Origin of the sequence: Rhodococcus gannanensis, assembly GCF_042681175.1 — a bacterium.
Lineage (GTDB): Bacteria > Actinomycetota > Actinomycetes > Mycobacteriales > Mycobacteriaceae > Rhodococcus_G > Rhodococcus_G gannanensis.
Map to the genome: position 1 here is coordinate 111,466 of NZ_JBHUFB010000001.1, position 55,928 is coordinate 167,393.

At 69.7% G+C, this 55,928-nt stretch carries 56 protein-coding genes, 2 pseudogenes and 1 riboswitch (2 of these 59 only partly in view); of the genes and pseudogenes, 25 read left to right on the forward strand and 33 right to left on the reverse strand.

The genetic code is table 11. The features are described 5' to 3' along the window. The 4 genes from ACFSJG_RS00600 to ACFSJG_RS00615 form a co-directional block, all read right to left on the reverse strand. A protein-coding gene (locus tag ACFSJG_RS00600; protein WP_378483259.1) for a DUF3239 domain-containing protein crosses the window boundary here: on the reverse strand, window positions 1–224 show its 5' end (the start). 436 nt of this gene lie to the left of the window's left edge; 224 of the gene's 660 nt are visible here — the first part of the coding sequence; its start codon is at window positions 222–224; the stop codon falls past the left edge of the window. A 26-nt stretch (window positions 225–250) separates the two neighbouring features. After that, window positions 251–1,930: a DNA repair helicase XPB gene (locus ACFSJG_RS00605; RefSeq protein WP_378483260.1), complete on the reverse strand. Its 1,680-nt coding sequence runs from the start codon at window positions 1,928–1,930 to the stop codon at window positions 251–253. Window positions 1,931–2,145: 215 nt separating this feature from the next. After that, a complete protein-coding gene (locus tag ACFSJG_RS00610; protein ID WP_378483261.1) occupies window positions 2,146–2,490 on the reverse strand; it encodes a hypothetical protein in 345 nt (114 codons plus the stop codon). 310 nt (window positions 2,491–2,800) lie between these two features. Then, window positions 2,801–5,086 carry a helicase-associated domain-containing protein gene (locus tag ACFSJG_RS00615; protein WP_378483262.1) on the reverse strand — a complete coding sequence of 762 codons (2,286 nt, stop codon included), beginning with the start codon at window positions 5,084–5,086 and terminating at the stop codon, window positions 2,801–2,803. A gap of 60 nt (window positions 5,087–5,146) precedes the next feature. On the opposite strand from ACFSJG_RS00615, the gene ACFSJG_RS00620 reads away from it, so the two are divergent. Then, entirely contained in the window at window positions 5,147–5,338 is a 192-nt protein-coding gene (locus tag ACFSJG_RS00620; RefSeq protein WP_050066567.1) for a hypothetical protein, read from the forward strand. A gap of 104 nt (window positions 5,339–5,442) precedes the next feature. Here ACFSJG_RS00620 and ACFSJG_RS00625 read toward each other — a convergent pair whose 3' ends face one another. The 4 genes from ACFSJG_RS00625 to ACFSJG_RS00640 form a co-directional block, all read right to left on the reverse strand. After that, window positions 5,443–6,060: a transglycosylase family protein gene (locus ACFSJG_RS00625; protein ID WP_378483263.1), complete on the reverse strand. Its 618-nt coding sequence runs from the start codon at window positions 6,058–6,060 to the stop codon at window positions 5,443–5,445. A 4-nt stretch (window positions 6,061–6,064) separates the two neighbouring features. Continuing rightward, window positions 6,065–6,268: riboswitch (cyclic di-AMP (ydaO/yuaA leader) on the reverse strand. Window positions 6,269–6,399: 131 nt separating this feature from the next. Beyond that, on the reverse strand, window positions 6,400–7,722 hold the full coding sequence (locus ACFSJG_RS00630; protein ID WP_378483264.1) for a glycosyltransferase 87 family protein: 1,323 nt from the start codon (window positions 7,720–7,722) through the stop codon (window positions 6,400–6,402). Beyond that, complete coding sequence (locus ACFSJG_RS00635) at window positions 7,719–8,126, reverse strand: YccF domain-containing protein (protein WP_378483265.1); 408 nt, start codon at window positions 8,124–8,126, stop codon at window positions 7,719–7,721. The genes ACFSJG_RS00630 and ACFSJG_RS00635 overlap by 4 nt, the downstream gene beginning before the upstream one ends. Continuing rightward, a complete protein-coding gene (locus ACFSJG_RS00640; protein ID WP_378483266.1) occupies window positions 8,126–8,386 on the reverse strand; it encodes a hypothetical protein in 261 nt (86 codons plus the stop codon). Before ACFSJG_RS00640 ends, ACFSJG_RS00635 begins: the two co-directional genes overlap by 1 nt. A 132-nt stretch (window positions 8,387–8,518) precedes the next feature. On the opposite strand from ACFSJG_RS00640, the gene ACFSJG_RS00645 reads away from it, so the two are divergent. Beyond that, complete coding sequence (locus ACFSJG_RS00645; protein ID WP_378483267.1) at window positions 8,519–8,929, forward strand: cold-shock protein; 411 nt, start codon at window positions 8,519–8,521, stop codon at window positions 8,927–8,929. Between the two features lie 94 nt (window positions 8,930–9,023). On the opposite strand, the gene ACFSJG_RS00650 is transcribed toward ACFSJG_RS00645, so the two are convergent. From ACFSJG_RS00650 to ACFSJG_RS00660, 3 genes are all read right to left on the reverse strand, one after another. Continuing rightward, window positions 9,024–9,521, reverse strand: coding sequence for a DUF2771 family protein (locus tag ACFSJG_RS00650; RefSeq protein ID WP_378483268.1), 498 nt, complete (start codon window positions 9,519–9,521; stop codon window positions 9,024–9,026). A gap of 51 nt (window positions 9,522–9,572) precedes the next feature. Continuing rightward, window positions 9,573–11,315, reverse strand: coding sequence for an MFS transporter (locus tag ACFSJG_RS00655; protein WP_378483269.1), 1,743 nt, complete (start codon window positions 11,313–11,315; stop codon window positions 9,573–9,575). 91 nt (window positions 11,316–11,406) lie between these two features. Then, the gene (locus ACFSJG_RS00660) at window positions 11,407–12,240 is read right to left on the reverse strand and encodes a glutaminyl-peptide cyclotransferase (protein ID WP_378483270.1); all 834 of its coding nucleotides are present in this window, start codon (window positions 12,238–12,240) and stop codon (window positions 11,407–11,409) included. Window positions 12,241–12,281: 41 nt separating this feature from the next. Between ACFSJG_RS00660 and ACFSJG_RS00665 the strand changes: the two are divergent. The 4 genes and pseudogenes from ACFSJG_RS00665 to ACFSJG_RS00680 all read left to right on the forward strand — a co-directional run. Beyond that, window positions 12,282–13,091 (forward strand): annotated as a pseudogene (locus tag ACFSJG_RS00665) (DUF3027 domain-containing protein); the annotation flags it as partial. Between the two features lie 362 nt (window positions 13,092–13,453). Next, window positions 13,454–16,186, forward strand: a complete 2,733-nt coding sequence (locus ACFSJG_RS00670) for a sacsin N-terminal ATP-binding-like domain-containing protein (RefSeq protein ID WP_378483271.1) — start codon at window positions 13,454–13,456, stop codon at window positions 16,184–16,186. 28 nt (window positions 16,187–16,214) lie between these two features. Then, entirely contained in the window at window positions 16,215–16,751 is a 537-nt protein-coding gene (locus ACFSJG_RS00675) for a phosphatase PAP2 family protein (RefSeq protein WP_378483364.1), read from the forward strand. Between the two features lie 64 nt (window positions 16,752–16,815). Further along, window positions 16,816–18,708, forward strand: a complete 1,893-nt coding sequence (locus ACFSJG_RS00680) for a YhgE/Pip family protein (RefSeq protein ID WP_378483272.1) — start codon at window positions 16,816–16,818, stop codon at window positions 18,706–18,708. A 1-nt stretch (window position 18,709) separates the two neighbouring features. On the opposite strand, the gene ACFSJG_RS00685 is transcribed toward ACFSJG_RS00680, so the two are convergent. Beyond that, a complete protein-coding gene (locus tag ACFSJG_RS00685; protein WP_378483273.1) occupies window positions 18,710–18,964 on the reverse strand; it encodes a DUF2530 domain-containing protein in 255 nt (84 codons plus the stop codon). 92 nt (window positions 18,965–19,056) lie between these two features. Here ACFSJG_RS00685 and ACFSJG_RS00690 point away from each other — a divergent pair, with 92 nt between their 5' ends. Continuing rightward, on the forward strand, window positions 19,057–20,511 hold the full coding sequence (locus ACFSJG_RS00690) for an NCS2 family permease (RefSeq protein ID WP_378483274.1): 1,455 nt from the start codon (window positions 19,057–19,059) through the stop codon (window positions 20,509–20,511). A gap of 33 nt (window positions 20,512–20,544) precedes the next feature. Continuing rightward, window positions 20,545–20,976, forward strand: coding sequence for a MarR family winged helix-turn-helix transcriptional regulator (locus ACFSJG_RS00695; RefSeq protein WP_378483275.1), 432 nt, complete (start codon window positions 20,545–20,547; stop codon window positions 20,974–20,976). A gap of 63 nt (window positions 20,977–21,039) precedes the next feature. On the opposite strand, the gene ACFSJG_RS00700 is transcribed toward ACFSJG_RS00695, so the two are convergent. Next, a complete protein-coding gene (locus ACFSJG_RS00700) occupies window positions 21,040–21,579 on the reverse strand; it encodes a hypothetical protein (protein WP_378483276.1) in 540 nt (179 codons plus the stop codon). 80 nt (window positions 21,580–21,659) lie between these two features. Here ACFSJG_RS00700 and ACFSJG_RS00705 point away from each other — a divergent pair, with 80 nt between their 5' ends. Genes ACFSJG_RS00705 through ACFSJG_RS00715 form a run of 3 tightly spaced genes read left to right on the forward strand, consistent with a single transcriptional unit; the run spans window position 21,660 to window position 23,345 of the window. Further along, window positions 21,660–22,265, forward strand: a complete 606-nt coding sequence (locus ACFSJG_RS00705) for a TetR/AcrR family transcriptional regulator (protein WP_378483277.1) — start codon at window positions 21,660–21,662, stop codon at window positions 22,263–22,265. 31 nt (window positions 22,266–22,296) lie between these two features. Further along, window positions 22,297–23,100 (forward strand): TrmH family RNA methyltransferase, encoded by an 804-nt coding sequence (locus ACFSJG_RS00710; protein ID WP_378483278.1) that lies wholly within the window; start codon window positions 22,297–22,299, stop codon window positions 23,098–23,100. After that, window positions 23,097–23,345: a DUF2537 domain-containing protein gene (locus ACFSJG_RS00715; RefSeq protein WP_378483279.1), complete on the forward strand. Its 249-nt coding sequence runs from the start codon at window positions 23,097–23,099 to the stop codon at window positions 23,343–23,345. Before ACFSJG_RS00710 ends, ACFSJG_RS00715 begins: the two co-directional genes overlap by 4 nt. Before the next feature lie 21 nt (window positions 23,346–23,366). Here the strand turns inward: ACFSJG_RS00715 and ACFSJG_RS00720 are convergent, their stop codons facing one another. The 3 genes from ACFSJG_RS00720 to sepH form a co-directional block, all read right to left on the reverse strand. Continuing rightward, the gene (locus tag ACFSJG_RS00720; RefSeq protein ID WP_378483280.1) at window positions 23,367–24,068 is read right to left on the reverse strand and encodes a DUF6928 family protein; all 702 of its coding nucleotides are present in this window, start codon (window positions 24,066–24,068) and stop codon (window positions 23,367–23,369) included. 28 nt (window positions 24,069–24,096) lie between these two features. Beyond that, entirely contained in the window at window positions 24,097–25,248 is a 1,152-nt protein-coding gene (locus ACFSJG_RS00725) for an alpha/beta fold hydrolase (protein ID WP_378483281.1), read from the reverse strand. 73 nt (window positions 25,249–25,321) lie between these two features. Then, entirely contained in the window at window positions 25,322–26,218 is an 897-nt protein-coding gene (gene sepH / locus ACFSJG_RS00730) for a septation protein SepH (protein WP_378483282.1), read from the reverse strand. Window positions 26,219–26,471: 253 nt separating this feature from the next. Between sepH and ACFSJG_RS00735 the strand changes: the two genes are divergently transcribed. Together ACFSJG_RS00735 and ACFSJG_RS00740 are read left to right on the forward strand one after the other, a co-directional pair. Then, window positions 26,472–27,344, forward strand: coding sequence for a hypothetical protein (locus ACFSJG_RS00735; RefSeq protein ID WP_378483283.1), 873 nt, complete (start codon window positions 26,472–26,474; stop codon window positions 27,342–27,344). Continuing rightward, entirely contained in the window at window positions 27,341–27,832 is a 492-nt protein-coding gene (locus ACFSJG_RS00740; protein WP_378483284.1) for a nucleoside deaminase, read from the forward strand. Before ACFSJG_RS00735 ends, ACFSJG_RS00740 begins: the two co-directional genes overlap by 4 nt. A gap of 81 nt (window positions 27,833–27,913) precedes the next feature. On the opposite strand, the gene ACFSJG_RS00745 is transcribed toward ACFSJG_RS00740, so the two are convergent. From ACFSJG_RS00745 to ACFSJG_RS00760, 4 genes are all read right to left on the reverse strand, one after another. Next, entirely contained in the window at window positions 27,914–28,996 is a 1,083-nt protein-coding gene (locus ACFSJG_RS00745; RefSeq protein WP_378483285.1) for a zinc-binding dehydrogenase, read from the reverse strand. Further along, on the reverse strand, window positions 28,996–29,556 hold the full coding sequence (locus tag ACFSJG_RS00750) for a 2,4'-dihydroxyacetophenone dioxygenase family protein (RefSeq protein WP_378483286.1): 561 nt from the start codon (window positions 29,554–29,556) through the stop codon (window positions 28,996–28,998). Before ACFSJG_RS00750 ends, ACFSJG_RS00745 begins: the two co-directional genes overlap by 1 nt. Before the next feature lie 263 nt (window positions 29,557–29,819). After that, a complete protein-coding gene (locus tag ACFSJG_RS00755) occupies window positions 29,820–31,079 on the reverse strand; it encodes a DUF1254 domain-containing protein (RefSeq protein WP_378483287.1) in 1,260 nt (419 codons plus the stop codon). Window positions 31,080–31,278: 199 nt separating this feature from the next. Then, complete coding sequence (locus ACFSJG_RS00760) at window positions 31,279–32,316, reverse strand: AraC family transcriptional regulator (protein WP_378483288.1); 1,038 nt, start codon at window positions 32,314–32,316, stop codon at window positions 31,279–31,281. A gap of 104 nt (window positions 32,317–32,420) precedes the next feature. Between ACFSJG_RS00760 and ACFSJG_RS00765 the strand changes: the two genes are divergently transcribed. Further along, on the forward strand, window positions 32,421–33,440 hold the full coding sequence (locus ACFSJG_RS00765; RefSeq protein WP_378483289.1) for an NAD-dependent epimerase/dehydratase family protein: 1,020 nt from the start codon (window positions 32,421–32,423) through the stop codon (window positions 33,438–33,440). 97 nt (window positions 33,441–33,537) lie between these two features. On the opposite strand, the gene ACFSJG_RS00770 is transcribed toward ACFSJG_RS00765, so the two are convergent. From ACFSJG_RS00770 to ACFSJG_RS00780, 3 genes are all read right to left on the reverse strand, one after another. Beyond that, window positions 33,538–34,992 carry a flavin-containing monooxygenase gene (locus ACFSJG_RS00770; protein ID WP_378483290.1) on the reverse strand — a complete coding sequence of 485 codons (1,455 nt, stop codon included), beginning with the start codon at window positions 34,990–34,992 and terminating at the stop codon, window positions 33,538–33,540. A 121-nt stretch (window positions 34,993–35,113) separates the two neighbouring features. Continuing rightward, a complete protein-coding gene (gene serC / locus ACFSJG_RS00775) occupies window positions 35,114–36,229 on the reverse strand; it encodes a phosphoserine transaminase (RefSeq protein WP_378483291.1) in 1,116 nt (371 codons plus the stop codon). Window positions 36,230–36,272: 43 nt separating this feature from the next. Further along, the gene (locus ACFSJG_RS00780) at window positions 36,273–37,397 is read right to left on the reverse strand and encodes a citrate synthase 2 (RefSeq protein ID WP_007529632.1); all 1,125 of its coding nucleotides are present in this window, start codon (window positions 37,395–37,397) and stop codon (window positions 36,273–36,275) included. A 165-nt stretch (window positions 37,398–37,562) separates the two neighbouring features. On the opposite strand from ACFSJG_RS00780, the gene pdxH reads away from it, so the two are divergent. The 6 genes and pseudogenes from pdxH (at window position 37,563) to ACFSJG_RS00810 (ending at window position 42,770) form a co-directional block, all read left to right on the forward strand. After that, complete coding sequence (gene pdxH / locus ACFSJG_RS00785; protein WP_378483292.1) at window positions 37,563–38,276, forward strand: pyridoxamine 5'-phosphate oxidase; 714 nt, start codon at window positions 37,563–37,565, stop codon at window positions 38,274–38,276. A gap of 55 nt (window positions 38,277–38,331) precedes the next feature. Then, window positions 38,332–39,603, forward strand: coding sequence for an MFS transporter (locus tag ACFSJG_RS00790; RefSeq protein WP_378483293.1), 1,272 nt, complete (start codon window positions 38,332–38,334; stop codon window positions 39,601–39,603). Window positions 39,604–39,664: 61 nt separating this feature from the next. Then, on the forward strand, window positions 39,665–40,588 hold the full coding sequence (locus ACFSJG_RS00795; protein ID WP_378483294.1) for an aldose 1-epimerase family protein: 924 nt from the start codon (window positions 39,665–39,667) through the stop codon (window positions 40,586–40,588). A 155-nt stretch (window positions 40,589–40,743) separates the two neighbouring features. After that, window positions 40,744–42,042 (forward strand): citrate synthase, encoded by a 1,299-nt coding sequence (locus ACFSJG_RS00800; RefSeq protein WP_378483295.1) that lies wholly within the window; start codon window positions 40,744–40,746, stop codon window positions 42,040–42,042. 2 nt (window positions 42,043–42,044) lie between these two features. Further along, window positions 42,045–42,401, forward strand: a pseudogene (locus ACFSJG_RS00805) (FKBP-type peptidyl-prolyl cis-trans isomerase); the annotation flags it as partial. A 15-nt stretch (window positions 42,402–42,416) separates the two neighbouring features. Then, window positions 42,417–42,770, forward strand: coding sequence for an FKBP-type peptidyl-prolyl cis-trans isomerase (locus ACFSJG_RS00810; RefSeq protein WP_378483365.1), 354 nt, complete (start codon window positions 42,417–42,419; stop codon window positions 42,768–42,770). A 100-nt stretch (window positions 42,771–42,870) separates the two neighbouring features. Here ACFSJG_RS00810 and ACFSJG_RS00815 read toward each other — a convergent pair whose 3' ends face one another. The 3 genes from ACFSJG_RS00815 to ACFSJG_RS00825 all read right to left on the reverse strand — a co-directional run bounded on the left by ACFSJG_RS00815 (window position 42,871) and on the right by ACFSJG_RS00825 (window position 46,881). Then, window positions 42,871–44,154 carry a HAMP domain-containing sensor histidine kinase gene (locus tag ACFSJG_RS00815; protein WP_378483296.1) on the reverse strand — a complete coding sequence of 428 codons (1,284 nt, stop codon included), beginning with the start codon at window positions 44,152–44,154 and terminating at the stop codon, window positions 42,871–42,873. Between the two features lie 83 nt (window positions 44,155–44,237). Next, complete coding sequence (locus tag ACFSJG_RS00820) at window positions 44,238–44,948, reverse strand: response regulator transcription factor (RefSeq protein ID WP_378483297.1); 711 nt, start codon at window positions 44,946–44,948, stop codon at window positions 44,238–44,240. 22 nt (window positions 44,949–44,970) lie between these two features. Beyond that, complete coding sequence (locus tag ACFSJG_RS00825) at window positions 44,971–46,881, reverse strand: propionyl-CoA synthetase (RefSeq protein ID WP_378483298.1); 1,911 nt, start codon at window positions 46,879–46,881, stop codon at window positions 44,971–44,973. Between the two features lie 389 nt (window positions 46,882–47,270). On the opposite strand from ACFSJG_RS00825, the gene ACFSJG_RS00830 reads away from it, so the two are divergent. Further along, on the forward strand, window positions 47,271–47,945 hold the full coding sequence (locus ACFSJG_RS00830) for a GOLPH3/VPS74 family protein (protein WP_378483299.1): 675 nt from the start codon (window positions 47,271–47,273) through the stop codon (window positions 47,943–47,945). A 36-nt stretch (window positions 47,946–47,981) separates the two neighbouring features. Here ACFSJG_RS00830 and ACFSJG_RS00835 read toward each other — a convergent pair whose 3' ends face one another. Beyond that, window positions 47,982–48,344 (reverse strand): Rv2640c family ArsR-like transcriptional regulator, encoded by a 363-nt coding sequence (locus ACFSJG_RS00835; RefSeq protein ID WP_378483300.1) that lies wholly within the window; start codon window positions 48,342–48,344, stop codon window positions 47,982–47,984. A gap of 92 nt (window positions 48,345–48,436) precedes the next feature. Here ACFSJG_RS00835 and ACFSJG_RS00840 point away from each other — a divergent pair, with 92 nt between their 5' ends. Continuing rightward, window positions 48,437–48,910 (forward strand): ArsI/CadI family heavy metal resistance metalloenzyme, encoded by a 474-nt coding sequence (locus ACFSJG_RS00840; protein ID WP_378483301.1) that lies wholly within the window; start codon window positions 48,437–48,439, stop codon window positions 48,908–48,910. Here ACFSJG_RS00840 and ACFSJG_RS00845 read toward each other — a convergent pair. Genes ACFSJG_RS00845 through ACFSJG_RS00870 form a run of 6 tightly spaced genes read right to left on the reverse strand, consistent with a single transcriptional unit; the run spans window position 48,892 to window position 54,430 of the window. Beyond that, window positions 48,892–49,926 (reverse strand): hypothetical protein, encoded by a 1,035-nt coding sequence (locus ACFSJG_RS00845; protein WP_378483302.1) that lies wholly within the window; start codon window positions 49,924–49,926, stop codon window positions 48,892–48,894. The genes ACFSJG_RS00840 and ACFSJG_RS00845 overlap by 19 nt on opposite strands. After that, window positions 49,923–51,416, reverse strand: coding sequence for a carboxyl transferase domain-containing protein (locus ACFSJG_RS00850; RefSeq protein WP_378483303.1), 1,494 nt, complete (start codon window positions 51,414–51,416; stop codon window positions 49,923–49,925). Before ACFSJG_RS00850 ends, ACFSJG_RS00845 begins: the two co-directional genes overlap by 4 nt. Before the next feature lie 15 nt (window positions 51,417–51,431). Next, the gene (locus ACFSJG_RS00855) at window positions 51,432–52,667 is read right to left on the reverse strand and encodes an ABC transporter permease (RefSeq protein WP_378483304.1); all 1,236 of its coding nucleotides are present in this window, start codon (window positions 52,665–52,667) and stop codon (window positions 51,432–51,434) included. Then, on the reverse strand, window positions 52,664–53,563 hold the full coding sequence (locus ACFSJG_RS00860; RefSeq protein ID WP_378483305.1) for an ABC transporter ATP-binding protein: 900 nt from the start codon (window positions 53,561–53,563) through the stop codon (window positions 52,664–52,666). The genes ACFSJG_RS00855 and ACFSJG_RS00860 overlap by 4 nt, the downstream gene beginning before the upstream one ends. Beyond that, window positions 53,560–54,147, reverse strand: a complete 588-nt coding sequence (locus tag ACFSJG_RS00865; protein ID WP_378483306.1) for a hypothetical protein — start codon at window positions 54,145–54,147, stop codon at window positions 53,560–53,562. The genes ACFSJG_RS00860 and ACFSJG_RS00865 overlap by 4 nt, the downstream gene beginning before the upstream one ends. Beyond that, entirely contained in the window at window positions 54,140–54,430 is a 291-nt protein-coding gene (locus ACFSJG_RS00870) for a helix-turn-helix transcriptional regulator (protein WP_378483307.1), read from the reverse strand. Before ACFSJG_RS00870 ends, ACFSJG_RS00865 begins: the two co-directional genes overlap by 8 nt. Before the next feature lie 107 nt (window positions 54,431–54,537). Here ACFSJG_RS00870 and ACFSJG_RS00875 point away from each other — a divergent pair, with 107 nt between their 5' ends. The 3 genes from ACFSJG_RS00875 to ACFSJG_RS00885 form a co-directional block, all read left to right on the forward strand. Continuing rightward, window positions 54,538–55,071, forward strand: a complete 534-nt coding sequence (locus ACFSJG_RS00875; protein ID WP_378483308.1) for a hypothetical protein — start codon at window positions 54,538–54,540, stop codon at window positions 55,069–55,071. 84 nt (window positions 55,072–55,155) lie between these two features. Next, window positions 55,156–55,668 carry a copper chaperone PCu(A)C gene (locus ACFSJG_RS00880; protein ID WP_378483309.1) on the forward strand — a complete coding sequence of 171 codons (513 nt, stop codon included), beginning with the start codon at window positions 55,156–55,158 and terminating at the stop codon, window positions 55,666–55,668. Further along, window positions 55,661–55,928: the 5' end (the start) of a Dyp-type peroxidase gene (locus tag ACFSJG_RS00885; protein WP_378483310.1), read on the forward strand. The gene runs 914 nt beyond the window's last position; 268 of the gene's 1,182 nt are visible here — the first part of the coding sequence; it begins with the start codon at window positions 55,661–55,663; the stop codon falls past the right edge of the window. The genes ACFSJG_RS00880 and ACFSJG_RS00885 overlap by 8 nt, the downstream gene beginning before the upstream one ends.

Here is a 55,928-nt window from a genome sequence, read left to right on the forward strand (position 1 = left end):
CGGGGCGCCCAGAACGCCATCCACACCGACGTCACCGCGCCGACGATCGCGAGGGCGCCCACGATGTACGACCACGGATGGGCCAGCAGGATCAGCCACACCCCGATCGCCACGAACAGCAGCGCCGTGATCAGCGCCGCCCAGCGCAGACGGCGGACATCGCCGACCGTCTCGTTGGCCGACTTGGCATGGGCGGTGTCCACGGGGAATTCGAAGCGACGCACGGTCCTATTCCTACCCGATCCTCGTCCTAGCCGATCGCCGGGCCGAGGAGATCGTCCGCATCGGTGATCCGGTACGCGTAGCCCTGCTCGGCAAGGAAGCGCTGTCGATGCGCCGCGTACTCCGAGTCCAGGGTGTCGCGGGCGACGACCGAGTAGAAGTGCGCCTGCCCGCCGTCGTGCTTGGGGCGCAGCAGCCGGCCGAGGCGCTGCGCCTCCTCCTGCCGGGACCCGAACGTGCCCGACACCTGCACCGCGACCGACGCCTCCGGCAGGTCGATGGAGAAGTTGGCGACCTTGCTGACCACGAGGGTCTTGATCTCACCCGCGCGGAACGCGTCGAACAGCTGCTCGCGCTCCTTCGTCTTCGTCGACCCCTTGATGACCGGCGCGTCCAGCGCCTCACCGAGCTCGTCGAGCTGGTCGATGTAGGCGCCGATCACCAACGCCTGCGAGTCGTCGTGCTTGGCGAGGATCGACTTGACCACCGCGTTCTTCGTGCGGGCGGTCGAGCACAGCTTGTACCGCTCCTCCGGCTCCGCCGTCGCGTACGCCATCCGTTCCGCATCGGTGAGCGTCACCCGCACCTCGATGCACTCCGCGGGTGCGATCCAGCCCTGCGCCTCGATGTCCTTCCACGGCGCGTCGTACCGCTTCGGCCCGATCAGCGAGAACACGTCGCCCTCGCGGCCGTCCTCTCGGACCAGCGTTGCGGTGAGACCGAGTCGGCGGCGGGACTGCAGGTCCGCCGTCATCCGGAACACCGGCGCGGGCAGCAGGTGCACCTCGTCGTAGATCACCAGACCCCAGTCGCGGGAGTCGAACAGCTCCAGGTGCTTGTACTCGCCCTTCGTCTTGCGGGTGATCACCTGGTACGTCGCGATCGTGACGGGGCGGATCTCCTTCTTCTCGCCGGAGTACTCGCCGATCTCGTCCTCGGTCAGCGACGTCCGCGAGATCAGCTCCCGCTTCCACTGCCGTCCCGCGACGGTGTTCGTCACCAGGATGAGGGTGGTGGCCTTCGCCTTCGCCATCGCGGCCGCGCCGACCATCGTCTTGCCCGCGCCGCACGGCAGCACCACGACACCGGAGCCACCGGCCCAGAACGAGTCGGCCGCCATCTCCTGGTAGTCCCGCAGGTGCCAGCGACCGTCCGCCGACCCGGGGAACCGGCCCTCGTAGTCCAGTTCGATCGGGTGCGCCTCGCCGTCGACGTAGCCGGCGAGGTCCTCCGCCGGCCAGCCGATCTTGAGCAGCATCTGCTTGAGGTGGCCGCGCTCGGACGGATGCACGACGACGGTGTCCTCGTCGACCTGGGCGCCCAGCATCGGAGCGATCTTCTTGTGCCTGCGCACCTCGGTGAGCACCGCGCGGTCCAGGCTGACCAGTACCAGGCCGTGCGCGGGGTTCTTCACCAGCTGCAGGCGGCCGTAGCGCGCGATCGTGTCCACGATGTCCACGAGCAGCGGTTGCGGCACCGCGAACCGCGAGTAGTTGACCAGTGCGTCGACGACCTGCTCGGCGTCGTGCCCGGCGGCGCGCGCGTTCCACAGTGCGAGCGGCGTCACCCGGTATGTGTGCACGTGCTCGGGGGCCCGTTCGAGTTCGGCGAACGGCGCGATGGCCTGCCGCGCCTCGTTGGCGAGCGGGTGGTCGACCTCGAGCAGCAGAGTCTTGTCGGACTGGACGATGAGCGGTCCGTCGGTCACGTACGCCTCCCTAACGACGACAACCACTCCATTGTCCACGGATCTGCAAGGAACGGTTGTCACGCTGGTCGTCGGGAGGCGGCGTGACCGGACGCCGACGCGCCGGCGACTCTCGGGCGCGCCCGTCTTTGTCGGCTTCCAGCACGGAAATCCGAAACTGTGCGCGGCGGTGTTTCGGAATTTCCGATGATTCTGGAGTTTTCCGGATCGATAATTCAGCGGGTGGACGAGAAATCCTGGCGGATGTCCATCACCTGCACGATCGCCTCGGAAATTCCGGCCCGGTATCCGGCGTCGCGCTCGGTGCTTCCCGTGGTTGCATCGAGTTCGTTTTCCAACCTGTTCTGGATCCGGCCCAGTGCCAGGATTGTTCTCTTCACGGACGGGCCTTCGTTTCTGTTCGGTTCGGTACGGGGCGTGAGGATCGGGTCCTGCGCACTCTCGTCGAGGACGAAGATTCGCGCCGAGGTCAGTGCCGCGTTGCGCCCCTGGACTCGGGGGCCGGCAGGGCCGTCGTTACCGCTGCATCCGGTGAACCGTCGGTAGAGCGTGTCGAGCACGCGGGAGGTCGTCGGTGCGACTGTGTCGGACTGCACTGGTGCCTCGCCCGTCAGTGCCGCTTGCGTTTCCGGATGAACTCTCCGGCCTCAGTGGCTCGGTCACGTTTTTCCGCGCGCCTTTCCTTCAATGTCTGCGCGGGCTTTTTCGGGCTCTTGCGGGAATTTTTGTCTGCCATTGTCGCTCCTGAATTCGAAGAGGCAATCACTGGCCCAGACCATACGTCATTTCCTGGAAATAGCCAGTCCCGCAGGTCCCCGGTGTTTTTCCGGTGGTGCGCTCCCGAGAACGGTCCACGGCGTCGGACCAAGGTCACTCGACGAGTGCGACCGACGTCACCCGATGCAGCGTGAACCGCCGGATCGCGCCGTCGGCAGGGTCGAAGGCGTCGAGCTGCCCACCCCCGACGCTGACCGGGTCGACGATCCGCACCGACGCGATGCCCTGTGCGTCGACGTACCCGATCCGGACGCTCCGCTTCACCTTCACCGCCAGCTGCAGCAGCGCCATCGTCGCCGCGCTGCCCGCCCGACTGCCGTCCGAGCGGACACCGGTGCCGCGCTGGCTCGTCGCGGCCGCACGTTCCCCGGCACGCAACTGCCGGACGAGCTGCTCGTACTGCTCCGGGGTGGGCGGGGTGGGAGCCCGCCGTTCTGCTCGTTCCCTGCGCTTCGGAACCCGCGCACCCGGACGACGCAGATCGACGATGGCCCCGGACGAGTCCTCACCGGCAGGTGCGAACCCGGCCGCGCGCAGCTTCTCCAGCACGTCGCCCAGCTCGGCCTGCGACACCGCGACCGTCGGCGCCAGCGCCCGCAACGCCAACGCCTCCGCGACCGGGGATGCCAGTACCTCCGCCAGCGTCGCCGGATCGTCGCACCGGACGAACGACCGCGCCACACCCGCCCGCAGCCGTCCGTGCCTGCGTGCGACGTCGTCGATCAGGTAGGTCAGCGACTGCGGCACCGGCGTCTTCGAATGGGTCGCGAACAGGGTGTGCAGTTCGGCGGCGGTGCGGCCGGCGTCGAGGGCACGCCGCACGCTCGTCTCGCCGACGCGGTACACCGTCGCCGCACCCGCCGACTCGACGTCCGCCACCTGTTGGATCTGCGCCAGCAGCTCCGGCACCAACGGTCCGGGCGCGACCACCGTCAGGTCCGCCTGGACCAGGACGTAGTCGATCGGCTTCGGCAGGGCCGCCGCCATGTCGGCGAGCACCGACTCCGCCGGTCCGTCGTGCAGCAGGCTCCGGCCCGGCGAGGCCACCGCGCCGCGGCCGACGAGCCCGACCGCCGTCGCCTCCGCGAGGGTGTGGCCGACAGCGGAGGCGCCGAGCCGGACCGACCAGCGGGGCCTGCGCCACGCCACGAGCGCGGCCACCTCGTCCGCGGTGGCCGCGACACCGGTACCGAGCTCGGCGAGTACCTCCAGGACGAACCGGCGGTCGCGCGGTGCGCCGGACGCCCGCACCTCCTCCGACAGCGCCGCGATCGGCTTGTCGTTCGGATCGCGCAGGCCGACGGTCCACGGTCGGCGCGGCAGGTCGATCCAGGTCTGTGCGAGCAGCTGCCACCGGTGCGCGGTGTCCGCGTCGAGCCAGGAGTCGGCGACGAGGGTCGGCGCCCAGTAGTCCTCGCCGGTGTCCGAGGCGGGCAGGGGATCGGGCGCACCGCTGGCGACGAGACCCGCGCCGGCGAGCAGTTCCAGGACCAGGCTCACCCGTCCGTCGTCGATCCCGACGGTCTTCGCGAGCCGCCGCGACTCCCTGACCCCGAGTCCGCCTGCCTTCAGGGTCGGTGCGGGACTGTCGCCGAGTGTCGCGAGGACCGCCTCGCAGTGCCGGATCAGTTCCAGCGCCTCGCCCGCGGCGGCGGCGTTGACCTCCGCGATCGGGCGTTTGCGACCGCGGACCGCGGGCGGTGTCAGGGCGCCCGGATCGGTGACGGTCTCGCCCCGCAGCACCTGCCCCACCTGGTGTGGCAGTTCGACGGTCTGGTCGTCCAGCCAGACGAGCAGACCCGACGCGAGGAGCCGCTGCACCGGACGGTCGGGTGAGGTGCCCGGTGCGGCGTCCCGGGTCCGGCCTATAGGTGAGCTGGTGGCGAGGGTCGTCAGCAGTCGCCGTTCGTCCTCGCTGAGCGCGGCGAGCGCGTCGGAGATCTGCTCGGCGGTCAGCTCGGTGGTTGCCGGATCCACTCGCCAGCCGACGGCCTCGCGTGCCGCGGGCGTCACCCGCAGCAGGCGCGTCCCCCAGACGAGCGCCCGATCCCGGAGCACGGTCAGCGCGCGATCGACGGCGCGGGCAGGCGCACGACTCGCGACGAGCTCACCCAGCCGCTCCCGGCTGACCCCGGAGTCGAGCGCGCCGTCGCGGGCCAGGAGTCCGACGAGCGTGAGTTCCAGCACGCTGAGGTCGTCGGCCGCGCGCAGGACCGATGCGCGCTGCTCTGCGCGCGACGCCAGCACGGACAGGTTCGCGGGCGGAGGTACCGCCAGGTCGGGGCGCAGTCCGAGCAGCTCGGCCAGCTCGGCGTCGCTGCGTTCGCCGAGCCAGGTCGCCAGCGCGTAGGGCTGGTCGGCGGGATCGATGTCGGTCATCGCATATCAGATTAGAGACCTGGGGTGTACCCGATGACGCGTCGGTGTCAAAATGGCCTCGTGGCTAACAATTCGAGCAAGTCCTACGTTGATCCCGGCTGGCCCTCGCACATCAAGGAGGGTGACCACGCCGTCACCGAGCTCTCGTCGACCCGATCCGGTGGCCTGTCCCCGTTCGGTGAGGAGATGGAGTTCCCGCTTCCGGTCTCGGAGCTGCCGTACACGCACCCCGTCACCGTCGTGAATCGCTGACCCCGTAGGCGGCCGAGTTTCCGGCCCACGGCCGGACCGGACAACGTCGAAGGCCCCGCACCCAATCCGGGTGCGGGGCCTTCGACGTTGTCCGTGGTGTGCGATCAGCCCTGGGCGAGCTGCGGCAGGTGGTTCTTGAGGAAGTCGATGACCTGCGGGTTGAGCTTGGCCTGCTCGTAGAGGGCCTCGATCTGCGGGTCGACGCCGACCTGGGACTTCACGGCATCGAAGGTGCTGTCGAGCGAGTCGAGGATGTCGGCGGCACCATCGGTGGTCGGGACGCTGGTGACGGCCGGGGCGGGAGCCGGGGTCTCGACCTTGGCGGCCGGGGTGCTGCGCTGGGTCGCGCCGCTGGTCAGGCCGAGGCTGGAGGAGCACGACGGCCAGGCGCCCCAACCCTGCGATTCGAGGACGCGCTCGGCCACGACGATCTGCTCCTCACGGCTGGCCTGGTTCGCCGTCGCGGCGAACTCGCCACCGCCGTGCGCGTTCCAGGTGCTCGGCGAGAACTGCAGGCCACCCTGGTAGCCGTTGCCGGTGTTGATGGCCCAGTTGCCGCCGGCCTCGCACTGCGCGAGCCGATCCCAGTCGGAGTCCGGAGCTGCGTTGGCAGCGGGGGCCGCGAAGGCCGCGCCCGCTGCGCCGAAGACCGCGGTGGTGACGACGACCTTGGCGGCGTTCTTGCGCGTGTTCGTGGGTTTGCGATGACGTCCAGCGCTCATGGGAGGTTCCTCTCCGCACGCGCCTGCGAGGTCAGCTGTCGGGTTCGGGCTGAGAGGTCGCCCGGCCGTGATCGCTCCGTGATGGTGCAGGTCGCGGCTTCACCCCAAGGAAGGCCGTGTGCTCGCCTTCCGGTGTCCACTGGGGACGTGGGTCCCCCGTCCTCGTCCCTGGTGTTCTCTGTGGGAATCCGTTCCGCGGGACAAGGTTTGGCGCGGCGGTCCGGACTGGTCGGAACACCGACCGCTGATGACCGTACGTGGCCGATCGCGGTGCGTCACCTCTTCGGTGAACGGCGTGTTTTCCTGCGGTTTTCCGGAACGGGGCGGTGTCTGTGCTGGTCAGGGCGTTGCAGCTCGGTCGAGACCGCCCTGTGACTCAACCGTTATGTGAGGCACATCACACGACTCGGGTGGTGTCGTCCTGGGGGTTCTCCGAAGGTCCCGGGCACACGTCACGAGGACGACGACGGCGGTCACCACGAACGTCAGCGGGTACACCGACTGGAACAACGGCACGAGCGGATCGGGGGCCGGGACCATGAACAATCCGATCGCGTAGACCCCGTCGGAGTACCCGTGCGCCCACGACAGCAGTGGAGCGGCCAGCACCACCGGCACCAGCCATGCCGTCGGCCGCGCGGACCGCAGCGCGCGGTCGACCGCGAGGATCAGCAGAGGCACGAACCACACCCAGTGGTGGCCCCAGGAGAACGGAGAGACGGCACACGACGTCAGTCCGACCATCGTCACGGCGAGCAGTTTCCGGTCACTGCGGTGCGCCAGATACGCCGCTGCCAGCCCGAGCGCCGCCAGTACAGCCGCGACCGCGAGCCACAGCAGTCTGGGCGGCTCGTCGACATCCAGCATGCGGGCGATGACACCCGCCGCGGACTGGTTGGCGGGCCACTGCGTCTCGCCGATCCGGATCGAATGCCAGATGACCCCCGTCCAGTAGGACCACGAGTCGGAGAAGATCACCACACATCCCACCGCCACCGTCGCTGCGAACCCTCCGATCGCGACCGCGGCCGACCGCCACTGGCGGGTGAGCAGGAGGTGGACGACGAACAGTGCCGGCGTCAGCTTGACGCCCGCCGCGATGCCGACCCCGAGTCCGCGCAGCCGGCTCCCCTCCGGGCGCCCGAGGTCCCACAGGATCAGCAGCATCAGCAGCAGGTTCACCTGCCCGAGCCAGATCGTGGTCCGGACCGGTTCGAGCCACGTCACGATGATCGTCAGCAACGCCGTCGCGACGTGGAGGGTCCGGTCGGTCCGGTAGCCGAGCTGCCGCCAGCACAGCAGCACGATCAGGTACAGCGCGACGAAGTTGACCACGCCGCCGAGCAGCACCGTCATCCCCGGTGAGAACAGTCGCAGCGGGGCGAACACCACGGCCGAGAACGCCGGATACGTCCACCACATCCCGCCGTGCAGTGCGTGGTCGTACAGCCCGGCACCGGACCAGACGGTCGCGCCACCGCTGCGGTAGACCAGCAGGTCGAGCCCGTTCTGGAACAGGCCCCACAGCGGTTGGGCGAACGGCACCACGCGGTCGTGCGCAACGACGACCGCGACGGCGAGCGCCGCGAGGGTACCGAGGAAAAGTCGGTGCGAGGGGAGAGACCGCCCCGCAACCGGGTCGGTGCGGGGCGGTGCCGTCATCCGGCGAAGCCGGGTTGTGACGGTCGGACGGCGTCGACGTCGACGATGTCCTTGCCGAGCGGCATGAGCGAGATCGGGATCATCTTGAGGTTCGCGACGGCCAGGGGCAGCCCGATGATCGTGATCGCCATCGCGACCGCGGTGACCACGTGCCCGATCGCGAGCCAGATGCCGCACAGGACCAGCCAGATCACGTTGCCGATCAGCGATCCGACACCCGAGGTCGGTTTCTCCACCACGGTCTTGCCGAACGGCCACAGCGCGTACACGCCGATGCGGAATGCCGCGATGCCGAACGGGATGGTGATGATCAGGATGCAGCAGATCACGCCGGCGACGAAGTAGCCCAGCGCCAGCCACAGGCCGCCGAACACCAGCCAGATGATGTTGAGGACGAGTCTCATCACGTGTCCTGTCCCCGGGACCGTCTGCCGGATCGCAGCGCGGAACCGATGCCGAAGAGGAATCCGATGGGGCACAGCAGTGCCGCAAGGTACAGCGCGAGACCGGGCGTGTGGCCGGTCGCATAGACGACGAAGATCGCGACGACGGCCAGCAGGCCGGCGAAGAACAGGGCGATGCCGATGCGGAACAGCAGCAACCCGCTCGCGGGCCGGGTGCCGTTCGGCGAGGGGGAGTCGGAGCCGGGGGTTGGAGATGCCACAGCACCACGGTATCGCCACAAACCCGTGTGCTCGGCAGGGGCACGCGGGGGTAGGATGCAGTCATCGCGTCCCACGCTCGGTGGGGCGCGTTCGTTTATGTGGACGATCGACGTGGATGAGCAGGTGACGCGGTGCCTACCGGCAAGGTGAAGTGGTACGACGCTGAAAAGGGCTTCGGCTTCCTCTCCCAGGACGAGGGCGAGGATGTGTATGTCCGCTCGTCCGCGCTGCCCGCGGGAACCGAGAGCCTCAAGGCCGGTCAGCGGGTCGAGTTCGGGATGGCCGCGGGCAAGCGCGGTCCGCAGGCGCTGAGCCTGAAGGTGCTGGACCCGGCGCCCAGCCTGCGGCAGGCCGGCGGCCGACGCGACGACGTGGCCCGCAAGCACACACCGGACGAGCTGCACGGCATGGTCGAGGACATGATCACGCTGCTCGAGGCGAAGGTGCAGCCCGACCTGCGCAAGGGTCGGTACCCGGACCGCAAGACCGCGCAGCGGATCTCCGAGGTGGTTCGGGCGGTCGCGCGCGAGCTCGACAGCTGAGCCACACGCGGACAGACGAACGACGCCCCGGTCGGATGACCGGGGCGTCGTTCGGTTCTGGTCGGGATGTCATCCGGGCGTGTCGCCCGAGACGTCACTGCGCGTCGTTGCCTTCGTTCAGGCCCGGCAGGGTCTGCAGTGCCCACACGGGCGCGAAGTCACGCGAGGACGGCTGCTGGATGATGACGCCGAGCAGCTGCTCGTTCTCGCGGGTCGGCACGGTCACCGAGTACACCTCGCCTGGCGTGTAGTCGCGGAAGCCCTCGAAGACCTCGCCGGTGCGCGGATCGCCGAACTGGACGTTCAGTCGCCACTCGCCCTCGGCGACGTCCTTCGGGAGCGACATCTGCAGCGGCACGCCCGCCGGGACCGGCAGGTACGCGACCTCGAGGTCGGCGCAGCGCATCGTGGAGTCGCAGACGCCCGCCTGGATGTCGACCGTCTCGCCGTTCGAGAACGCGGTGACGGTCGGCAGCGACTCCGGTGCATCGCGCACGAGCATCGTGACGACGGCCGCGAGACCTCCCGCCGCCACCAGTGCGATCACCGCGACCACCGCGAGGATCTTCTTCGTCCGGGCTTGCATGCTCATGGTGTCCGTTTCTCGTTCTCTCGTTCCCCGCCGGGTGCGGCGGGCTCGGTCTCAGCCGGCTCGGGACTCCGTGCCGACGGGGGCTTCCTGGTTCGCGTGTTCGGGCCGTTTGCCGCCGAGGCCGGGGAACAGGCTCCGGCCGCGATACGTCAGGTACGTCTGCGTCAGCCCGATGACGAGGACCACCGAGATGACGGTGAACCCGATCCAGTACTGGGTCGGCAGCAGGATGCCGAGTGTTCCGCCGACGACCCAACTCAACTGAAGCACGGTCTCCGAGCGTCCGAAGCCGGAGGCTATGGATTCCTCGGGCAGGTCCTGCTGCAGCGACGCGTCGAGGGACACCTTCGCCAGGGCACTGCCCGCGGACGCGACGAGCGCCGCGAGCGCGGCGGTGAGCAGGCTGTCGGTGACGGCCACGATGATCGCGACGGCGGTCACCGCAGCGGTGCAGCGGAGCACGACCACCGCGGGCCTGCCCAGTTTGAGTCGAGCGCCGGTGGCGTTGCCTGCGAAATTGCCCAGTGCGGCGGCGGCACCGACCAGGCCGAGCATGGCGGCCTGCATCCACGGCTCGTGCTCGGTGCGCGACTTCGCGACGAAGGCGACGTACAGGGTGAGGAAGCCGGTGAGAACGCGGATCGTGCCGTTACCCCAGAGTCCCGTGATGGTCGCGCGGCCGAGTGGCTGCCGTCGCTTGTCCGGGGCGATGGTGTCCTGTTGCTGTCGGCTGATGACCTCCGTGACGGCGTCGTCGCCGTGGTAGGCGAGCGTCGTGGGGACCTCGCCCTCCGTGACCTCGACCCAGGCCGGGATCCGCATGCTCAGGTAGGCGCCCGCGACGGTGATCGCGGCGGTGAACCACAGCACCCCGGTCGAGTGGAACACGAACGCGATGGCACCGGCGACGCCGCCCGCGACAATGGTGCCGCCGAGCAACCCGAACACCGTCAGTCTGGAGTTCGTGCGCACCAGGTCGATCTCCGGCGGCAGGACACGGGGTGTCACCGCGCTCTTGAGCACGGCGAACGACTTGCTCAGCACCATCATTCCGAGGGCACACGGGTACAGCGCCCAGCTGTCGAAGTTGAACACGAGCAGCACGGCGAGCACGGTGCGCAGCGCGAACGACGACGCCAGCGCGATCCGGCGTCCGCGCTGCAACCGGTCGAGTGCGGGACCGATCAGCGGTGCGATCACCGCGAACGGCGCGATCGTGATGAGCAGGTACAGCGCGACCTTCGTCTTGTCCTCGCCGGTCGCAGCCGAGAAGAACAGGGTGTTGGCCAGTGCGACGGCGATCGCGGCATCGGTGGCGAAGTTCGCCATCACCGCGTAGGTCAGGTGGGTGAGCCCGGACTTGTCGGCGCCGTCCGCGGTCGCGGCGCGGTGGAAGGTGGCGATTCCGCGGTTGGTCAGTTCGCGGCTGCGCATCGCGGCCACCCGCGTGACGGTCAGCTTCCGTGGGATGGGTGGCGGCTTCGGTCCGCCGGTCCGCGCGGACCGGGTCTGCTCCGTGGGCTGCTCGTCGGGCCCGAAGGACCGCGTCGGGTTGTCGGCGCCGGGCTCTGCACCGCTGTCCGGACCGCCGGACCGGCTGCGGTCGTCGGAAGCGGACGAGTCACCGCCCGCGGGGCGGCGTGGTGTCGGGTGCAGTGGTGGCAGCGGCTCGCGTCTGCCTGCGCCGCGGCGCGGCGGCGGGTAGTTCGAGTAACCGGGGTGCACCGGTCCGCGCCCGGCGTCGGCGGGCTCCCGACGGCGGTCGGGTTCGGAGGGATGGCTCGGTCCGGTCACGAGTCCAATTCTGTCCTAGTCGGTGGCCCGGCAACCAGAACCCCCGCCGACCGTCGCGGGCGGGAGCCGGATGCGCCCCGGTCAGCGACGGTCACGAGACGAAACGCACATCGAAGGTGACGGGGTAGAGCTTTCCGGTGATCAGGAATCGGTCGGTGCCCGGGATCGCGGCGATGCCGTTGAGGACGTCCGCGCCGGCCGCCTGCTCCGGCGTCAGCAGCCCCGATGCGTCGATGACGGCCGTGACCTCCCCGGTCGCCGGGTCGATGCGCACGATCTCCGAGGTCTGCCACACGTTCGCGTACAAGGCACCGTCGTCGGTGCACTCGAGCTCGTTGAGCTGGTCGAGGGGGAGGCCGTCGAGCGTGACCCGCACCGACCCGGTGGCGTCGAAGGTCTCGGGGTCCCGGAACGTCAGCGTGTCCGAGCCGTTGCTCATCACGAGCCGATCCGGCTGTGCACACAGGCCCCATCCCTCGCCCTCGTAGTCGACGCGGGCGCGTTCGGCGAGCGAGTCGCGGTCGCGGGCGAAGGCCACACCTTCCTTCCAGGTCAACTGCCAGACGGTGTCTCCGCTGACGGTCAGACCCTCACCGAACATGTCGGCGGGGAGCGGGACACGTACCCGTTCGACGCCGGTGTCGAGGTCGGTGGCACTGATGTACGACCGACCCTCCAGGCCGGTTCCCTCGACGAGTTCGCCGTCCGAGATCTCGAAGCCCTGGGTGAAGGCGGTCGGATCGTGCGGGCGGGTTTCCTGGACCTCCACGTGCAGTCGCGGCACCGAACTCGCGGAGCTGCCGAAGGATGTCGGTTCGACGTCGGAGGAGCCTGCCGCGCACCCACCGAGGACGAGGGTGGCGACGAGCGCGACGCCCGTCCGTGCGACGTTCGCGACGGTACCGACCAGTGGGGAATGGGTCACCGGGCCAGCATGACAGCCCGATCGGGTGCACGGGCGGCGCAATGCGGCAAAATGGTGGCGTGCATGTGCAGTCTGCCCCCGAACTCCGCCCGGTGCGTCCCCTGCTGGCTGATGCGGTCGAGCTCGCTCGTCTGGCGTTGACCGACCTCGGTGAGGATCGGGTCGGGCCGCATCTCGGCGTCACCGCCGACGACGACACGACGGTGACCCATCGTTTCGCGGCGACGATCCCCGGCTACCACGGCTGGCAGTGGGAGGTCGTACTCTCCGCGCTGCCCGACACCGACAGGGTGACGGTGAACGAGTCGGCACTGCTCCCCGGACCCGAGGCCCTCGTGGCGCCCGAGTGGCTCCCGTGGGACCAGCGGGTACGCCCGGGCGACCTGTCGCCCGGCGACCTGCTCGCACCGCGCGCCGACGATCCGCGACTGGTGCCCGGCTACGTCGCGACGGGGGATCCCGTCGTGGACGAGGTGGCGTTCGAGGTCGGACTGGGACGCAAGCAGGTGATGAGCCTGGAGGGTCGTCTGGATGCGGCACAGCGCTGGTTCGACGGTGACCACGGCCCCGATTCGGAGATGGCCAAGGCCGCGCCGTCGACGTGCGGGCTCTGCGGTTTCTACCTCCCGTTGGCCGGGTCGCTGCGCGCCGGGTTCGGCGTGTGCGGCAACGAACTGTCGGCGGACGGGCAGGTCGTGCACTCGGAATTCGGGTGCGGTGCGCACTCCGACACCGAGCTACCCACCGGTGCGGGCACCCCGAAGTTCGACGCCTACGACGACGGCGCCCTCGAGGTCGTGGAGCTGCCCGCCCGCACCGAGGTTGCCGCGGACGTCGCAGTGACCGAATCCGGTGTGGAGTCCGACGCAGTCGAGACGGAGGCGGTGCCGACAGAGGTCGCGGAGGCGGTGCCGACAGAGACAGCGGAGACGGCACCGACCGAGCTCGTGGACACCGTGTCGACCGAGGTCGCGGAGGCCCCGGCCGCCGAGGTGGTCGGGTCCGCCACGGAGGCTCCGGAGGCTGAGTCGACCGAGCTCGTGGACACCGTGTCGACCGAGGTGGCGAAGGCCGAGGTGACCACGGTGGTGGAGGCCCCGGAGGCTGCGCCGACCGAGGTTTCGGAGGCTGCGCCGACCGAGGTTTCGGAGGCTGCGCCGGCCGAGCCGGTCGACGAGGCCACCGAGGCGGGGACGGATTCGGCGCCCACCGAGTGACCGATCCCTTCGGCGCAGAGTCACTGCGGGCAGCGACGCTGGTCGCCTGGGCGTCGTCGCCGACGAGACTGCGTGAGGATGCCGCGACGGAGTCCGACCTGGTCCGCGGCGGCTACCGCGACCGGGTGCTGACCGAGCTGGCGCAGAACGCCGCCGACGCGGCAGCCCGGGCCGGGGTGCCCGGCAGGCTCGACGTCCGGATCGGCGTCGGCGGACTGCACATCGCGAATGTCGGTGCGCCACTGGATGAATCGGGTGTGCAGGCGCTGTCTGCGCTCCGGGTGTCCGGCAAGACCGAGGGTGTCGGCCGGTTCGGCGTCGGGTTCACGGCGGTTCTCGCGATCGGTGACGAGGTCGAGGTGCGCTCGACTTCTGGCTCGATCGCGTTCTCGGCCGCGCGGACCGGGGCAGAGGTCGAGCAGGCCGGAATCGACCCACCGGAGTCCGGTGTCCCGGTGCTGCGCCTCGTGTGGGCGACGGACGCGCCGCCCGCCTCCGGATTCGACACGGAGGTGGTGATCGCGCCCCGCGCGGGCGTCGATCTCGACGACGTGCTGACGGCGATGCGCGGTGAGGCAACCGACATTCTCCTGGAACTGACTGCGTTGCAGTCCATTCGAATCGGTGGCGACGAATTCGTGCGCACCGAGCGAGATCTGGGCGGCGGGCTGACCGAGGTGACGGTCGGTGACGGTGTGTGGTGGCAGTTCACGGCGCCGTCGGCGCGGTGGCTGGTTCCGGTATCGGGCGGATCGGTGGTCCCTGTCGCCGGCGACGTGCTGCGGGCCCCGACGCGGACCGACGAGGAGTTGACGCTGCCCGCCTTGGTCGTCGCGTCGGCCGACCTGCAACCGGACCGGAGGCGAATCCTGCCGGGTGCCGCGATCGCGCACCTCGCCAACGGGTACGCGGATTTCGTTGCCGCGCTACCCGAGTCGCAGCGGACGGCACTCGTCCCGCTGCCCGGATTCGCGGCAGGCGCGGTGGACGAGCAGCTGCGCGAGTCGGTGCTGCGTGAACTCGTCGACCACCCCTGGCTGCCGGGCGCGGACGGGGAACTTCTGCGTCCCCGGGACGCGGCGGTCCTGCCCGGGGCGACCGCGGATCTGCTGGAGATCCTCACCGACGCCGTGCCCGGGCTGGTGAGCCCGGAGTTGTCCGGTCAGGCCGACGCCCGCGCCCTCGCCGCCGTGGGAGTGCACCGAATCGGATTGGCGCGTCTGGCCGAACTGCTCGCCGGACAGGATCGTGCCCCCGAGTGGTGGGGACGATTGTACGAGGCGCTGACTCCGCTGGTGATCGACGCGCTCGCGGTCGAGGAGCTGTCGGCGATCCCGGTTCCGCTGGCGGACGGCCGGACGGTCACCGGGCCGCGGACCGTGGTGCTCGGGGAAGGCGTCGGCGGCGCCGGCGTCGACTGGGTGCGACTGGTGGACCCCGCGGCGTCCCATCCGCTGCTCGCACGACTCGGAGCTGCGCAGGTCGGCGCACTCGACGTGCTGTCCGATCCCGCGCTGCGGGATCGGATCGAGGCGCTCTGGGACGACGAGGGCGACGCGGACGAGCTCGCCGCCGCGGTGCTGCCCCTGGTCGCGGAGGTCTCGACGGGCCCGCTGCCGACGTGGCTCGGGGGACTGCCGCTGCCGGACATGTTCGGCGAGCTCCAGGCGGCGGACGAACTGTTGCTGCCGGGCGCCCCGCTGGCGGACGTGCTGGCGTCGGAGTCGCCGTTCGCGACGGTCGCGGACCGCGTGGTCGAGGAGTACGGCGCCGAGGCGCTGCGGGCGCTCGGAGTCGGGTGGGGATTCGCGGTGCTGCGGGCCGAACTGCCGACCGGGCCCGACCACGACCTCGACGACGAATCGGACTGGTGGGCAACGCTGTCCGACGATCCGGAGCTGTTGGTCGCGGTCCGTGACCTCGACCTGGTCGATCCGGACCGCTGGCCCGAGGCACTGACGTTGCTGGCGTCGGACCCGGAGACGGCCGCGCTGCTCGCCGACCGCGACGGGTACAGCGCATGGTGGCTGCGCAGGCACGCCGGAGTCGGTGGTGTGCCGCTCGCGGCGTTGCGCTCACCCGACGACCCGACCTTCGACGGGCTGCTCGATCCGCTCGACCACCCGCACGCCGACGCGCTGTCGGGGGCGTTGGCGGCGGACCGGATCGAGCGCACCGAGACGGCGGAACTCCTGCTCGACCGGCTCGCCGATCCGCAGCGCACACCGGCACCCGCGGTGATCGCGCGGACGCACCGGCTGCTCGCCGAGGCGACCGCCGCGGGCGTACTCGACCTCGAGGCGCTGTCGCCGCCCACGCGGGTGCGGGCGATATCGGGTGCCGTCGTCGACGCCGGCGACGCGATCGTCCTCGACCGGCCCTGGATCGCGAGCGTGGTTCCGGCCGACCGTTTGGTCGTGGGCGATCTGGCGTCGGCCGGTGCACTGGCGGACCTGCTCGACGTCGCACCGTCGTCGGAGGCGGTGCGGGGTGAGGTCCTCGGAACCGGACGCGCCGCCGAATGGGTCCGCGAACCGGGCGCGGTGCTGGCGTCCGTGACGACGGGGCGTCCCCTGCCGGCGGGCGAGGTGGTGGTGCACGACGCGCTGACGGTCCGACTCTCGGGTGCGGTGAGCGGCGATACCGCGGTCCCGTGGTGGGTCGACGAGGCGGGACGCACCCACGTCGACGCCGGACGACTGGATCCGGGGGTGGCCGGTGCCTGGTAACCCGCTGGACCGGGCGGTCCTCGACGGGATGGTCGCCGTCCGCACCCCGTGGCTGACCGACGTCGTCACCGTCGTCACCCATTTCGGTGACACGATTGTCGCGACCGCGATCACGGTGGCGCTCGTGCTCGCGTTGCTGCGCCGCAACCGGACCGTCGACGCGGTCATGGTCGGTGGTGCGATGGCCAGTGGTTTCCTGCTCATGAGCGGTGTGAAACTGGTGTTCGGCCGGGATCGCCCACCGGTGCCGGTGCGCCTCGTGCACGAGATCACCCACTCGTTCCCCTCCGGGCACGCGATGATGTCCGCGATCCTGGTGTGCGTCGTTGGCGCGGTCGTGGTCCGGGTGACGGGTCGGCTGCGTCCGATCGTGGCGGCCGGGCTGGCCCTGTGGACGCTGGCCATCGGGCTGTCGCGGGTGTACCTGGCGGCGCACTGGTTCACGGACGTGCTGGCGGGTTGGGTGCTGGGCATTACGTGGGCCGCGGTGTGGATCGCGGGGTCGGCGTGGTTCGCCCGCACTCGCGGCGTTTCGGGAGATTCCGGTGAAACGGTGACGCGATAGCTCCGGACTCTCTACCCTCACCAATTTGGACGGACGTCCAATACCTGGCCTGGGGAGAAATCCGATGTCGCGACGCACCCACCTGACCCGGACCGCCCTCGCTGCGCTGGTCATAGCGCCGCTGGCGCTCCTCGGCTTCTACATGTGGGCGCTCTGGGATCCGGGTGACACCGTCTCCCGGCTGCCCGTCGCCATCGTCAACGCCGACGCGGGCGCCGACCTGGACGGCACCCGCCTGACCGCGGGCGACGACGTGGTCGACGCGCTGGTGGAGAGCGGCGACGTGAATTGGCAGGTGGTCACCCTCGACGAGGCCACGGACGGTGTCGACGACGGGCGCTACTACTTCTCCGTCGTGATTCCGGAGGACTTCAGCGCCGACATCGCGAGCGCCGCGAGCGGCAACGGTGAGAAGGCGCGACTGGACGTCGTCTACAACGACCACAACAGCCTGGTCGCCACGCCCGTCGGCGAGTCGGTGATGGCCCAGGTGCGGTCGGCGGTCTCGGAGACCATCGGGGAGCAGACCGTCGACCAGGTGCTGCTCGGGCTCGGCGACGTCGGCAAGGGCCTGGCCGACGCCGCGGCGGGCGCCCAGCAGCTCAACGACGGCACCGGCGAGGCGCTCACCGGGACCACGGAACTGGCCGCCGGCAGCGCGGAACTCTCCGCCGGACTCGGGGAGGCGTACGCGGGCGGTCTCGAACTCGCCGACGGCACCGGCCAGCTCGCGGCGGGCGCAGCGGAGGCCGCGGCCGGCTCGGGTGAGCTCAGCACCGGGCTGGGCCAGCTGGTCGCGGGCACCGACGAGCTCGGTGCCGGTGCCACGCAGATCAGCGAGGTGATCGACACCGTCGTCGGACCGCTGGCGGACGCGATCGTCGCGGCGGGGCTGTCCGACGACGAGATCCTCGGCCAGATCCAGCAGCTGCGTGACGGCGCCCGTCAGATCGCGTACGAGCTGTCCGACCCGAACGCGGACTACCGCGGCGGACTGGAGTCCGCGGCGGCCGGTGCCGCCGAGCTGAACACCGGTCTCGGCGAGCTCAGCGCCGGCGCGGGCGAGCTCGACGCGGGTGCAGGCGAACTCGCCAGCGGTCTCGGCCAGCTCGACGCGGGCGGTGTCCAGCTTCGCGACGGCCTCGGTCAGCTTCTCGACGGTGTCGGTCAGCTCGACGCGGGCAGCGCGGAACTCGCCTCCGGGCTCGCGGACGGCGCGCAGCAGGTGCCGCAGTTCACCGACTCCGAGCGCGTCACCACCGCCGGCGTGATCTCGTCGCCGGTCGCGGTCAGCGAACGCAACATCGCGCCCGCCGCCGGTTTCGGTCCGGGTGTCATCCCCGCGCTGATGTCGGTTCTGCTGTTCCTGATCGGCATCCTCACCTGGTTCGTCGTCCGGCCGCCGCGGCGCCCGCACGGCCGGGTGCACGAGTCGATCGTGCGGGAGGGCCTGCGCCGGTACCGGGTGCCCGCCGCGGTGACCGTCGCGGCGGCCGCACTGATGGCGGTGCTGTCGATGACCGTCGCCGATGCCGAGCCGCCGAGCGCGCTGGCTCTGTTCGCGGTGCTGCTCCTCGTCGGCGCTGCCGCGGTCGCGACCGCGCGACTGTTCACTGTCGTGTTCGGCGCGGTGGTCGGTACCTTCGTCGGGCTCGGCGCCCTGATGATCCAGATCTTCGCGTTCGGCGCGGTGTACCCGATCGAGCAGATGCCTGCGCCGCTGCGCTGGCTGCACGACCTGATGCCGCTGACATACGCCCGCAACGCCATTCGCATGTCGCTCGTCGGGTACTGGGGTCCCCGGTTCTGGCTGGCGATCGCCGTCCTGGTGGTGCTGGTCGCCGGGTCGGTGGCACTGACGATCTGGTGGCGCAGCCGTCACCGCGAGGACGACGACCCCACACCGTCGCCGGAACCGGGCGAACTCACCGACCAGTTCCCCGTCTCGGTCCGCTAGCTCAGTCGAGGCCGCGCTGGGCCGTCCTGCTGCCGCGGCGGGCGGCCCGGCGCTGCACCAGATAGAGGAGGGTGCCGGCCACGCCGAACGCCAGTCCGGCCCAGCACACCGGCAGCGCCGACTCCCAGCGTTCACCCGACGCCAGCGCAGCGACGGTGGCGATCAGCCAGGCGACGGTTCCGATCGCGAGCACCGGCCGGGGATCGGTCAGTCGAGCCGGCAGCAGGGGGTCGTTGCGTGTCTCGCTCACCGACACGACGCTACCGGCAGGCGGTCGCCGCTGCTCGTGGCTTACGCTTCTCCGGGCGACCACTGTCGCATGCACACTTTGGGCCTGAGGACGGGAAGATGTCGGGAACGTCTCGGATACTGGACAACTACTTCAAGATCACCGAGCGTGGATCGACCATGAACCGGGAGGTCCGCGGCGGTCTCGTCACCTTCGTGGCGATGTCCTACATCGTGGTCCTCAACCCGCTGATCCTGGGTAGCTTCTCCGCCGACGACGCGGCCGCCAAGACCGACGTCCTCGGGAACATCCTGCCCGTCACCCAGGTCGCGGCCGTCACCGCGCTCGTCGCCGGGTTGATGAGCATCGTGTTCGGCATCGTCGCGAACTATCCGTTCGGCATCGCTGCGGGACTCGGCATCAACACCCTCCTCGCCGTCACCATCGCGCCCCAGGTCACCTGGCCGGAGGCGATGGGCCTGGTGGTGATCGACGGCATCATCATCGTCGTCCTCGCCATCACCGGCTTCCGGACGGCGGTCTTCAACGCCATCCCCGACGCACTCAAGTCGGCGATAGCCGCCGGCATCGGCATGTTCATCGCGTTCATCGGCTTCGTCGACGCCGGCTTCGTGCGGCGCATCCCGGACGAGGCCGGAACCACCGTCCCGGTCGGTCTCGGTATCAACGGATCGATCTCGTCGTGGCCGACGGTCGTGTTCGTGTTCGGCGTGCTACTGATGGGCATCCTGGTCGCACGTCGCGTGCGCGGCGGCCTGCTCATCGGCATCGTGGTGACCACCGTCCTCGCCGCGATCCTCGAGGCGGTCTTCGACATCGGTGCTTCCGCCGGCGTCGACCCGAAGGGCTGGAACCTGACGGTGCCGGGCATGCCCGACGTCCTGCTTCAGACACCTGATCTGTCGCTCGTCGGCGACGTGAGCATCTTCGGTGCCTTCATCCGGATCGGCGTGCTGTCCGCGAGCCTGCTGGTGTTCACGCTGGTCCTGGCCAACTTCTTCGACGCCATGGGCACCATGACCGGGCTCGGCAAGGAAGCCGAGCTCACCGACAAGCACGGCACCCTGCCGAACGTCGGCAAGGCGCTCGTCGTCGAGGGCACCGGCGCCATCGTCGGCGGCGCGGCGTCGGCGTCGTCGAACACGGTGTTCGTCGAGTCGGCCTCGGGCATCGCCGAGGGAGCGCGCACCGGACTTGCGAACGTCGTCACGGGCCTGTTGTTCCTCGGCGCGATGTTCCTGACCCCGCTCTACGGCATTGTCCCGATCGAGGCCGCGGCGCCCGCGCTCGCGGTGGTCGGCGCGCTGATGATCGGTCAGGTCCGCGACATCGACTTCACCAAGTTCGACGTGGCACTGCCCGCCTTCCTCACGATGGTCGTCATGCCGTTCACCTACTCGATCGCCAACGGCATCGGCGTCGGCTTCATCGCGTGGGTCGTGATCGGCGCCGCGAGCGGCAAGGCGAAGCAGATCCATCCGCTGCTCTGGGTCGTCGCCGGCCTGTTCGTGGCGTATTTTGCTGTCGGTCCGATAACTGACGCAATTACCTGAACCAGTTCTCTACCAGTGCCGTATCCTCCGTGAGTGACTTTGGATACCCGCTCACTCGCCAGTGACCTGTCCCTGGCCGTCGTGCGCCTGTCTAGACACCTGCGTGGACGGAGGGCGGACTCGCCGGTGTCGTTGACGCAGCTGTCCGCCATCGCCAGCCTCGAAGAGCACGGGCCGATGACGCCCGGTGGTCTCGCGGCGAAGGAGCGCGTGCAGCCCCCGTCGATGACCAGGGTGATCGCGTCCCTCGCGGAGCTGGGGCTGGTGGCGCGCGCGCCGCACCCCACCGACGGCAGGCAGATCATCGTCTCGCTCACCGACGCCGGTCGGGCGCTGCTCGAGGACGAGACCAGCGCTCGCGAGAAGTGGATGACCAGCCAGCTCTCCGGGCTCGACGAGGAGCAGCTGGCCGTCCTGCGCAAGTCCGTCGACATCATCAGCGGGCTGGTCACCAACTCGGAGTAACCGGGTAGCGGGGGTGTCGCTGGGGGGTTATCAGGGGGAAGGTGAGTGTGGCTGTCGGCCCACTCACAGGGCTTTCGCCCGCACGGGGAACACGGTGTAGCTCAGTGCGATCACGCCCCAGATGCCGAGTACGACGGTGAGGGTTTCGGTCCAGTCGGACAGTGCCGCGGTGCGGCTCGGGTCCCCGACCATTGCTGTCGCGGCCAACAGCAGTCCGCATGCGACGGACCATGCGACCACGGCCTTGCCGAACTCCCGCCACTCCCGGACAGCCCGGGCCGTCCCGTGTCGCGGCGGCCGGACCGGAGCCGGCCCACCCGCGAAGCGGTGCGCGAAACGCGCGTCGGCCCAGCGGATGACGCTGTGCCCGAACGCCACCGAGAACCCGATGTAGGCGGCGGCCAGCCCGTGGCTCCACGACGCCTCGGCTCCGCCGCGCAGGTCGATCGTCGTCGCCACCAGCAGTACGACGTCGATCAGGGGTGCGCCCACCAGCAGTGCCGCGCCGAGTGAGGGGCGGCGCAGCAGGTAGCGGGCCGTCAGTCCGGCGCCGAGGAATACCCAGAAGAGGATCTCGCACGCGACGATCAGGTGCACGATCATGCCCGCCTCCAAAACTAGTACGACTGTGATAGTTGCGTTCGGCCGAAAACTATCACGAGTGTGTTAGTTTTGTCGATGTGGTGAAGCGCCCCAGCACCGAGGCCCGTCGCGAGGACATAGCCGACGCCGTCCTCCGAGTCGTCCGGCGCGACGGCATCGGGGCCGCGAGCGTCCGCACCGTCGCGGACGAGGCGGCACTGTCCACGGGATCGCTGCGGCACTTCTTCGGCAGCCAGGCCGAACTGCTGCTCTTCGCAATGGAGTTGATCACCGCGCGGACCCGCGACCGCTTCGCCCGCATCGACTACACCGGCGACCTCCGCGTCGATATCCGGACCTTCGTCGAGCAGTTCCTGCCGCTCGACGACGATCGCCGAGGCGAGATGGACGTGTGGCAGGCCTTCGTCACCGCCGCCCGCATCGACCCTGCGCTCGCCGCCGTGCGCGACCGCACCGATCGCGAGGTCGCGGAGCACTACCGCCGGGCCGTCGAGGTCCTGGCCGACGCGGGCCTCCTCGTGGCAGGTGCGTCCGTCGACGTCGAGGCGATGCGCCTGCACGCCCTCGTCGACGGCCTCGCCGCGCACGCGATCAACCACCCGAACCGTGTCGGCCCGGACGATCTCCACGCGGCCCTCGACGCCCACTTCGCGGAGTTGTTCGCCGCACCCGGGAGCGTGCGCTAGCGGCGCGCACCGGATGCGGCACGATGGTCCCGTGGTTCACGTCATCGACATCGAAGATCCCGCCGATTCCCGGCTGGACGACTTCCGGGATCTGAACTCCTCGGATCGTCGACCCGACCTGCCCGACGGCAAGGGTCTCGTCATCGCCGAGGGCGTGCTCGTCGCGCAGCGACTGCTGTCGTCGCGCTTCGCGCCGATCGGCCTCCTCGGGGTCGACCGGCGTCTCGGAGAGCTGGCAGACGACCTGTGTGAGGTCGACGTCCCGTTCTACCGGACCTCCGCCGAGGTGATGGCCGAGGTCGTGGGCTTCCATCTCAACCGCGGTGTCCTCGCCGCCGCGCACCGGCCGCCCGCGCTCGAGCTCGACGACGTGCTTGCCGGCGCGCGCACCGTCGCAGTGCTGGAGGGCGTCAACGACCACGAGAACATCGGCTCGATGTTCCGGAACGCGGCGGGCCTCGGCGTGGACGCCGTGCTCTTCGGCGACCGCTGCGCGGACCCGCTGTACCGGCGGGCCGTTCGGGTGTCGATGGGGCATGTGCTCCGGGTTCCGTTCGCGCGGGTTCCCGAGTGGCCGCACGGACTGCAGTTACTGCGGGACAAAGGTTTTCAGCTCATCTCGTTGACTCCGAATCCGAAGGAGCCGACGCTGGCCGAAGCGATGACCGGCGAGCGGGTGGCGTTGCTGTTGGGTGCGGAGGGGCCCGGCCTGTCGGAGTACACGATGCGCAGGACCGATGTCCGCGCCCGGATCCCGATGGCGCCGGGCACCGATTCGCTCAACGTCGCGACCGCTGCGGCGATGGCGTTCTACGAGCGCGTGCGCCTCGGATGAGCGGGTCCGCACTGGTCGTGTCCGCGTTCTCCGCGGCACTGGTCGTCGCCGCGGTGATCGCCTGCGGCGCCGCGATGATCGCGGTCCACCCCTTGCTCGCGGTCGTCGTGAACGTGATCGTCGCGGTCGGTGTCGCGCCGACGCTGTGGCAGTGGCGTGCGGTCCCGGTCTGGCGTTGGGTCGTGTACGGGGCGGCGGCCGGCGTCGTGCTCGGCTGGATCGCGCTGCTCGCAGGCGCACGCTGAGGCGTCGAGCGCCGACGGGCGTCAGCCCGCGATTCTGCGCCACCAGCGCCGGAGGCCACGGATCTCGGGTTCGCGAGGGGGTGGCGGTTCCTCTCCGGACGCGTACAGGGTGAAGCCACACACCGTCAGATCCGCCGCGGACAACTCGCCGTCGTCTGACGCGTGCCCGAACCCGAGCCACTGCAGGTTCGCGGCGTCGGAGAACTCACCCGGGTGGAACGGCAGCGACAGTGGGTCGGGGAAGCCGTCGAAGGATCGTGGTGGCGGGTGTTCGCCCGCCCAGTACGACCGCTCCCACACCAGCGGCAGCCCACTGTTCTCGTGGATGAGCGACGTCGTCGCGCTGAACGAGCGCCGCAGTTCGCCGCGTTCCCAGTGTGCGAACGATCCCCACGGCACGCCGTCCTCGGAGCAGACGAGGTAGGTGTGCTCGGATGCCAGTGGCCGGGTCCACGACCCGTCGATCGTGGACGGCCGCCTCCGTGCGAGGTGCCGCGAGCAGATCACCGTGACGCCGGGATAGGTGCCGACGAACACCTCCCGTTCGCCGGGCGCGGCCGAGAGGTCGAGGGAGCTGGAAGGCAGTGGTACGGCCGTCGTTTCGGGGTGCAGCTGCCGGACCAGGGCGTGCGCGGCGTCGGCGTCGGGGGCAGGGCGGGCGCGGAGAACGGAGACGGGGTCGGGCGCGTCGACGTACCAGATCGTCGATGCTCTCGGACCCACTGGCGTGCACCCCGTCTCCGTCGCGGTCCTACGAGGGTACGACGGCCACGGCGGATTCGTCGGTTGCGCACAGGGTGTCGTCCGGCCTGGTCGGTGCCACTGGCACCTCCCCGAGGAACTCGTGGAGGATCGCCCATGTCGTCGCGTGGGCCTGTGGTCCGGCGACGAGCCCCAGGTGGCTTCCCGGTACCGCCTCGAATCGCACCCGAGGTGAGCCGGTGAGGATCCCGGTGACGGGTTCGACGGCGGCCGCAGGCGCGATCACGTCAGTGGTGCCGCCGACCGCGAGTACCGGGACGGCGATCTCGGCGAGCTCGACGACACGTCCGCCGAGGTGGAATCGTCCTGCGGCCAAGTCGTTTCCGAGAATCAGACGGCTGCACATCTGGTGGAAGAGGCGCGCGGGGTAGCCGGGCATCTCCGCCATGAACCGGTCGATCGCCTCCATGCGCGCGAGCGATTCGGTGTTGGTGAGGTTGCGGGCGACGAACCAGGGCTTGAGCAGCTCCCGGTGCGGGGCCGTCACCCGGTAGGACGCCTGGACGACGGGCGCGGGAAGCCCGCCGAGGATCCGGGTGACGGCGGTCAACGGGCGCTCGGTCGTGTATCGGCCGATCACGCGCAACGGGCTGATCACCGGAATCCGGGTGTAGTCGATCGGCGTGCCGATCGCGGTGACGGAGCGGATCGGCAGGTCGGCGTGCGCCGCCGCGGTGAGCAGCGAGATCGTTCCGCCCAGGCTCCAGCCGACGAGGTCGACGGCTCCGCCTCCGTGGAGGTCGCTGACGTACCGGATCGCGTCGGGGACGATGTCGTCGAACCACGACTCGAACCCGAGGTCGCGATCGGCGGCCGTCATGGTGCCGTAGTCGAGCAGGTACGGCGTGTAACCGCGGCCGAGCATCTCGGCGGCCAGGCTCTGTCCCGGCCGCAGGTCGTAGCAGGAGGTGGGCACCGCGAGTGGGGGGACCAGCAGGACGGGCCGGGCGCCCTCGACCGGTTCCGGCCCGAACCGGTACAGGTCGCGATGGGGTCCGGGGCGGAGCAACTCGGATGGTGTCCGTACTGCGGGGGAGACGCCCCCGCCGAACGTCAGGGCCCAGGCATTGCGGGTCGCTGTGCCCACGTCGTCTCGCGTCGGAAGGCCGGCGGTCAGCCGGGCCGGGTCGAACAGGCGCACACGCGTCTCCCTGTCAATCCTCCAGTAGGTGTGACTGGAGGTTACAGGAAAGGGGTGGGGGTCGGAGTGGAGGTCACCCGCGACCGCTGCTGCGGACGCCGAGAAGCACGTCATCCCAGGACGGCAGGTGCGGCTTGCCGCGCTTGTCCTTGCTGCCCTGGTGCTGCGGAGCCTGCCGGGGCTGGTGGTCGTCGGTCTCGGCGACGTCGACGCCTGCGTCGTGAGCCTCCTCGGGGGCCGGCTCCGGTTCCACGTCGACGATCTCCGTCTGGTCCTCGGTGGTCGCCGGGTGGGGCTCGAGATCGAGGTCGAGGGTGTCGACCTCCTCGGGCTCGTCGTCCACGGGCGGCGGGTCGAGTGCGAGCGGTGCGAGGCCCCGCAGTGGGCGCCCGAAGTCGGGGTCCAGGAGATCCTTCGCCGCCGCGTCGAGGGAGGTGATCGTGCCGCCGTGCGAGTCGGGCTGGTACCGCCAGTGCGCCGCGTTGCGTGTGCGTCCCGCCTGCCACTGCAACTGGGCGACCCAGTGGCCGTCCTCGTCGCGCCAGGCGTCCCAGTCGGCGTCCTCGAGTTCGTGTCCGCGGGCGCGGAAGGCCATCGCCACGATCTCCGCGAGGGTCTCCACAGTCGGGCCGTTCTCGCGGATCGGATGTCCTCCCTGGGCCATGGAGGCCGCGCGGGCACGCTCGAGGAGGACCGGATGTGCGAATCGTTCGACCCGCTTGAGGGAGACGCCTGCTTCCTCGGCGACCTGCTCGACCGTGGCTCCCGCGCGAATGCGGGCCTGGATTTCCCGTGGGCGCAGCTGGCTTTCGGTTTCGATCTCGATCTGCCCGAAGCGCGCGATGTCGCCCCGGGAGGCGGCGCGCAGCTTGTCGTCGGCCGGGATTCGGAAACGTTCTCCGGACTCGGAGTCGGCGCACACCACGTGCGATCCGCCGGGCTCGAGTCCGATCACCGAGAGTTCTCGCACCTTGTCCTCCTCGCCGCGACATTGCCCGGGGCCGACTGTAACCAACCGTGACGGCGTGGCGGTGGCGACACGCCAAGCCGGGGCTGGTCGACCGGCGGGGGTCGGGTTATAGTCTCTAGTTCACCTTGAGGGTTGGGGTCCTGGGAACGCCCGTGCGGACACCCCTCAGGGCGATAGGATCGACGCGACGAGCCGATGTCCGCGGTGGCGGAGTCGGTACCCCTTCGGGACGGTTCGTGGCGAGGGCTGAGCGATGGTCGACAGCGGTTCCCAGGACGAAACCTCCGAGGCCGGGCGTGCCCGGTCACCCGCGCGGCGCGCCTTCGACGCCTTCGCCGCACTCCTCGACGGCCCGCTCACCGGCCTGGCGCCGTGGATCGTGCTCGCCGTGTTCGAGGGTCCGGGGCGTCTGGAGGAAGCCGCAGGCGCCGCGCTCGCGCTCTCGGTCCTGTTCCTCGTCGTCGACCGGGTGCGCGGACGGTCGGTCAAACTTCTCGGTGTCCTCGACGTCGTCTTCTTCGGGACCCTCGTGGTCGTGCACTTCCTCCTCGACGAGGCGGGCCAGGAGTGGATGGAGACGTGGATCGGCGAGATCGCCAACATCACCCTGTTTCTCGTCGCGGCCGGATCCATGCTCGCGCGGATCCCGTTCACCATCCAGTACGCGCGCGAGGAGGTGGACGAGGAGTACTGGCACACGCCGAGATTCCTACAGGTCAACTATGTGATCACCGGTGCCTGGGCGATCGCGTTCCTGGTCGCGGCGGTCGCGGGATTCGTCGGCGACGCCGTCCTCGACGACAGCGACAACATCTGGACCGGCTGGGTGATCCAAACCGCCGCGATGTTGTGCGCACTCCAGTTCACCCAGTGGTACCCGGACGTCGTGGAGGCCCGGGCCGCGGTCGAGGATGGTGAGTCCGCCGGGCCGGTGCCCGGCATCGCCCAGTTGGTCGGACCGCTGGCAACCTGGCTCGTCCCGATCGGCATCATCACTCTTGCGATGGACGGCGGGCCGACGTGGCTCGGTATCGCCTTCATCGCGGTGGGCATCGGCACCAACTCGCTGCTGGGGCGGACCACGGACGAACAGACGGCCACAACCGAGGAGAAGGCATCGTCATGACCAGCCTGAACGACATCGACACCCGCCACCTGCGGCGGGCGGCCGCGCTGGCCGTCGAGACCGGCGACGCCGGGAACCGACCCTTCGGCGCGGTCGTCGTGGATGCCGCCGGTGAGGTCGTCAGCGAGGGCGCGAACTCGGTCGCGACGTCGGGCGACGTCACGGAGCACGCGGAACTCGACGCGATCACCACCGCCTGCGCGGAGGGGAATGCGGACCGGCTCGTCGGTGCGGTCGTCTACGCCTCCGGCGAGCCCTGCCCGATGTGCGCGGCGGCGATGGTGTGGGCCGGGGTGGGGCGTGTCGTGTTCGCCGCTGCCGCCGCAGACTTCGGTGCGATCCTCGCCGGTGGCCCGCGGTTCACGCTGAGCTGCGCGGACGTCGTCGCGTCCGCGGGGACGGGAGCCGAGGTCAGCGGACCGCACCTCGGGGACGAGGCCCTCGGCCCGTTCCACAGGTTCGTGGCCGAGGAGCATGCGCGGGCCTGAGGCGGTCGGCGACACGGCTGTACAGAACGCATCCCGCCCCGCACACGATGCCGTTTGTGCGGGGTGGGATGCGTCGGGTGGTCAGCGCGTCGGATCGACCAGGATCTTCGCGTGCCGCGGATTGGTGCCCAGTTGCGCGAACGCGTCCGCGACGCCGTCGAGGCCGACGGTGTCGGTCAGCAGCGGTTCGACGTCGAAGTCGCCGGCCGCGAGGTGCGCGAACGTCTCGGCGAACTCCCGCGGGTCGTAGTACAGCGAGAACCGGATGTCGAGTTCCTTGAGGATGCCGTGACCGGGCTCGATGCCGTCGGGGCCGAGCGCGATGCCGGCCACGACGATCCGCGATCCGGGTGGCATGCCTGCGATGACCTGCTGCAGCAGCCCGGTTGCACCCACGCACTCGAACGCCACGGTCGGGCGGAGCGGGAGCTGACCGAGAATCGCGGTCGGCGTTGCCATCCGTGCCGGATCGTCGGTCGCGGCGGCACCGAGCAGCGCCTCGTACGGTGACTGCACCGCCGGGTCCACGACGACGTCCGCGCCCAGCCTGGCCGCGAGTGCACGCCGTTCGGGGGAGAAGTCGGCCGCGACGATCGGTCCGACGCCCTTCATCTTGAGCACGGCGATCACGGCCAGGCCGATCGGGCCGCACCCGACGACGAGAGGAACCGTGTGGTCCTTGATCTCCGCGCGGTTCACGGACCGGTAGGCGACCGCGAGCGGCTCCGTGAGGGCCGCGACCCTGGTCTCGACGTGATCGGGGACCTCGATGAGCAGCGGCTCGGACAGGACCATCCGCTCCGCGTAGGCGCCGGGTGCCTCCGGGCCTGCGAAACCGAGCATCACGTTCTGTTCACGCAGCAGGATCGGCATCGACACGACTCGCGCGCCGACGGGGACACGACCCTCGGTGCCGGGACCGTGCGCGACGACGCGGCCGACGAACTCGTGACCGAACACGACGGGCTTCGACAGGTCCATCAGTTCGACGCCGGCGGCCCCGACCGTGGCCTTGTTGAACTCTGGCCCGTGCGCCGCGCAGTGCAGATCGGATCCGCAGATGCCGCACGCGAGGACGTCGACGAGGACCTCGCCCGGACCGGGAACCGGTTCCGGGACGTCGGAAACCGTCAGCGTCGAATCCTGCATCACCACCGCGCGCATCAGACCGCCTCGGTGCTGAAACCGGCAGCGCCGCCGCCGATGTAGTTGACGGGCCCGAGGCACTGCGCCTCCGCGAGCGCGTCGGTGAGGTGGCGCACCAGTGCCGCGTCGAGCACGGAGTGGAACGTGCCGTCGTCGTTGAAGTTGACGTTCGCGCCGCTGATGCGGAAGAGCACCACGGTGTCCTCCTCGTTGCTGTCCGGGCAGGCGAGGGTGTGGACCGACGCGCCGGGCTCGTAGAGGTAGGTGCCCGCGGTCTGCTTCTGGTCCTCGTACTCGAGGTAGTACCAGCATCCGGAGATGGTCCAGGCGTCGACGGAACCGGTGTGGTAGTGCATCGGGATCCGTGCGCCGGGCGCGAACGTGGCCAGGACCACCCACTCGCCGCTCTCCAGATCGAGGCGCAGCGGCTTGAAGTGGACGCCGGGGCCGAGGGCGTCGCGGATGAGCGGGGTGTTGTTGGTGTCGACGTTGAGCAGCTCACCCTGGGGCAGGGCCACCACCGGCAGGGGAGCGCCGGTGGTCGTGAAGGCAGGTCCGGGGCTGGTCGCGAGGGTCATGTGCGGTCCTTTCAGAAGTCCGGCGTACTGCGGTGAATCATGCCGACCGCCGCGCTCGCGTTCTTGATCTGAGAGGACAACTGCTTGATGTTCAGAGACAAAGTTGTGCCGGAGGTCACAGGAGACTTCTGCTGCTGTCAAGCACGGAACCATTCGAACGCCGGCCAGCCACGGCTTGGTCGGGACGACAAGAGAAGCGTCGGCCGCACCGCCTCGGACGTGACGACCGGGCGGCGAAGTTCGAGCGCGCCGCCCCGCCGACGTCAATCTCGAGGGACCACCTCGATAACGGGCATCGCGTAATCGCCGTCCTGAATCGCCTTGCTTGGCCCGTACAGTCGCAGGATCAGATAGGCGTCCTTCTCCGGTATCGGAAGGAAGTTCGGGTGGTCTGCATTGGACTCGACGTCGGAGTTCAACTCGATCGTGTAGTAGCCCTCGGAGTCGGGCGTCAACGTACGGTCACCGCGACTGTGCCGGTTGATCGCGTTGTGCGCCATCAGACGATCGTCATTTCCGTAGACCGTGAACGACCAGAACTCACTGACATCGGGGGCGCGGAACCGTGTTCGATACCTCTTCCCTCCCGATCCGTTGATCGGCAGTCCGTCCGACCCCGACTCCACTTTCATGTAGACGGATTCCGCCGGGGGAAGACCCCATTGACCGAGGTAGGTTCCTTCCGCGAACAGATCCCTCGGACCTGCTTGCAGATCCTCGCGCGTACCGAGGAGGTCGCCCGCGTTCCTCATGGCCGGCGCGAGATCGACGAGGTGCTTCATGCCGAGCGTTCGTCCGCGTTCTGCCGACGCGATCTGCATGTCCGTGAAGTCGTCTCGCCCCGGCCCGAGCCCGATCGCGCTGTACTGCTCGAGCCAGTCCGCATCGGCCGCCGCCATCGATCCGTCACCGAGCACGAAATTGACCCGTTGCATCCAGTTGGTCGACTCGGGATCCGGGAAATCGCGCTCCTTGCGCGGCGGGCCGGCGACGCCGACATGCTGTGACAGCGTCTCGATCGTCCAGCGGTCCATGTACTGCCTCGCGATGGCAAGGTCGTTGCCGCCGATGGTCATGATCCGGCCCATGACCTTGATGATGTCCGAGTCGGACCGGACGACGTCGTCGATCCCTTCGGGCACTGTCCCTGCCCACGCTCGGGCTGCGAAGACGAACCTGCCACCCTTGGTTCCGCGGACCCGGGATCCGATCATCGCAGTGGTGTAGTGCCCGAGATCCATGGTGTGCAGGATCCAGTACCTGCCCTCGTCGAAGTCGGGAACGGTGACCACGACCGGTTCGGCCGCCACGTCGAACCAACCCTGAAGGTGCAGGGTGTCGTTGTTGATCGTGGGATGCGCCGTGTACGTGTCGTCGGCAAGGTCCCGGATCTTCTGGAACTCGTTGAAGGGCAGTCTCGGTTCGATGGTCGTCTCGTACAGAAACTTGTATGCCTCGTCCATCGAGTACGCGTAGAGGTAGGCGGCCTCGGCCAGCTGATCGGAAATCCCCGATGGTCCCACGCGGCTTCCCTTCCCTCGTGTCGCTTGGAGTTGCCCACATTCGAACACGGCACCGTCCGGGGTTTCGGGATTGTCCGGGGCGGCGAGTTGCCTCACGCACGCCGCTCGACGGGGTTCGTGCATTGCCCGCCACGAGCGTTGGCGACCTGTCGGCTGAGGCGGTCGACAGGTGCGGTGCCGGGTCGACACAGGGTGGAGCTCACTCGGCTGTCGCGGGATGTGTCCGGTGCTTCCGCCTGGACCGTGACTCCGCTCGGAACTGCGCCGGACTTACCCCGAACCAGCGGCGGCACGCGCGGGTCAGCACGCTCTGATCCGAGTAGCCGAGTTCGTGGGACAGGTGGGCAAGTGTCATGTCCGTGTCCTCGAGCCACCGCTGGGCGAGGGTACGACGGACGTCGTCGAGGACATCCGCAAACGTCGTTCCCTCGTCGGCGAGGCGGCGCTGCAGCGTCTTCGGATGCATCCCGAACTGGCGTGCCGTCACCGCAAGGGTCGCCGATCCGGTCGGGAGCAGCTGTCGGACGAGGTCGCGAACCGACCCGGCGAGCCGCTCGTCGTACCGGTCGATCACGGTGTCGAGGTAGGAGATCATCGCGCGGTGGGCCACGTCATCCCTGATTAGGGGGCGTACGAGGTCGGTCGCCTGAATGGTGAACCCGGTCAGGGGTTCGCCGAAGCGGGGAGTGCACGAGAAGTAGTGCAGATAGTCGGCGCGTGGGGTGAGCGGCTGGTGAGGCAGGTGCACGCTGAGAGGGGTGTAGCTCGCGCCGAGCAGGAACCGGAAGACACGCAGTGCGATGCCGAGCGACAACTCGATCAACTGCCGGTGCCGGGGGAGGTCGGTGTCGAGCACCCGGAACTCGAAGAAGGCCGTCTCGGTGTGGGACTGCGGAATCACTTCGATCGCGATCGCGGGGCTGTACGCGGAGAGGTATCGCTCGAACACCGTCAGGGCGTCGGTGAACGACGCGGTGGTTCGCGCGGCAACGCCCACCGGCCCGAAGATGTCGATCCCTTGACGTCGCGCGAGCCGGCGACCGAAGTCGGGGGTGGCCGTCGACGCGGCCGCGGCCTCGAGGGCTTGGGCGAGTGCCGCGTAGGTGATGAACGCGTCGAAGTCGCCGACCGCCTCCGGCTGGATGCCGATCCGGCCGAGGATCTCCGTCGGGTCGCCGCCGAGCTTGGTCACCTCGTCGACGAATCCGGACAGGGATGTGCCACGCACCACAGACATGTCTCCAAAGATCAACTGCCTGTCTCTTCAAGTCAAGAAGTCGACCGAATGCCTGGTGGATGGTGTGGGGCACACCACATCCGTGCGACGAAAGGCATCACACCGTGGCTTCCACAACCGACACCGGCGCTACCGAGCGGCCGGCGCCCTCACTCTCCGGTCGCGCGATCTTCGTCACCGGCGCCAGCGGGTTCATCGGTCGCGCCCTCGGCCGACGACTGCGCGAACTCGGCGCCGCGGTCAGCGGTGTCGACCTCGTCGCCGATCCCGGCAACGGTGTTGTCGCCGGCGACACCACCGACCCCGGCAGTTGGGCGTCGGCCCTCGACGGCGTGGACACCGTGATCCACACCGCAGCACTGCTCGGAGCGGCCCACCCCCTCGACCGCGCCCGCGAGGTCAACGTGATGGGGACCAGTCGAGTGCTGCGGGCCGCGATCGGTGCAGGCGTATCGCGCTTCGTCCACCTGTCGTCGGTCGCCGCCTTCGGCTTCGATTTTCCCGACGGCGCCGACGAGACGTATCCGATCCAGGTGAACGGCGACGTCTACACCGACACGAAGGTCAACTCCGAGGCGGTCGTGCTCGCGGCGCACGGAGCAGGCGAGATCGACGTCACCGTCATCCGCCCCGGGGACGTCTGGGGCCCGGGATCCGTGTGGGTGCGCTCGCCCATCGCCGAAATGGCCAAGCCGACCGGCTTCCCCCTCCCGGACGGCGGCAACGGCGTCTTCTCTCCCGTGTACATCGACAACTTTGTCGACGGCGCGGTCCTGATTCTCGCGTCGGACCAGGCCGCGGGCCAGGTCTTCACCGTCACCGACGGCGTCGGCGTGCGGTGCGCCGACTTCTTCGGGCATCTCGCCGAGATGAGCGGGGGCACGATCCGGACCCTCCCGATGACCGTTGCCATGCCGCTCGCCGATGTCGTCGGCGGGATCCTGCGCCGCCTGGGGCAGCCGAGCGACCTGTGCGCCGGCACCATGTGGCTGCTGAACCGGCCAGGAACCTATTCGATCGAGAAGGCCAGGACCATACTCGGTTACGAGCCCGTCGTCTCGATCGACGAGGGCATGGGCCGGGTGCGGGACTGGGCGCGCGAGTCGGGACTGATCGCCGGCTGACGCGCTCTGTTCTCGGGCGCAATGTCACATCGTGCGCGTTCGATGCGCACGATGTGACATTGCGCCCACGCGCCGGAGGCGTCGGGCGGGCCGCACGTCAGCCGAAGCGCATCGCATCGTCGTCGAGGCGACCGTGCCGCAGCGTGACGACGTCGTGCAGGTAGCTCATCCCGAGCCGCCACGGCGCCCGCGACCCCGCCTTCGGGAACAGGTGCAGCGATCGCTGCACGTACCCGGCCTCGAAATCGAGCAGCGGCCGGGTGGTGAGGGCCGGGTCGTCGTTCACCGGCACGCACATCGATTCCCCGGTCCGGTCCATCCGGGCGAGGAGGCGACAGAAGTACTCGGCGACGAGGTCGGCCTTCAGCGTCCACGACGCGTTGGTGTAGCCGATGGTGAAGACGAAGTTCGGGACGCCGCCGAGCATCATGCCCTTGTAGGCGAGGGTGTCCGGCAGCGACACCGGGTTCCCGTCGACCGTGAGGTCGATGCCGCCGAAGGCGAGCAGGTTCAGCCCGGTCGCGGTGACGATCACGTCGGCGTCGAGCGTCGCGCCGGATTCGAGTTCGAGCCCGGTCTCTGTGAACCGGGCGATCCGGTCCGTGACGATGGACGCCGTGCCGTGCCGGATGGCGCGGAAGAGATCGCCGTCGGGGACCAGGCACATACGCTGGTCCCACGGACCGTAGCTCGGCGTGAAGTGGGTGTCGATGTCGTACCCGGCGGGCAGGCGGCGTTCCTGCGCTCTGCGCAGGTACTTCTTCACGATCTCGGGGCGCCGCTGGCTGAGCTGGTACGTGGAGATCGAGAACGCGACGTTCTTGGCGCGGGCGACCCGATACGCGATCCGTGGGCCGACGAGTCTGCGCAGCCGGTTGATCGCCCTGTCCCGCGACGGCAGCGACGCGATGTACGTCGGCGAACGCTGCAGCATCGTGACGTGCTCGGCGTCGACGGCGAGCGACGGCACCAGGGTCACCGCGGTGGCACCGCTGCCGATCACCACGACCTTCTTCCCGGCGGTGTCGAGTCCCGCGGGCCAGTGCTGGGGGTGGACGATGGTGCCGCCGAACGAGTCGGTGCCGTCGAAGTGCGGCGTGAACCCCTCGTCGTAGCGGTAGTAGCCGGTGCACGCGTACAGGAACCGACTGGTGAGGGTGACGGTCTCGTCGCCGCGGCGGGCGGTGACCGTCCATCGCCGCTCCGGCGTCGACCACTCCGCGCGAACGACCTTGTGCCCGTATCTGATTCGCCGGTCGATCCCGGCATCCGCGGCGGTGTCGCGGACGTAGTCGAGGATCGCGGGGCCGTCGGCGATGGCCTGGTCGCCGGTCCACGGGCGGAATCGGTAGCCGAGCGTCTGCATGTCGGAGTCGGACCGCACCCCCGGATAGCGGAACAGGTCCCAGGTGCCCCCGAGTGTCTCCCTCGACTCGAGGATCGCGTAGCTCCTGCCGGGAAACGCTTCCTGCAGGTGGTGGGCGGCGCCGATGCCGGACAGACCGGCGCCGACGATCAGCACGTCGACGTGCTCGGGTGCAGTGGTGTTCACACCCCCATCCTCCTACGCTGCGGATTCCGCAGGGGTGGATCGGTGGTCGGGGATCGACAGGCCACGCACACGCGAGCGGCCCCCGGCGAATGCCGGAGGCCGCGTCTGGCGGAGCCGTGTGTCAGAGCTGGCCGACAACCCAGTCGATGCTCTTGGTGAGCTGGCTGATGTCCTCCGGGTCGATCGCCGGGAACATGCCGACACGCAGCTGGTTGCGGCCCAGCTTGCGGTACGGCTCGGTGTCGACGATGCCGTTGGCACGCAGGATCTTCGCGACCGCTGCGGCGTCGACGTCATCGTTGAAGTCGATCGTGCCGACGACCTGCGAACGCAGGGCCGGATCGGTGACGAACGGGGTGGCGAACTCGGACGCCTCGGCCCACTCGTACAGCCGCGACGACGAGTCCTTCGTGCGCGCGGTGGTCCACTCGAGGCCGCCGTTCGTGTTCATCCACTCGATCTGGTTGGCGAACATGAGCAGGGTGGCCAGGGCGGGCGTGTTGTACGTCTGGTCCTTGAAGGAGTTGTCGACCGCGATCGGCAGCGACAGGAACTCCGGGGTCCAGCGGCCCGAGTCCTTGATCTCCGCGACCCGCTCGAGCGCCTTCGGGCTCATCAGCGCGATCCACAGACCGCCGTCGGCGGCGAAGGACTTCTGAGGTGCGAAGTAGTAGACGTCGGAGTCGGTGATGTTCACCGGCAGTCCGCCCGCGCCCGACGTCGCGTCGATGGCGATGAGGGCGTTCTCCGACCCGGCCGGGCGGGAGACGGGAACCGCGACACCGGTGGAGGTCTCGTTGTGTGCCCAGCCGATGAGGTCGACCGACGGGTCGGCGACGATCTCGGGCGCGCTGCCCGGATCGGAGGAGACGACGATCGGGTCGCCGATGAACGGGTTGCCCTTGGCGACCGAGGCGAACTTCGACGAGAACTCACCGTAGGTGAAGTGCTGCGAACGCTCGCGGATCAGGCCGAACGCGGCGGCGTCCCAGAACGCGGTCGAGCCACCGTTGCCGAGGACGACCTCGTAGCCCTCAGGCAGCGAGAACAGGTCACGCAGGCCGGAGCGCACTCGGCCGACGACGTCCTTGACCGGCTTCTGGCGGTGGCTGGTGCCGAAGACGGAGGCGCCGACATCGACGAGCGACTGCAGCTGCTCGGGGCGGACCTTGGAGGGTCCGCAACCGAAACGGCCGTCGACGGGCTTGAGGTCGGCGGGGATGATCGGGGTGCTCATCGAGTGTCCTTTGTGCGTTGATGGTGACGAGGCGGGAGAGAAGTTAGCGGGCGACCTTGTCCCAGCCGGCGACGGACTCGGGGGTCCGCGGTTCGGGGCCGGTGTAGATGGCGGCCGGGCGGACCAGCTTGCCGAGGCGCTTCTGCTCGAGGATGTGCGCACACCATCCTGCGGTGCGGCCACACGTGAACATCGCGGGCATCATCGCGGCCGGGACCTCGGCGAAGTCCAGGATCACGGCGGCCCAGAACTCCACGTTCGTCTCGATGGCGCGGTCGGGGCGACGCTCACGCAGCTCGGCGAGGGCGGCCTGCTCGAGTGCGGCGGCGACCTCGTAGCGCGGGGCGTTCAGACGCTTGGCGGTGTTGCGCAGCACCCGGGCGCGCGGGTCCTCCGCGCGGTACACGCGGTGCCCGAAGCCCATGAGCTTCTCCTTGCGGTCGAGGATGCCCTTGACCAGTGCGCGGGCGTCGCCGGTGCGTTCGGTCTCCTCGATCATCGGCAGCACGCGTGCCGGTGCGCCACCGTGCAGCGGGCCGGACATCGCTCCGACCGCGCCGGACAGCGAGGCCGCGACGTCGGCGCCGGTGGAGGCGATGACACGGGCGGTGAATGTGGAGGCGTTCATGCCGTGCTCGGCCGCGGACACCCAGTAGGCGTCGATGGCGGCGACGTGCGCCGGATCCGGCTCGCCCTTCCAGCGGACCATGAATCGCTCGGTGACGGTCTTCGCCTCGTCGATGCGCTTCTGCGGCACCGCGGGCTGGTAGATGCCGCGCGCGGACTGCGCGACGTAGGACAGGGCCATGACGGCGGCGCGGGCGAGGTTCTCGCGAGCGGTCTCGTCGTCGATGTCGAGGAGCGGCTCGAAGCCCCAGATCGGGGCGAGCATCGCGAGACCGGCCTGAACGTCGACGCGGACGTCGCCGGTGTGAATGGGCAGCGGGAACGGCTCGGCCGGGGGCAGGCCCTGCCCGAACTCGCCGTCGACGAGCAGCGCCCAGACGTCGCCGAAGGTCACGCCCTTCTCGACGAGGTCCTCGATGTCGACACCGCGGTAGCGCAGCGCGCCGCCGTCCTTGTCGGGCTCGGCGATGTCACTGGTGAAGGCGACGACGCCCTCCAGTCCGCTGACGAATCCTTCGGGTACTGCCGCGCTCGGTGCCATTCTCGTGGATTCTCCTCATCCGAGTGCCGCCGGTCCGGGCCGCACCAATCCGTCTCGTCGGTCACACGTGCGTGGGTGCGGCACGTGTCGGCCGCGGTCACCCGAACTCTATCCCGTTGGACGTTGCCGGTGAGCAGGGCATACCCGGGAGTAACGTGTTCGGCTGTGCCGTCCGATGCCGAAGAACCCGCCGACCTGCGCGCGGGAAATCCCGTCGACCTTGCCGCGATGCGCGTCGCGTACGCGGTTCAGGAGTCGAATTCTCCTGTGCCGGAACTGAATCTGGACGTCGCGACCGTAGCGGACGGCTGGTTGCCGCTGCTCCAGCGGTGGATCGACCAGGCCAGGGCGGAGGGGACGTCCGAGCCGAACGCGATGGTCCTCGCGACGGTGGACGAGCACGGCAGACCGGCCTCGCGCACCGTGCTGTGCAAGGGCCTGTCCGAGGACGGTGTCGTCTTCTACACGAACTACGGGTCGAACAAGGCGCGCCAGCTCGAGCGGTTCCCGTACGCGTCGGCGACGTTCGCGTGGACGGAGTTCGCCCACCAGGTGACGGTCCGCGGCGAGGTGTCACGCGTCCCGGGCGAGGTCACCGACGCGTACTGGCGGACCCGGCCGCGCGGCTCCCAGCTCGGGGCGTGGGCATCGGACCAGTCGGCGCCGATCGAGTCCCGCTCCGCGCTCGACGCGCAGCTGGTGGAGGTCACCGAGCGGTTCGCCGCACTCCCCGAGGTGCCGCGGCCGCCGGGCTGGGGCGGATTCCTGCTCCGGCCGACCACCGTGGAGTTCTGGCAGGGCAGGGCGAACCGCATGCACAATCGGGTGATCGTCACCCGCGGCGACGACGGATGGTCCGCGCGGCGGCTCCAGCCGTGACTGGTAGAACTCCTTAGTGACTCGAACGAGGCGGGAGCCTCCGAAACCCGCGACCGTGCGCAAGCGCCGTCTGCTCGCCGACGTCACCCCGCTGCGCGAGCCGCACTACCGGCGGCTGTGGACGGCAGGCGTCGTTACGGTCATCGGCGCGCAGCTCAGCGTCGTCGCGGTACCCCAGCAGATCTACGAGATCACCCGTAGCTCCGCCTACGTCGGACTGACCGGTGTCTTCGGGCTGGTGCCGCTGGTCGTGTTCGGGTTGTGGGGCGGCGCTCTCGCGGACGTGATGGACCGGCGCAAGCTGATCACGATCACGACGCTCGGCATGATCGCGACGTCGGTGCTGTTCTGGATCCAGGCGGCGCTCGGTGTGAACAACGTGTGGCTGGTCCTCGGGCTGTTCTCCCTCCAGCAGGCGTTCTTCGCGGTGAACCAGCCCACGCGGGCGGCGATCATCCCGCGGCTGGTGCCCGGCGAGCAGTTGCCCGCCGCGAACTCGCTGAACATGACAGTCGTGCAGTTCGGCGCCATCGCCGGGCCGCTCCTCGCGGGGGTGCTGATCCCGTCGATCGGCCTGGCGAGTCTGTACCTCATCGACTCGATCGCCCTGTTCGCGACGCTGTGGGCGGTGATCCGGCTCCCTGCGATCCCACCGACCGGGCCGACGACCCGCGCGGGGCTGCGATCCGTTCTCGACGGGTTCGCATACCTGTCCACGCAGAAGGTCCTGCTCGCGTCGTTCGTGGTCGACATCATCGCGATGGTGTTCGGCATGAGCCGGGCGCTGTTCCCGGAGATCGCGCACGAGACGTTCGGTGATCCCGCCTCGGGCGGCACCGCGCTCGGGTTGCTGTTCGCCGCGATGTCGATGGGCGCGGTCCTCGGCGGCGTGTTCTCGGGATGGCTGCCGCACGTGCGGCGGCAGGGACTCGCGGTGATCGTGTGCATCGTGCTGTGGGGTCTGGCGATGGTCGGTTTCGGTGTCGCCGTCGGCTTCGCCGACCCGGATTCCGGGCCACTGCTGCTGTGGGTGGCGCTCGGGTTCCTCGCCTTCGGTGGAGCGGTCGACATGGTGTCCGCGGCGTTCCGATCCACGATGCTGCAGCAGGTCGCACCCGACGACATGCGGGGCCGGCTGCAGGGTGTGTTCATCGTCGTCGTGGCGGGCGGTCCCCGGATCGGGGACGTCCTGCACGGTGCCGCGGCGTTCGCGTTCGGGACGGCGGTCGCCGCGGCGGGCGGCGGCGTGCTCGTCGTCGTCGGCGTCGCGGTGTCGTGCCTGGTGTTCCCGGCGTTCCTGCGGTACCGGGTGGGACGCGGCGTGTGACGTCGCTCCCGGCCGCACGAGAATGCTTGCGCCGCCCGGAGGTTCGGGGACACTGGTTGCCATGGGTGTGCCGGTGTACGAGATCGAGTTCGGTGATCATCGAGCGGAAGTGGTGGCCCGCGGCGCCGGTGTGAGAAGTCTCAGCAAGGCCGGGCGTGACCTCACCGAACCCTGGCCGGCGGAGTCCGGAGCGTCCGATCCACCGCTGTCGGCGGGCCTGGTGCTCGCGCCGTGGCCGAATCGGATCCGGGACGGGAAGTTCCGGTTCGACGGGGTGGAGCATCAACTCGCGCTCACCGAACCGGAACGGGACAACGCCATCCACGGACTGGTCCGCCGCGACGACTGGCAACTGGTCGACCACCGTGCCCATCGCGTCGAGCAGACCATCCGGGTCGGGCTGCACAAGGGCTGGCCGTACCCGCTGCAGCTGACGGTCGTCCACGAGCTCGGGCAGGACGGGTTGACCGTCACGCACACGGCGGTCAACGTCGGCGCGACCCCGGCCCCGTTCGGACTCGGCGTGCACGCGTTCCTACGGGCCGGCGACGTCCCCCTCGACGACTGCGAGCTGCGCCTGGCGGCAGGCACGTGGCTGCCCCTCGATCCGGACCGGATGCTGCCGCAGGGTCCGTCGCAGGCGGTCGCGGGCACGGAGTTCGACTTCACCTCGCCGCGCGGCCTCGACGGCGTCCGACTGGACACCCCGTTCAGCTCGATCCTTCCCGACCACGACGGACGCGCGCGGCACGAACTGCGGGCCCCCGACGGGAGCGGGACCGCGCTGTGGACGGACCGGTCGTTCGGGTGGCTCCAGGTGTTCACCGCGGACCCGGCGCTCGCGCACGGCTTCCCCGGCCGCGGCCGGGCCCTCGCCGTCGAACCGATGACGTGTCCACCGGACGCGTTCAACTCCGGAATCGGCGAGATCGTGCTCGCGCCGGGACAGGACTGGACCGGACGGTGGGGCATGACGGCCGTGTGAAGGTGGCCGGGCAATCGCCAGGTCAGCGGATTTCGTTACGGCTCGACCGGGTGAAACAGCGACCCACCCTGGGCAGGCTCGGGAGACTGCGACTAGGTTCTCTTATCGACTGACATTTGCAACTCGCAAAGCCTCGAGTTTGAGAGGGATCCTCCGTGCCCGCTGTCGATGACACCACGCCCACGCTCAGCTACCCGGGTGGCGCACACTCGATGTCGATTGCCGAAGCCACCGAAGGCAACGACGGTATCGAGCTGGGCAAGCTCCTTTCCGCGACGGGGTACACCACCCTCGATCCCGGATTCGTCAACACCGCCTCCACCAAGTCGGCGATCACCTACATCGACGGCGACAAGGGAATCCTGCGTTACCGCGGGTACCCGATCGAGCAGCTGGCGGAGAACTCCACCTTCATCGAGGTCAGCTACCTGCTGATCTACGGTGAGCTCCCCACCACCGACGAGCTCGCCGCGTTCACCACCCGCATCCAGCGGCACACGCTGCTGCACGAGGACCTCAAGCGGTTCTTCGACGGCTTCCCGCGCAACGCGCACCCGATGCCGGTGCTGTCCTCCGCGGTGAACGCGCTGTCGGCGTACTACCAGGACTCCCTGGACCCGGACGATCCGGAGCAGGTCGAGCTGTCCACGACGCGCCTGCTGGCGAAGCTGCCGACGATCGCGGCCTACGCGTACAAGAAGTCCGTCGGCCAGCCGTTCCTCTACCCGGACAACTCGCTCACGCTGGTCGAGAACTTCCTGCGGATGACCTTCGGGTTCCCGGCCGAGCCGTACGCGGTGGATCCGGAGATCGCCAAGGCCCTCGACATGCTGCTGATCCTGCACGCCGACCACGAGCAGAACTGCTCGACGTCGACGGTCCGTATGGTCGGCTCCTCGGACGCCAACCTGTTCACGTCCGTGTCGGCGGGCATCAACGCGCTCTGGGGCCCGCTGCACGGCGGCGCCAACCAGGCCGTGCTCGAGATGCTCGACGAGATCAAGGCGAGCGGCGGCGACGTCAAGGAGTTCGTCCGCAAGGTCAAGAACAAGGAAGACGGCGTGAAGCTCATGGGCTTCGGGCATCGCGTCTACCGCAACTACGACCCGCGCGCCGCGCTGGTGAAGAAGGCCGCCGACACCATCCTGTCCAAGCTGGGTGGCGACGACGAACTGCTCGAGATCGCGAAGTCGCTCGAGGAGACCGCGCTCACCGACGAGTACTTCATCGAGCGCAAGCTGTACCCGAACGTGGACTTCTACACGGGTCTGATCTACCGCGCGATGGGCTTCCCGACGCGCATGTTCACCGTCCTGTTCGCGATGGGCCGCCTTCCCGGCTGGATCGCGCACTGGCGTGAGATGCACGAGGACCCGGCCACCAAGATCGGCCGTCCTCGTCAGATCTACACCGGCTACACCGAACGCAACTACGTCGACCTGGGGAACCGGTAACCATGAGCAACGCACCCGAGATCGAGCCCTGGGAGGGCCCCGCTCCGACCGAACTGGTCATCGAGGACGTCATCGTCGGTGACGGCGCCGAGGCGACCCCCGGTTCGAAGGTCGAGGTGAACTACCACGGCGTCGAGCTCGAGAGCGGCGAGGTGTTCGACTCGTCCTTCCTGCGCGGCGAGTCCATCACCTTCCCGCTCGCCGGCCTGATCGCCGGCTGGCAGGAGGGCATCCCCGGCATGAAGGTCGGTGGCCGCCGCAAGCTGGTCATCCCGCCGGAGCTCGCCTACGGCCCGGCCGGATCCGGCCACCAGCTGTCCGGCAAGACGCTGATCTTCGTCATCGACCTGCTCGACGTCGTGGTGCCGCCGCCGGTGCCCGAGGTCGAACCGGCCTCCGGGCCGGCTCCCACCGAGCTGGTCATCGAGGACATCGTCGTCGGTGACGGCGACGAGGCGCAGCGCGGCGGAGTCGTCGACGTGCACTACCACGGCGTCGAGTACGACACGAACGACGTGTTCGACTCGTCCTTCCAGCGCGGCGACTCGGTGAAGTTCCCGCTTCCCCGCCTGATCCCGGGCTGGCAGGAGGGCATCCCCGGCATGAAGGTCGGTGGCCGCCGCAAGCTGACGGTCCCGCCGGAGCTCGCCTACGGCGCCGCCGGATCGGGTCACCCGCTCGGTGGCAAGACGCTCGTCTTCATCATCGACCTGCTCGGCACCAACTGAGCCTGCTCGACCACAGGCACGATCAGGGTCCGTACCACTTCGGTGGTACGGACCCTGATCGCTTCCGGGGCTTCGTTTCTCCGGCGCCGTCGCCGGAAGTTCAGGGGCGGGACGGGAATTCGAACACGAGTCGGGCGCCGCCGAGGTCGCTCTCCTCGAACCACGCTCGGCCGCCGTGTAATTGGGCCTGCTGGTCGACCAGCGCCAGGCCCAGTCCGGACCCGCCTGCCGCGGCGCCGGCCCCGCGCTGGAATCGTTCGAAGACGACCTCCCGCTCGGCTTCCGGAATCCCACGGCCGTCGTCGTCGACGGTGAGCCGCACGGTGCCGCCCGGCTGACGGTGCACCGCCAGCCGGACCGTGCCCGCCCGGCCGTGCCGAACGGCGTTGGAGATCGCGTTGTCGACGGCCAGCCGCAGTCCCACGCTCAGGCCGCTGACGACTACGGCGCGGTCGGCGTCGACCTGGACGGTCAGGTTTGGGTGCTGGCGCTGCGCGTCGCGGGTTGCAGCGTCGCAGATCTCGACGAGATCGGTGGGTGCGTGGTCCTTGTCGCTCGACAGCTCACCGGACGCCAGGCGTTCCAGGGCCGCCAGCGTCGACTCCACCCGGCCCTGGGTGCGCGCGAGGTCGATGAGGATCTCCGCTCGCTCGGCGGAATCGAGCTCCAGGGTGGACAGCACCTCGATGTCGGTGCGCATCGCCGTCAGTGGGGTACGCAACTCGTGCGCGGACGCGGCGGCGAAGTCGCGCGCGGTGTCCAGCGCGGCCTCCGTCTGGCGCTGCGCGTCGGTGATGCGGTCGAGCATGGAGTCGATTGCATCGGCCAGTTCCTCGGCCTCCCGCACCCCCGACACGGTCACAGCCTGTGGGGTCCCGTCGGCGATCTGATGGGTGAGCTGCACGATCGGGCGCACCGCGCGGCCACCGAACAGCCAGCCGAGTCCGGTCGCGCCCGCGACGGCGATCAGACCGGCGATCATCACCCACTTGCGCTGGTCGGTGGTGATGTCGTCGGCCTCCGAGGCGGGTACGGCCAGCGACATCCACAGCGGCGTGTTCGGTATCGCGGTGGTGCTGACGCGGTAGTCCGTGCCGTCGACGGTCGCAGTCTCGGCGCCCAGCCCGACGACGGGCATCGTGGTTGGGGTGCTCACCATGACATCGCCGGTGTTGGAGTTGCGGATGGTGATGGCGAAGGCGTTGGTGTCGCCGAATCTCGGCAGGAAGGACGCGGCCTCCGCGGCGTTGGCGATCAGCACCTGGGCGGCGGTGTCGAGACGCCGGTCCAGCTGCGACATGTTGTTCCAGGAGATGGCGACCGAGATGAAGATGCCGAGCAGGGCGACGACGATGGTCGCGCCCAGCGCGGCCGCCGCTGCCACGCGGGCCCGCAGTGAGTACGAGCGACGCCGCCGGGGTGTGCGAGCGGCACGTGTCCGCCCGGTGAACCGATTCGAACCATTTGTCACGAGGGATCCCGCAGCACGAACCCGACGCCGCGGACGGTCTGCAGGATGCGCGGATGGCCGTGCGCCTCGAGCTTGCGGCGCAGGTATCCGACGAACACGTCGACGACATTGGTGTCGGCGACGAAGTCGTATCCCCACACCAACTCGAGGAGGCGTTCGCGGCTCAGCACGACGCCCTGGTTGCGGACGAGTACGGCCAGCAGTTCGAACTCGCGCTTCGTCAGTTCCACCTCGTGACCGTCGATGGTCGCCCGGCGGCCCGGCAGGTCGACGTCGAGCGCGCCGACGGCGGTCGTGCCGTGCGAGGGCGGCGTCGGGGCCGGGGTCGCGCGGCGCCGCAGCATGGCGTTGATCCGGGCCACCAACTCGGCGAGCACGAACGGCTTGACCAGGTAGTCGTCGGCACCGGCCTCGAGGCCGGCCACCCGGTCGTCGACCGAGGAGCGCGCACTGAGCACGCAGATCGGCACCTCGTTGCCCATGGCACGCAGCGCCGTCACGACACTCGCGCCGTCGAGGACGGGCATGTTCATGTCGAGGACCACGGCGTCGGGGGCCTGCTCGGCGACCACCGACAGCGCCTCGGCGCCGTTGGTGGCGGTGAGGATGGTGAACCCGGACAGCCGCAGCCCCCGGTGCAGGGACGAGAGCACGTCCTCGTCGTCGTCGACGACGAGGACGGTGGCGGTGGAAGCTGTGTCGGTCACCTCGTCATTGTGCCTGGCACGGTCAGCTCACTTCGGGACCGAGGAGCTTTGCGAGCGCATCGAGCACCGCGGGGTCCTCGATGGTCGAGGGGACCGAGTAGTCCTCGTGGTCGGCGATCTGCCGCATCGTCTTGCGGAGGATCTTCCCCGAACGGGTCTTCGGCAGCGCCTGAACGACGGTGACGTCGCGGAAGGTGGCGACGGCCCCGATCTGGTCCCGCACCATCGCGACGAGTTCGGTGCGGAGAACTTCGTGGTCGATCGTGGCGCCGGCCTTGAGCACCACGTAGCCGCTGGGCCGCTGCCCCTTGAGGTCGTCCTTGATCCCGACGACGGCACATTCCGCGACCGCCGCGTGCTGTGCGACGACGGCCTCCATCGCGCCCGTGGAGAGTCGGTGCCCGGCGACGTTGATGACGTCGTCGCTGCGGCCGAGGACGAAGACGTAGCCGTCGGCGTCGATATAGCCGGAGTCGCCGGTGAGGTAGTAGCCGGGGAACGTCGACAGGTACGACTTCACGTACCTGTCCTCGTCGCGCCACAGGCCGGCGAGGGTGCCCGGCGGCAGCGGCAGCCTGATGACGATGTTGCCCTCGGTGCCGGGCCCGACCTCGGAACCGCCGGCGTCGACGATCTGCACCCGGTATCCCGGCACCGCGACCGTCGGGGAGCCAGCCTTGATCGGCATCGGTTCGAGGCCGCGCAGATTCGCGCAGATCGCCCACCCGGTCTCGGTCTGCCACCAGTGGTCGACGACCGGGACGCCGAGCTTGGCCGTCGCCCACTCGTAGGTGTCGGGGTCGAGCCGCTCACCGGCCGCGAACAGCGTGGTCAGGGTGGAGATGTCGTACTTGGCGAGTTCGGCGGCCTCCGGGTCCTCCTTGCGGATGGCGCGGATCGCCGTCGGCGCGGTGAACAGGGCGCGCACGCCGTGCTGCTCGACGACCCGCCAGAACGCGCCGGCGTCGGGGGTGCCGACCGGCTTGCCCTCGTACAGGACCGTCGTCGCGCCGACGAGCAGCGGCCCGTACACGATGTAGGAGTGCCCGACGACCCATCCGACGTCGGAGGCGGTCCACATGACTTGGCCGGCACCGATGTCGTACAGGTTGCGCATCGACCAGGTCAGGGCGACCGCGTGACCGCCGTTGTCGCGGACCACGCCCTTCGGCTTCCCGGTGGTGCCGGACGTGTAGAGGATGTACAGCGGATCGGTGGCGGCCACGGCGACGCATCCGGCGGGTTCCGCATCGGCCGCGGCGGTGTCCCAGTCCAGCCAGCCGTCGTGGTCGGCTGCGCTTCCGGGGATCCGCTCCCGGTTCTTGACGACGATCGTGCCGGGGGCGTTGTCGGTGAGTCCGAGCGCGCGTTCCACGATCGGGAGGTATTCGATGGTGCGGCCCGGCTCGAGGCCGCCGGAGGCCGTCACGAGGGCCTTCGGCTGCGCGTCGTCGATGCGGGCGGCGAGCTCGGCGGCGGCGAATCCACCGAACACCATCGAGTGCACGGCGCCGATCCGGGCGCACGCCAGCATCGCGATCGCGGCTTCGGGGATCATCGGCATGTAGATGACGACGCGGTCTCCCGCCGAAATGCCCTGTGCGGTGAGGACCCCGGCGAACCGGGAGACCTCGGTCAGCAGTTCCGCATAGGTGTAGGTGCAGGTCGTGCCGAGCATGGCGGAGTCGTAGATCAACGCGGCCTGGTCGCCGCGGCCCGCCGCGACGTGCCGGTCGAGCGCGTTGTGGCAGGTGTTGAGCGTCGCGTCCGGGTACCAGCGGTACATCGGTGCCGCGGAGTCGTCGAGGGCGCGGGTCGGTGCGGTGTCCCAGTCGACGGCCTCGGCGGCCCGCAGCCAGAACGCTTCCGGATCGGTGACGCTCTCTGCGAAAGCGTCCGCGTAGGCGCCGTTCCCGTGCTCGGCTGACGTCATCGACTCGTGTCCTCTCGTTGCGCACCATGCAGCGTCGCGTCACGTGTGACGCGCACTACACCCTATGTGATCGGAGTCGTCGTCAGCCCGGCCTCGCGGGCCCGTGCGCCGGACGGCCCCGTCCCGTCGCCGAACGGCATGCCCGTCCCACCCCCCATCCCGTCCCCGCCCCATTGGCTGAAAGTGGCGTTCATGCGGTTGAGGCGAGTGAACGGCACTTTCAGCCGATGGCGGTGGGTGGCGGCCGACGGTAGGGCGGTGGCGTCGGGGTCGGTGGGCGGTGTGGCTGAAGGTGGCGTTCATGCGGTTGAGGCGAGTGAACGGCACTTTCAGCCAATGGGGGCGGTCGGCGGCGGCGGTGGTGGTGGGGGCGGATCTAGGGTGGGTGCATGACGCTGCTCGCGGAGGACCTGCTGTTGCTGCTGCTCGACGACGAGACCGGGAAGCCGTTGGTCGACGGCTCTGCGTTGCCCCGTGCGCTGGCCGGTGCGGTGCTGCTCGACCTCTCCCTCGACGCCGTCGTCGAGCCGGCGGACGGCAGCGGCGCCGTCAAGAAGGGGCGGCTCGTCCTGCGCGACCGCACCGCTCCGCTCGATCCGATCCTCGCGCACGCGGTGGCGCAGCTCCGCGGGTCGAAGCCGCTGAAGCCGGTCGCCGCGATCGAGAAGCTCGGCAAGAACCTCCGCGAGGCGGTGCTCGGCCGGATCGTCGAGCGCGGCTGGGTGCACGAGGCGAAGGGCAAGGTCCTCGGTATCTTCCCGACGAAGACGTGGCCGGCGGTCGACGCTTCGCACGAGCGCGTCGTGCGGGACCGCTTGCGGTCCGTCCTGGTGGACGGCGCGACACCTGACTCTCGGACCGCTGCGCTGATCTCGCTGTTGTCCGCGGTCGACGCCGCGTCGGCGCTGTTCCCGGACGCACGGAAGAAGGATGTGCGCAAGCGCGCCAAGGAGATTGCGAAGGGGGACTGGTCCGGGGAAGCGGTCCGGCACGCGGTCGAGGCGGTCAATGCGGCCGTGATCGCGGCGGTCGTCGTTCCGTCGGTGGCGGCGGGCGGCAGCTGACGGCCGGGGCGACCGGAGCGGCGGGGAGCTCGGCGGTCAGTCCTTGCAGCAGTTCGGGTCGAGGACTGCGCGGAGCGCGTCGAGGGCGTCGGCTCGGACGCTGTGATGAACGTTCATCCCGTGCCGGGTCGACTCGACCATGCCCGCCTTGCGGAGTTGCCCGAGGTGATGGCTGACGGTTGACTCGGCGAGGCCGAGGGCGGTCGCGAGGTCGCAGGTGCAGGCTTCGCGGGTGTCCGCGGTGAGCAGCATCGAGACGAGTTTGATGCGGACCGGATCGGCGAGCGCCTTGAGGCGGAGCGCGAGTTCGAGTGCGGCGTCGTCGGTGACGGGTGCCGCGGAGACGGGTGCGCAGCAGATGGGCGCGGAGACGTCGACGACGGGCAGTGCCTTGGGCATGCTGCAATCCTAGCCAGGCTTCTTGACTTATGTCGAAAAGGTGAGCAGTCTGAGTGGGTAATTCGACATACGTCACATATGTGGAGGTTGCCATGTCACGCGCCCAGCTCGCACTCAACGTCGACAACCTGGAGGAGGCCGTCACCTTCTACTCGAAACTGTTCGGCACCGAGCCGGCCAAGCTCAAGCCCGGGTACGCGAACTTCGCGATCACCGAGCCGCCGCTCAAGCTCGTGCTGTTGGAAAACCCCGGTGAGGGAGGAACTCTCAACCATCTCGGTGTCGAGGTCGAGTCGTCGGCGAAGGTGCACGAGGAGATCGCGCGCCTGACCGGGGAGGGCCTGTTCACCGACGAGGAGATCGGCACAACCTGCTGTTTCGCCACCCAGGACAAGGTGTGGGTGACGGGTCCGGCGGGAGAGAAGTGGGAGGTCTACACGGTGCTCGCCGACTCCGAGACGTTCGGGTCGAGCACGCGGCTCCTGGCCGACTCCGAGGCGGTGACGGAAGGTGGTGCCTGCTGCGGAACGGCGTCGTCGGCCGATCCTCAGGACGCCTGCTGCTGACTCACCTGCGATTCGGCGTCCTCTTCGACCCTGATGGTGACCCGGACGCACGCGAGCATCAGCACCGTGATCACGAAACCGGTGAGTGCGCCCCACTGTTCCTGCGCGAACAGGAACACCTGCGTCACGAGCAGGGTCACGACGAGGGACGCGCGCAGCAGTCGCAGTGCCCGCAGGTAGGGGCCGCGCACCAGGAACCAGAGTCCGGCCGCGGTCAGGGCTCCGGACACCGTGCTCGACGCCACGACGACGAGGTCGGACACGTCGTCGATCTCGCTGTCGTTGGAGCCGAGCAGTGCGGCGACCACGGAGGCCACCGTGACGAGGGCCTGGATCGCGAACAGTCCCATGACGATCCGGCGGGTGATCCGGTGGCCGAGGACGGTCTCGGCGCGGCGGGTCAGCGTGTTGCGGGCGTGCACCACCCTGGAGCCCAGTCCGCGGTCCTGGTCGACGTCGGTGTCCAGCGCCTGCCGCAACGCCGCCGCGGTCGCCGCGAGGCGGGGATCGCGGACGCCGTCGAGCACGCCGAGTGCGTCTCGTCGCCGAACGTCGTCGAGGTGGCCGAGTGCGAGGTCGGTGACGGCGGCGGACGCGATCGCGATGCGCCGGTGGTCGGGCAGTCCGATCCGGGTGATCGCCTCTCGCGCAACGAGGTAGAACAGGACGAACACCGTGTAGATCAGGGCGATGGCGGGCTGGAAGAAGTAGTTGACGTCGGAGGTGACGAACTTGCCGATCTCGTCCACGAACAGTCCGAACCCGATGCCGCCTGTCAGTGCGGCGAGTACCCGGACGCGACCGCCCGCGGAGATCTCGACGGACACCAACGCTGCGGCCATCAACAGTCCGCCCCACAGGACGTGCGCGATGTGCAGTGGGCCGCTGCCGATCTGCGGGTAGCCGGTGGCGGCGAGATAGGCGCGGGTGACGAGGACTGTCGCGACGGCGGCCACCAGGAACAGGTCGAGACGCGCCAGTGCGCCGGAGTCGCGGACGCGGGCCGCCGCGGTCATCGGGGCAGCCCGAGTCTGCGGTAGCGGGATGCCCGGTCCGCGGTCAACAGGTCGGCTGGTTGCCCACGGAGCGTGGCGAGTTCGCGGGCGATCGCCTCGCCGACCCGGATCGAGAACTCGACGGGCTCGTCGGCGGCGTCGGGATGCTCGGGGATGATCGCGTCGATCACGCCGTCCCGCAGCAGATCCAGTGAGCGGATCCCCTGTGACTGCGCCATGTCCGGGGCATGGGCGGTGTCGCGGTGCACGATGGCACTGGCGCCCTCCGGAGGGAGGGGCGCGAGCCAGCCGTTCTGGGCGCACAGCACCCGGTCGGCCGGGAGCAGGGCCAGTGCGCCGCCGCCGGTGCCCTGACCGAGCAGCACCGACACAGTCGGGGTGTCCAGGGTGACGAGATCGGCCAGGCAGCGGGCGATCTCGGGGGCGAGGCCGCGTTCCTCCGCTTCCTTCGACAGCGACGCGCCGAGGGTGTCGATCACCGTCACCAGCGGAATACCGAGTTCCTCGGCGAGTTTCATGGCCCGGCGTGCCTCGCGCAGCGCGCCCGGTCCCATCGTGTTCTGCGGTGACTGTCCGCTGCGGTCCTGGCCGAACAGCACACACGGTTGACCGCCGAAGCGGGCCAGCGAGATCAGCACCGTCTTGTCGGTCTCGCCCTGCCCGGTCCCGGACAGCGGCACCTGGTCGGTGGCGGCGTGCTGCAACAGTTGCCGGATGCCGGGCCGGTCGGTTCGCCGTGACGACGTCACCGATTGCCACGCCGGGACGTCGGGCAGCGCCGCGGTGTCGGCGGGCGGGCCCGTCCACGGGTCCGCCTCACCGGTGAGCACCAGCAGCGCCCGGGTGAGCAGGTCGCGCAGCAGGTCCGGGGCGACGACGCCGTCGATCACGCCGTTGGCGTACAGGTTCTCCGACGTCTGCACGCCCTCGGGGAAGCTCTCGCCGTAGAGGGCCTGGTAGACGCGGGGGCCGAGGAACCCGACGAGGGCGCCGGGTTCGGCGACGGTGACCTGGCCGAGCGATCCCCACGACGCGAACACCCCGCCGGTGGTGGGGTGACGCAGGTACACCAGGTACGGAAGCTTCGCGGCCTTGTGGACGGTGACTGCGGCGGCGATCTTCACCATCTGCACGAAGGCGACGGTGCCCTCCTGCATTCGGGTTCCGCCGGAGGTCGGCGACGCCAGCAGCGGAAGCCGCTCGGCGGTGGCGCGCTCGACCGCGGTGACGATGCGTTCGGCCGCCGCGACCCCGATCGAGCCCGCGAGGAAACCGAACTCGCAGGCGATCACCGCGACTCGGCGACCGGCGATGGTGCCCTCGCCGGTGATCACCGATTCGTCGAGTCCGGTGCGCTCACGGGCGCCGTCGAGGTCGGCGCGGTAGGCGGGGCCCACGGGAACCTCGACCGGCGCGACGTCCCAGGACCGGTGACTTCCCGGGTCGAGGACGAGGTCGAGGATCTCGTGGGCCGACAGCTTCGGTGCCATGCCGAGGAGCCTATTTCACGAGCGTCCGAACGCCTCCCGCCACGACACGGTCGCGCCGACCCGCAGGATCGAGCGCTGGTACACCTTCGCGGCGACGGTCGCCGCGAGCACGGTGGCGGCGATCATGATCGCGACGGTCGCGATGATCTGCATCGGGGACGCGACGCCGGCGGCGATCCGCAGCGGCATGAGGATCGCCGAGAACGGCGGAATCCAGCTGAGCACGGAACTGACGGTGCCGTCGGGGTCGCCGACCGCGGAGAACGCGGAGAAGAACATCGCCATGATGACGAGCATCAGTGGCATCGAGGTGGAGTTGACGTCCTCCTGTCGCGAGACCATCGACCCGGCGGCCGCGTACAGGGCGGCGAAGAAGACGAACCCGAGAACGAACCAGGCGAGGGTGCTCGCGAGGACGGCGAGGGCGGTGCCGGTGACCGTGAGGACGCCGGTGGCGAGGCCGGCACCGACGCCGGCGATGCCGTACGCGGTGAGCTGCACGAACCCGACCGCGCCGATCCCGAGGATCTTGCCCCACAGCAGGTGCAGTGGCCGCACCGTCGACAGCAGCAGTTCCACGACGCGGCTCGACTTCTCCTCGACGACACCCATCGCGACGGCCATGCCGAACCCGAGGATCTGCATGTACAGCAGGAACACCGCGGTGACCGACAGCGCGACCCGCTGGCTCTGCTCGGGGTCCGGGGGGTCGATCGCGTCGACGGTGACGACGGCCGCGGAGGTGGCCGCCGAGAGCTGCCCGACGTCGACGCCCTGTGCGTCGAGTGCCCGCTGCTGCGCCTGCCCGGCGACGGCGACGTCGAGGACGGTGCGCAGGCCCCCGTCGACGTCGCTCTCGGTCACCGCGACTGCGGAGCCGTCGGCGGCGGGGACGAGGGCGACGTCGAGGTCGCCGGACTCGACCTGCTCGCGGGCGGTGGCTTCGTCGGCGACGCCGACCACCTCGACGGGCGTACCGAGTTGTTCGCCGGTGGATTCGAGTGTCGCGGTGAGGGACTGGTCGCCGACGAGGCCGACGGTCGAGGTGTCGACGTCGTCGCCGCCGGAGAAGATGGAGTAGCCGACGATGCCGCCGACGATCGCGACCAGGATGATCAGGTTGCTGATCACGAAGCTGCGCTTGTGCACCTGGGTGCGGAACTCGCGGCGGGCGACGAGGGCGACGGCGCGCGTCGCTCCGACAGCGGGACGGCCGGCATCGGGTCGGCGGTCCGTGGTGGCGGTGCTCATGCGGTCACGACCTCTCGGAACAGTTCGGTGAGGGTGGGCCGGTTGACGGAGAACTCGTGCACCGGGCCGGTTTTCAGGGCGGCGGCGAGCACGTCCTGGTCGACGGCGTCGTCGTCCAGTTCGAGGACGGTGTGCCCGTCGTCGTGGGAGACGGTGCGCACCCCGTGCAGGTGGTCGGCCCAGCCGGGCGGAGCCTCGGGGGCGTGTACGACCAGCCGCGGCCGGCCGCGTCCTCGCAGTTCGTCGACGGTGCCGACGGCCTTCATTCGTCCGCCGGCGATGATGCCGACCCGGTCGCAGAGCCGCTGCACGAGGTCGAGTTGATGGCTGGAGAACACGACGGGGACTCCGGTGGCGGCCTTCTCGGCGAGCACCTCGCTCATCACGTCGACCGCGACGGGGTCGAGGCCGGAGAACGGTTCGTCGAGGACGAGCACCGCGGGGTCGTGGACGAGCGCGGCGGCCAACTGGACGCGCTGCTGGTTGCCGAGGCTGAGGGCGTCGACGGCGTCGCCGATGCGTTCGGCGATGCCGAGCCGTTCGGTCCACCGGGCGACCGCGGCGGCCGCATCGCGGCGCGAGAGTCCGTGCAGTTCGGCGAGATACGCGAGCTGGTCGCCGACCTTCATCTTGGGGTACAGGCCCCGCTCTTCGGGCATGTAGCCGATGGTGCGGCGGACGTCGAGGTCGACGGGGCGGCCGCCGAGAAGGACCTGCCCGGAGTCGGCGGACAGCACCCCGAGGGCGATCCGCATGGTGGTCGTCTTGCCCGCGCCGTTCGATCCGACGAAGCCGAAGATCTCGCCGGGACGGACCTCGAAGCTCAGGTCGTCGAGCGCGACGACGTCGCCGTAGCGTTTCGAGACGTGTTCGATGGCAAGGGTGTTCGTACTCACGGTGCCTCCAGGCGATCGTTGTCGGTCGTCGGGTGTGACTGTTCGTCGGTGGGATGGGTGTCGGGATAGGGGTCGGGCCGACTCCACGCGAGGATCATGGTGGGGGAGCAGCCGCCGATGAGGAGGGTGGTGACGGTGAGCAGTCCGCCCGTGTACGCCATCGTGGTGTGGGTGCCGTCGGTGAGAGTGCTGCCGATGACCAGGTAGGCGACCGGGATCATCACCAGCCACTGGGTGATGCTCAGTCCGACGGACCGGGCGGCGTTGCGTTGCTGTATCTCCCATTCGTCGAGTGCCTCACTCGGGGCATCGCCGAGCTGCCCCGACACGATCGACAATGCGATCCAGATCGGGAAGAACACCAGGCAGGCCGGCAACCAGAGCAGCGGGCCGCGCTCGAAGAAGTGGCAGAGGACGCCGACGGTGAGCATGAGGCAGAAGGTGACGCCGAGTGCGACGACGAGGATTCGGCGCCGGGCCTGGGTGCGCCACCGCGGCAGCATCTTCTCGGTCTTCTCGGATCTCACGAGAAAGCGTCGTGCACGGTGTTGCTGGTAGCGCTCGAAGACGGTCTGCTCAGGCATGTCGATCGGCTCCTTCCGCGCGGGCGTTCCGGTAGTACTCGGTCGAGAGTGGGGTGAACGCGCTGCGGGAGAACACCGCCTCGACGGGCAGGCGGAACACCTCGCAGATCCGCATCGCCAGGTCGAGGCTGGGGTAGTGGTCCCCGCGTTCGAGTGCGCCGACGGTCTGCGGGTTCACCTCGATCAGCGCGGCGAGTGCGGCCCGGCTCATCGACCGTTCGGCCCGCAGCACCGCGATGCGGTTGAAGATGGGGCGTGACTCTCCCCGCCGTACGGGACTCATGCATCAAAGTGTTGTGAAAACCCAACGCTTCGTCAAGTTTATCGGCATCGACGGTGGTCCTCGGCGTGGGGCGAGTTTCTACGACAGACTGTAGTAAAGTCCGATTCGTGCGTGCCGCGACCGCGACCGGGGTCGTCGCCCCGGTCCGGGGCGGCGCCATCGCCGGTGTCACCGTCTCGCTGTCGGTCGCCGCTCACGGCGCTGCCGGCGGTGGCGTTCCGGCCGGTTCCACTCTGATCGTGCTCGCCGGACTCGCGGCGGTTCTCGCGTCCTGCGCGGGCGCCGTCCCCGTCCTGCGTCGAGGGACGGTCGCGGCCGTCGCCGTACTGTCTGCCGGGCAGGTCCTCGGCCACCTCGCTCTCTCGCTCGAGTCGCATCACACCGTCACCGTGACAGCGGGTATGGCGGCGGCGCACGCCGTCGCACTGGCGGTGTGCGCGGTGCTCCTCGGCGCCGCCGACGGCGTCGGTGCCGCGGTGTGCGCGGCACTGCGTGCGGTGACGGCCGGTCGGCCGGTGCTGCCCGAGCCGACCGGGCCCGCCGAACGTCGTCCCACGGGGCGCCCGTCCCGGCCGCTCGCCGAGATCCTCTGCCGCGCCGGCCTGTCCCTCCGGGGTCCGCCGGTTCTCGTCCACTCCTGACCACCAGCGTGCCGCGCCGACCCGCGGCACGTCGCTGCCGTGCGCGCAGCGGACGAGAACCAACCCGAGAAGGACAACCGAATCATGATGACGACGAACCACATTCGACGTTCGCTCCTCGCCGCAGCGGCGACGCTGGGCCTGGCCGCGGCCGTCGTGGGATGCTCCGACGACGCGACCTCCGCCGTCGCCGCGAACTCCGTGACCCTGACCGACTCGTGGGCGAAGGCAGCCGATGGCGGCATGACCGCCGCGTTCGGCACCCTCGTCAACGACGGCGACGCGCCGGTCACCCTCACTGCGGTCGCTGCCGACGTCTCCGGCCGGGCCGAACTGCACGAGATGGCATCCGACGGTGCGGGATCGATGTCGATGCGGCAGAAGGAAGGCGGCTTCGAGGTGCCCGCACACGGTGAACGGGTCCTCGAACCGGGTGGCGAGCACGTGATGCTGATGGACGTCACCGCCCCGATGCGGGCCGGCGACACGCTCGCGCTGACGCTCACGTTCGCCGACGGCAGCTCCGCCGACGTGGAGGTGCCGATCCGGGACTTCACCGGGGCGCAGGAGAACTACTCGGAACACACCGGTGAGTGAGTTCAGCCGCCGTCGGCTGCTCGGCGGCGGCGCGCTCGCCGCGGGTGGGGTGGCACTCGGCTGGGGTGCATCGACGGTCGTGGGCGCCCCGGCCGCGGCAGCGGCACCGGACACGGTCCCGTTCCACGGCGACCACCAGGCCGGGATCGCCACACCCCCGCCCGCGCACACAACCTTCGTCGGGTTGGACCTCCGGCCCGGCGTCGATCGGGACGCCCTGATCCGGCTCATGCGGGTGTGGACCGACGACGCAGCCCGGC

Bases quoted from the DNA above. Each gene is read 5' to 3' on its own strand.
- ACFSJG_RS00615 (WP_378483262.1), bottom strand. From the start codon at position 5,086: ATGACCGACATCGATCCCGCCGACCAGCCCTACGCGCTGGCGACCTGG.
- ACFSJG_RS00625 (WP_378483263.1), bottom strand. From the start codon at position 6,060: ATGAGCGCTGGACGTCATCGCAAACCCACGAACACGCGCAAGAACGCC.
- ACFSJG_RS00630 (WP_378483264.1), bottom strand. From the start codon at position 7,722: ATGACGGCACCGCCCCGCACCGACCCGGTTGCGGGGCGGTCTCTCCCC.
- ACFSJG_RS00635 (WP_378483265.1), bottom strand. From the start codon at position 8,126: ATGAGACTCGTCCTCAACATCATCTGGCTGGTGTTCGGCGGCCTGTGG.
- ACFSJG_RS00650 (WP_378483268.1), bottom strand. From the start codon at position 9,521: ATGAGCATGCAAGCCCGGACGAAGAAGATCCTCGCGGTGGTCGCGGTG.
- ACFSJG_RS00675 (WP_378483364.1), top strand. From the start codon at position 16,215: ATGGTCGCCGTCCGCACCCCGTGGCTGACCGACGTCGTCACCGTCGTC.
- ACFSJG_RS00680 (WP_378483272.1), top strand. From the start codon at position 16,816: ATGTCGCGACGCACCCACCTGACCCGGACCGCCCTCGCTGCGCTGGTC.
- ACFSJG_RS00690 (WP_378483274.1), top strand. From the start codon at position 19,057: ATGTCGGGAACGTCTCGGATACTGGACAACTACTTCAAGATCACCGAG.
- ACFSJG_RS00700 (WP_378483276.1), bottom strand. From the start codon at position 21,579: ATGATCGTGCACCTGATCGTCGCGTGCGAGATCCTCTTCTGGGTATTC.
- ACFSJG_RS00715 (WP_378483279.1), top strand. From the start codon at position 23,097: ATGAGCGGGTCCGCACTGGTCGTGTCCGCGTTCTCCGCGGCACTGGTC.
- ACFSJG_RS00735 (WP_378483283.1), top strand. From the start codon at position 26,472: ATGGTCGACAGCGGTTCCCAGGACGAAACCTCCGAGGCCGGGCGTGCC.
- ACFSJG_RS00740 (WP_378483284.1), top strand. From the start codon at position 27,341: ATGACCAGCCTGAACGACATCGACACCCGCCACCTGCGGCGGGCGGCC.
- ACFSJG_RS00745 (WP_378483285.1), bottom strand. From the start codon at position 28,996: ATGCGCGCGGTGGTGATGCAGGATTCGACGCTGACGGTTTCCGACGTC.
- ACFSJG_RS00750 (WP_378483286.1), bottom strand. From the start codon at position 29,556: ATGACCCTCGCGACCAGCCCCGGACCTGCCTTCACGACCACCGGCGCT.
- ACFSJG_RS00760 (WP_378483288.1), bottom strand. From the start codon at position 32,316: ATGTCTGTGGTGCGTGGCACATCCCTGTCCGGATTCGTCGACGAGGTG.
- serC (WP_378483291.1), bottom strand. From the start codon at position 36,229: ATGAGCACCCCGATCATCCCCGCCGACCTCAAGCCCGTCGACGGCCGT.
- ACFSJG_RS00780 (WP_007529632.1), bottom strand. From the start codon at position 37,397: ATGGCACCGAGCGCGGCAGTACCCGAAGGATTCGTCAGCGGACTGGAG.
- ACFSJG_RS00795 (WP_378483294.1), top strand. From the start codon at position 39,665: ATGGGTGTGCCGGTGTACGAGATCGAGTTCGGTGATCATCGAGCGGAA.
- ACFSJG_RS00825 (WP_378483298.1), bottom strand. From the start codon at position 46,881: ATGACGTCAGCCGAGCACGGGAACGGCGCCTACGCGGACGCTTTCGCA.
- ACFSJG_RS00830 (WP_378483299.1), top strand. From the start codon at position 47,271: ATGACGCTGCTCGCGGAGGACCTGCTGTTGCTGCTGCTCGACGACGAG.
- ACFSJG_RS00835 (WP_378483300.1), bottom strand. From the start codon at position 48,344: ATGCCCAAGGCACTGCCCGTCGTCGACGTCTCCGCGCCCATCTGCTGC.
- ACFSJG_RS00840 (WP_378483301.1), top strand. From the start codon at position 48,437: ATGTCACGCGCCCAGCTCGCACTCAACGTCGACAACCTGGAGGAGGCC.
- ACFSJG_RS00845 (WP_378483302.1), bottom strand. From the start codon at position 49,926: ATGACCGCGGCGGCCCGCGTCCGCGACTCCGGCGCACTGGCGCGTCTC.
- ACFSJG_RS00850 (WP_378483303.1), bottom strand. From the start codon at position 51,416: ATGGCACCGAAGCTGTCGGCCCACGAGATCCTCGACCTCGTCCTCGAC.
- ACFSJG_RS00855 (WP_378483304.1), bottom strand. From the start codon at position 52,667: ATGAGCACCGCCACCACGGACCGCCGACCCGATGCCGGCCGTCCCGCT.
- ACFSJG_RS00865 (WP_378483306.1), bottom strand. From the start codon at position 54,147: ATGCCTGAGCAGACCGTCTTCGAGCGCTACCAGCAACACCGTGCACGA.
- ACFSJG_RS00870 (WP_378483307.1), bottom strand. From the start codon at position 54,430: ATGAGTCCCGTACGGCGGGGAGAGTCACGCCCCATCTTCAACCGCATC.
- ACFSJG_RS00880 (WP_378483309.1), top strand. From the start codon at position 55,156: ATGATGACGACGAACCACATTCGACGTTCGCTCCTCGCCGCAGCGGCG.